Here is a 55,935-nt window from a genome sequence, read left to right as displayed (position 1 = left end):
GGCAATCGCCTTCTGCACATCCGGATCCTTCAGGATGCGGTTGAACTCGGCGTTGAGCCTGGCGATGATCGGCGCGGGCGTGCCGGCGGGCGCGACGATGCCCTGCCAGTTGTACGACTCGAAACCCGGCAGGCCGGATTCGGCCATGGTCGGCACGTCGGGCAGCACGGCCAGGCGCTTGGCGGACGTGACGGCGATGGGGTGGATCTTCTTGCCCTGGATGGCGGGCAACGCGGAATAGCCCATTTCGAACATCATGGCGATGTGGCCGCCCATCAGGTCGGTGGCGGCCAGGCTGCCGCCTTTATAGGGGACGTGGACGATGTCGATCTTGGCTTGTTCACGGAACATCTCGCCCGACAGGTGGTGCGCGCCGCCCACGCCGGACGAACCGAAGGTCAGCTTGCCGGGTTCCTTCTTGGCCAGCGCGATCAGGTCGGCCAGCGTCTTGACCGGCAGTTCATTGTTCACGCTCAGGACCAGCGGGCTGTTTTCGATCAGGATGATCGGGGCCAGGTCCTTTTGCGGGTTGTAGGGCATTTCCTTCATCAAGGACGGGTTGACCGCCATGGGGGCCAGGTTGCCCGTGCCGATGGTGTAACCGTCCGGGGCCGCCTTGGCGATGAGGTTGGTGCCGACCACGCCGCCCGCGCCCGCCTTGTTTTCCACCACGATGGGCTGGCCCAGCGATTCGCCCAGTTTGCGCGCCAAAAGGCGCACGCGGGTGTCGGCAAAGCCGCCCGGCGCGTAGGGCACGATCATGGTTACGGGTTTGGCGGGCCAGTCGCCGGTCTGGGCCTGGGCGGCGCCTGCGAAGGCGGTGGCGGCCGCGAGGGCGGCGATCAGGGGGCGCAATGCTTTCATGCTGGGGACTCCTCTTCCTGCTTTCTAATTGCTGTGTGATGGGCCCGAAGGGCCGATGGCATTATGCCCAGCGCCATTGCCATCTGTCGTGACTTTTCCCAATCCCCAGGCCGACGCGGCCAGCAGAGCCGCGCTGCCCGCCAGCACCTGCGGCAGCCCCGCGCCCCAGTGCTCCGCCCACGACGCCAGCAGCGGTCCCAGGATCTGTCCCGCCGCGAAGGCCGCCGTCATGATGGCGGCCGCGCGCGGGGCCGCCGCGCCCGACAGGCGCCGGGCGGTCAGCATGCCCGCCTGCGTGATCACCATGAACGTGCCCCCGACCAGGAGTGCCGCCAGGATCACGGCGGCAATGTGATGCCACAGGGCCACCGCCAGCATGCCGGCGGCCATCAGGGCCTGCGCGCCGCGCCAGACCTGCCGGTCGTCGCGGCCGCGCGCCAGGCGGGGCACCAGCAGGCAGGACAGCGCTGCCGCCAGGCCGAAGAGGGGCCAGGCCCAGCCGAAGATGGCCGGGTCGGGCAGGATCTCCTTGGCCATCGCCGGCAGGAAGGTGGCGGGAATGATGTAACCGACGCCGAAGACGCCATAGTGCAGCGACAGCGCGGCGATGCCGTGCGGCAGTCGGGTGGACGGAGCGCCCGTGGCGGCACGCCGGACCGGGGGCGCCTGCCGGCTCAGGCCGGGCCAGGCCGCCGCCGACAGCGCCAAGGCCAGCGCGCCCAGCACGATCCAGGTCAGGTTGGCGCTCGCGCCCCAGGCCATGAGGACCAGGCAGGCCAGCCCCGTCAGCGCGATCCCGGCGCCCACGCCTGCGTACGTCACGGCCGACGCGGAGGGCTCGCGCGGGTCTCCGGGAGGAACCGGGCGCCAGGCCGCCACGCAGATGAAGGCGCTGGCGCTGGCATATCCGGCGGCCAGCCGCAGCATCGACCAGCCCGCCACGCTGTCCAGCAGCGGCATGGCCAGCGTCAGCGCCGCGACGGCGGCCAGGCTGGCCGCCAGCGTCGCGCGCAACCGGCGCACGGGCCAGGCGATCGCGGCCAGCGCGCCGAGCAGGTAGCCGGCATAGTTGGCCGACGCCATCCAGCCGCCCTGCGCGAGCGACAGCCCGGACTCCTGCGCCATCAGCGGCCATACCGGCGTGAAGGCGAAACGGCCGATGCCCATGGCGGCCGCCAGCGCAAGGGCGGCGGGCCACGCCAGGCGCGCGGCGCTGGCGGTGGGGTCGAGGGAAGGGTAAGCAGGCGTTGACATGGCCCCACTCTACGGCTGTACTAATATCTTGAATAGTGAATTATTAAGAACGTGAGTTCCCAAAATGAGAAACTTGGACCTCGACGCGCTGCAGATATTCAAGACCGTGGCGGACCAGGGCGGCGTGGCGCGCGCCGCCGCGCACCTGAACCGGGTGCAGTCCAATGTGTCGACCCGGCTCAAGCAGCTGGAAACCTCGCTGGGAACGCCGCTCTTTCGGCGCCAGAACCGCCGCCTGGTGCTGTCGGACCAGGGGCGCGTGCTGCTCTCCTACGCGGACCGGCTGCTGCGCCTGTCCGACGAGGCCCAGTCCGCGGTGCGCGAAGGCGCGCTGCAGGGCGTCTTGCGCATCGGCACCATGGAAAGCACGGCCGCCGCCCGCCTGCCGCCCATCCTGGCGGCCTATCACGCGGCGTGGCCGCAGGTGCGCATCGAACTGGTCACCGGCACCTCGGGCGCCCTGGCCGCCAAGGTCCGCAATTACGAGATCGAGGCCGCCTTTGTCGCGCAGCCCTTTGCGGCGGACGGCCTGGCGACGATGGATGCCTTCAAGGAGGAACTCGCGCTGATCTCGCCGCTGGCCTGGGATCCGATCGGCGGCGCGAAGGACCTGGGCAGCCGCAGCGTCATCGCGTTCGCGGCGGGGTGCTCATACCGGCGCATCCTGGAATCGTGGCTGAACCAGGAGGGCATCGCGCCCGGCAAGGTGATGGAGTTTGCGTCGTATCACGCCATCGTGGCGTGCGTGGCCGCGGGAACGGGCGTGGCGATCGTGCCGCGGTCGGTACTGGCGGTGCTGGGGGCGGAGAACACGGTGCGCGTGGGCGCCCTGTCCGGACCGCATGGGCAGGCGCTGACCCAGCTTGTGTGGCGCGCCGACGATGACACGCCCGCATTGCAGGCCCTGCGTAGCCGGCTGCAGGCGCCGCAGGAATGAATCGATGCGCGCGGTGTCCGCGCGCATCGTCCAGCGCCGCACTCAGAAGCGGTAGCCGACGCCCACCGTGGCCACCCACGGGTCGATCCGCGCGGTGCCGACACGTTCGCCGTCCAGCTTCACCTTGGACTTGATGTCGATGTAGCGGATGTCGGCGTTCATGAACCAGCGGTCATTGATCTTGATGTCCGCGCCCAGTTGCGCCGCCACGCCCCAGGAGTCGCCCAGCTTCAGGTCCGAGCCCTTGAGCGCGCCTTCGGCCTTGGTGTCGAAGAAGTGCGTGTAGTTGATGCCGACGCCGATGTAGGGCTGGATCATGCTGTCGGGCAGGATGTGCCATTGCAGGCTCAGCGTGGGGGGAAGCTGCTTGGTGGAGCCGATCTTGCCCAGGCCGCCGCTGCCGCTGACGTCATGCTGGAACGGCCAGGCGCCCAGCAGCTCGATGCCGATGTTGCGGGTGGCCATGTAGGCCAGGGTGAAGCTGGGGCGCACGTTGTTGCTCACATCCAGCTTCACGGCGCCATCCAGCACCGAGCCATTGTTCTGCGAGGGGCGCACTTGCGTCACGCCGACGCGGAACAGCACGTCGCCGGCTTCGTGGGCATGGGCGGGGGCGGCAAATGCGCCGGCAGCGATCAAACCGGCAATGGCGGTGGCGCGGATACGCCCATTCAGCGAAAACATTTTCTTCTCCGATCTTTCCGTGGGGGTGAGCCGACAGATTCGCAGACCGCCCCGTCCCCCAACTTGACGTGTGTCAAATCTTGAAAAGACCGCTTTCAAAAAGTGGTTATGCCGCAACACGCGGGTCAGTCCAGCCGGCGCGCAAAAAAAAACGCCGCCGGCGCGGGGCGCTCGGCGGCGTTGATGAAGCGGGGCGCTGTCAGCGCGGCAGGTCGCTGCTGCCCATGAGGTAGGCGTCGACCGAACGGGCGCACTGGCGGCCTTCGCGGATGGCCCACACCACCAGGGACTGGCCGCGGCGCATGTCGCCGGCGGCGAAGACCTTTTCCACGTTGGTGCGGTAGTCGTCGGTGTTGGCGCGCACGTTGCCGCGGCCATCGCGATCCACGCCGAACGCGTCCAGCACGTTCTGCACCGGCGACACGAAACCCATGGCCAGCAGCACCAGGTCCGCCTTGATCTCGAACTCGGAGCCTTCGACCTCGCGCATCTTCATCTGGCCGGTGGCCTCGTCCTTGAACCACTCGACGCGCGCGCCGACCAGTTTCTCGACCTTGCCGTTGGCGCCCTTGAGCAGCTTGGTGGTCACGGACCAGTCGCGATCGCAGCCTTCCTCGTGCGAGGACGAGGTGCGCATCTTCAGCGGCCAGTAGGGCCAGGTCATGGCCTTGTTCTCGGACTCGGGCGGCTGGGGCATCAGTTCGAACTGCGTGACCGAGGCCGCGCCATGGCGGTTGCTGGTGCCGACGCAGTCGGAACCCGTGTCGCCGCCGCCGATGACCACGACATGCTTGCCCTTGGCCAGCGTCTGGTTGGCCAGGCGGTCGCCCGCCACGGCCTTGTTCTGCTGGCGCAGGAAGTCCATGGCGAAGTACACGCCTTCGAGCTCGCGGCCCGGCACCGGCAGGTCGCGCGGCGTTTCCGAACCGCCGCTCATCACGACGGCGTCGAACTCGGCCATCAGCGATTGCGGGGTGCGCACGGTCAGGCCATCGGCCACCGGATCCTTCGGATTGCCGACGTAGGTCGACGGCGCGAATTCCACGCCCTCGGCTTCCATCTGCGAGATGCGGCGGTCGATCTGGTGCTTTTCGAGCTTGAAATCGGGGATGCCGTAGCGCAGCAGGCCGCCGATGCGGTCGCTCTTTTCAAAGAGGGTCACGGAGTGGCCCGCGCGCGCCAACTGCTGCGCGCACGCCATGCCGGCGGGGCCGGAGCCCACGACGGCGACCTTCTTGCCCGTCTTGCGCGCCGGCACTTGCGGCGCGACCCAGCCTTCGGCCCAGCCCTTGTCGATGATCGCGTGCTCGATGGACTTGATGCCCACGGCGTCGCTGTTGATGTTCAAGGTACAGGCGGCTTCGCACGGCGCCGGGCAGATGCGGCCCGTGAACTCCGGAAAATTGTTGGTGGAGTGCAGCACGTCCAGCGCGCGGCGCCAGTCCTGCTTGTACACCAGGTCATTCCAGTCCGGGATGATGTTGTTGACCGGGCAGCCGTTGTTGCAGAACGGGATGCCGCAGTCCATGCAGCGCGCCGCCTGCTGCTTGGCCTGGTCGTCGGTCAGGTGCAGCACGAATTCGCGCCAGTTCTTCAGCCGCTTCTGCGGGGCCTCGGAGGCCTCCTGCAGGCGCTGGTATTCCATAAAGCCAGTGATCTTTCCCATGGTATCCCTCACGCAGCCAGTTGTTGCGGGTTGGCTGCACGCCACATTTCACCCAATGCACGGCGGTAGTCCGTCGGCATGATCTTCACGAATTTGCCGCGCGAGGCTTCCCAGTCGCCCAGGATTTCGCGGGCGCGGTAGCTGCCGGTGTAGCGGAAGTGGTCTTCCACCAGGCGGCGCAGGATCGTCTCGTCCGTCTCGCGCTCGCCGCCGCGCTGTGCGCTGTGCCAGATGTCGATGTTGTTCTGCGACTGCTGTTCGGCATGCGGCACCACGGATTCCAGTTCCACCATGGACAGGTTCACGCGATGCTTGAGCGTGCGGTCCGGATCCCAGACGTAGGCCACGCCGCCGGACATGCCCGCCGCGAAGTTGCGGCCCGTGGCGCCCAGCACGACGACGGTGCCGCCGGTCATGTATTCGCAGCCGTGGTCGCCCGTGCCTTCGACCACGGTCGCCGCGCCCGAGTTGCGCACCGCGAAGCGTTCGCCGGCCACGCCGTTGAAGAACGCTTCACCCGCCAGCGCGCCGTACAGCACGGTATTGCCGGCGATGATGTGGTCGGGGCCGAAACCGCGGAAGTCGTTGGGCGAGCGCACGATGATGCGGCCGCCCGACAGGCCCTTGCCGACGTAGTCGTTGCCTTCGCCCACCAGGTCCATGGTGATGCCGTGCGCGAGGAACGCGCCGAAGCTCTGGCCGGCGGTGCCGTTGCACTGGATGTGGATGGTGTCGTCGGGCAGGCCGTCGTGACCGTAGCGCGCGGCCACGGCGCCGGACAGCATGGCGCCGATGGTGCGGTTGCGGTTGCGCACCGGCACGATGAACGACACCTTCTCGCCGCGTTCCAGCGCGGGCTTGCTGCGCTCGATCAGCAGGTGGTCCAGCGCGCCCGCCAGGCCGTGGTCCTGCTCTTCGGTCTGGTGCACTTCGGCGTCCGACTGCGTCTGGTGGAACACGCGGGTGAAGTCCAGGCCCTGCGCCTTCCAGTGTTCGACGCCCGAGCGCATGTCGAGCAGGTCGGCGCGGCCGATCAGGTCGTCGAACTTGCGGATGCCCAGCTGGGCCATGATTTCGCGCACTTCCTCGGCGATGAAGAAGAAGAAGTTCACGACGTGTTCGGGCTTGCCCTGGAATTTCTTGCGCAGGACGGGGTCTTGCGTGGCCACGCCCACCGGGCAGGTGTTCAGGTGGCACTTGCGCATCATGATGCAGCCTTCGACGACCAGCGGAGCCGTCGCGAAGCCGAATTCGTCGGCGCCCAGCAGCGCGCCGATGACGACGTCGCGGCCGGTCTTCATCTGGCCGTCGGCCTGCACGCGGATGCGGCTGCGCAGGCGGTTCAGCACCAGGGTCTGCTGCGTTTCGGCCAGGCCCAGTTCCCAGGGCGTGCCCACGTGCTTGATGGACGACACCGGCGAGGCGCCCGTGCCGCCGTCATGGCCGGCGATCACGACGTGGTCGGCCTTGGCCTTGGCCACGCCCGCGGCCACCGTGCCCACGCCCACTTCGGATACCAGCTTGACCGAGATCGAGGCCTTGGAATTGACGTTCTTCAGGTCGTGGATGAGCTGCGCCAGGTCTTCGATCGAGTAGATGTCGTGGTGCGGCGGGGGCGAGATCAGGCCCACGCCCGGCACCGAATAGCGCAGCTTGGCGATGTATTCCGACACCTTGTGGCCGGGCAGCTGGCCGCCTTCGCCGGGCTTGGCGCCCTGCGCCATCTTGATCTGGATCTGGTCGGCGGACGACAGGTATTCGGCGGTCACGCCGAAACGGCCCGACGCCACCTGCTTGATCTTCGAGCGCAGCGAGTCGCCCTTCTTGAGCGCGACGTCGGCTTCGATGCGGTCCGAACCCAGCACCGAGGCCAGCGTGTCGCCGTCCTTGATGGTGCTCTTGCCTTCGCGCATTTCGGCGCGGTAGCGCAGTTCGTCTTCGCCGCCTTCGCCCGTGTTGGACTTGCCGCCGATGCGGTTCATGGCGATGGCCAGCACCGAGTGGGCTTCGGTCGAGATCGACCCCAGCGACATGGCGCCGGTGGCAAAGCGCTTGACGATTTCCTTGGCGGGCTCGACGTCGTCCAGCGGAATGGCGCGCGACGGCTCGAAGCGGAATTCGAACAGGCCGCGCAGCGTCATGTGGCGGCGGCTCTGGTCGTTGATGATCTGCGCGTACTCCTTGTACGTGCGGTAGTTGTTGGCGCGCGAAGCATGCTGCAGCTTGGCGATCGAGTCCGGCGTCCACATGTGCTCTTCGCCGCGGACGCGGTAGGCGTATTCGCCGCCGGCGTCCAGGTCGTTGGCCAGCACCGGGTCGGCGCTGAACGCGGCGCGATGCTGGCGCAGCGCTTCTTCGGCCACCTGGAAGATGCCGATGCCTTCGATGTTGGACGCGGTGCCGGTGAAGTACTTGTTCACCAGGGCGCTCTGCAGGCCCACGGCTTCGAAGATCTGCGCGCCGGTGTAGGACATGTACGTGGAAATGCCCATCTTGGACATGACCTTGTTCAGGCCCTTGCCGATCGCCTTGATGTAGTTCTTCACGGCCTTTTCGGGGTCATTCATCTTGCCCAGCGATTCGAGCGCCAGGTAGGGGTGAATGGCTTCGGCGCCGTAGCCGCCCAGCAGCGCGAAGTGGTGCACTTCGCGGGCCGAGCCGGTTTCCACGACCAGGCCGGTATTGGTGCGCAGGCCGGCGCGGATCAGGTGCTGGTGCACGGCCGAGGTGGCCAGCAGCGCGGGGATGGCCACGCGCTCGCTGTCGACCAAGCGGTCCGACACGATCAGGATGTTGTAGCCGCTGCGCACCGCATCGACGGCGCGCGCGCACAGGGCCGCCACGCGGGCTTCGATGCCCTCGGGACCCCAGGCGGCGGGATACGTGATGTCCAGTTCGAAGCTGCGGAATTTCTTGCCCGTGACCTGGTCGATGTCGCGGATCTGCGCCATCGCGGCGAAATCCAGCACCGGCTGGGAGACTTCCAGGCGCAGCGGCGGGTTGACGTTGTTGATGTCCAGCAGGTTCGGCTTGGGGCCGATGAAGGACACCAGCGACATCACCAGCTGTTCGCGGATGGGGTCGATGGGCGGGTTCGTGACCTGCGCGAACAACTGGCGGAAGTAGTTGTAGAACGGCTTGGCGCGGTCCGACAGCACGGCCAGCGGCGCGTCGTTGCCCATCGAGCCGATGACTTCTTCACCGCTGGACGCCATGGGCTCCAGGATGAACTTGTAGTCTTCCTGGGTCCAGCCGAAGGCCTGCTGGCGGTCCAGCAGCGACACGGCCGATTGCGTCGCCACGGCCACCTGGCGCGGGGCGGGCAGCGATTCCAGCTTGATCTGCAGGCGCTCGATCCACTGACGGTACGGGCGGCTGTTGGCCAGTTGCAGCTTGATCTCGGCGTCGTCGATGATGCGGCCCTGTTCCAGGTCGATCAGGAACATCTTGCCCGGCTGCAGGCGCCACTTCTTGACGATGCGATTCTCGGGGATCGACAGCGTGCCGGCTTCGGAGGCCAGGATGACCATGTCGTCATCGGTGACCAGGTAGCGGGCGGGACGCAGGCCGTTGCGGTCCAGCGTGGCGCCGATCTGGCGGCCGTCGGTGAACGCGACCGCGGCCGGGCCGTCCCACGGCTCCATCATGGCGGCGTGATATTCGTAGAACGCGCGGCGGCTTTCGTCCATCTGCGTGTGCTGTTCCCAGGCTTCCGGGATCATCATCATCATGGCGTGGGCCAGCGAATAGCCCGAATTCACCAGCAGTTCCAGGCAGTTGTCGAACGTGGCGGTGTCCGACTGGCCTTCATAGACGATGGGATACAGCTTCTTCAGGTCCTCGCCCAGCACGGCCGACTGCATCATGCCTTCGCGGGCGCGCAGCCAGTTGAAGTTGCCCTTGACCGTGTTGATTTCGCCGTTGTGGGCGATCATGCGGTACGGGTGGGCGAGCGGCCAGGCGGGGAACGTGTTGGTCGAGAAACGCTGGTGGACCAGCGCCAGGGCGGACACCGTGCGGGTATCGGCCAGGTCGCGGTAGTAGCGGCCGACCTGGTCGGCCAGCAGCAGGCCCTTGTAGACCACGGTGCGCACCGAGGCCGAGGGCACGAAGTATTCCTTGCCGTGCGCCAGGTGCATGTTCTGGATGGCGTGGCTGGCGGTCTTGCGGATGACGTACAGCTTGCGTTCCAGCGCGTCGGGCACCATCACGTCGGCGCCGCGGCCGATGAAAAGCTGGCGGATCACGGGTTCGCAGTCGCGCACGGTGGGCGACATGGGCATGTCGACGTCCACCGGCACGTCGCGCCAACCCAGGACGACCTGGCCTTCGGCGCGCACGGAGCGCTCGAGTTCCTGCTCACAGGCCAGGCGCGAGGCGGTTTCCTTGGGCAGGAACACCATGGCAACGCCGTACTCGCCGGGCGGGGGCAGGATGATGCCTTGCTGGCTCAGTTCGTCGCGGTAGAGCGTGTCGGGGATCTGGATCAGGATGCCCGCGCCGTCGCCCATGAGCTTGTCCGCGCCGACCGCGCCGCGGTGGTCCAGGTTTTCCAGGATCTTCAGGCCCTGCTGGATGATCGCGTGGCTTTTCTTGCCCTTGATGTGGGCCACAAAGCCGACGCCGCAGGCATCATGTTCGTTCTTGGGGTTGTACAGGCCCTGGGCCGAAGGCAGGCCGATGCGCGTGGCATCGATGGGGGTCGCCTTGGGGGTGGGACAGGATTCGGTCGGGGTAATTTGGGGCATGGCGCGCTCCGCAGTGGGCCTGCGTCGTAATGTTGCAGTGCAGGAGACGGACAATACCCCCGCAGCGAGTAGGGTGCAACAGAAACAAACGGGGTATGACCCTAATAATTTCAGTGCGCTGTTATAGTGCATTAATATGGGGACATAACAAGATCCGCGCCAATTGTGGGCTTGCACGGGTGGGGTCTTTGGCTGCCAACGCCGGCGCACCAAAATCGCACAAAAACCCGTTTATGCGTCCCCATTTAAATGTGGTGATTTGCAGCGTCGGATCAACCCGCTTTGTGGCGAAAACTGCACATCATGCGGCGCGAGCCGCGCGGCGCCAAGGCGTGAATCAGCCCCAAAAACAAAACCCGCCATCGCGGCGGGTTGAAAGGATCAGGAATGGGTGGGCGGCGTGGAGGTCGTCGGCGAGGACGGGCCAGATTCGGTGTCCGCCGACGCCGCGGCAGGCTTCTTGCGCGGCCTGCCGCGCTGTCCCGGCGCCACGCGCCGACTGGCGGTATGGGCAAGGCTGGCAATGAAGCTCGGGCCGCCCAGCGCCCACTGGCCGGAAACCGCCTGGTCGATGCGCTGCGTTTCCTCTCGCGACAACCCGTCCTGCAGCCGCTTGCGGTAATTGGCCTGGCGGTCGAACGGCGTGTTGCCGCAGGCCCAGTAATCGGCGTGATCGGACTGCCACTGCGCCGGCGCCGCCGAGGTATTGCCCGTATGGCTGGACGCGGATGACCACGGCCAGGAGTCGGGGTCCTGCGATGCGCCGCTGCGCACGGGGTAGGTTTCCAGCCAGACCAGCGCCGGCAGCACCCAGGCGCCCGGTTCCAGCAGCGCCGATCGGTAGCGGCCCGCGAACACCCGGCCGCCGCGCAGCCGCGCCGCCAGGTTGCGGCCCAGCGTCTGCATCAGGCGCGGCAGGCCTTCTTCGTCCGCCGGCGTGGCCAGAAGCAGGATGCGGTCGTTGGCAAGAAGCCAGCCGTGCACCGACACGCGGTGGCGCTGGGCCGATTCGCCCAGCCACATGGCAAGCTGATTCAGGATATCGGCGGGCGCGGGTTGCGATGGCGCTGCCAATGGCTGAATAAAGTTGGCCTGCACCAGTTGGGGCAGCCCAGGGGCATACAGGCGGGGCAGACGGGCCATAGTGTCAGGGCTTGCGTATCAGGAAGAACGGTTTGTCTTCGCTCACGGTATATAAATAGTGCCACGGTGGGCGCTGGTCAAGTCCCGTGATCACAATCTGGGCGCGGTATGGCATTTTTTTTGTCGCGAGCGCTCATTGAGGGGCAGGTTAACATTCGGCGACGGAACGTCGCACCATGGATATCCCCTAACCCGCCGACGTTTTTCCACCTCTACACCGGAGAAAGCCAATGGCCGTGTCCCTGGAACTCATCTCGCAGCATCGGTGCTTCGGCGGCACGCAGCGCTATTACCGCCACGATTCCACGGAAATCGGCCTGCCCATGCGGTTTTCGGTCTACCTGCCGCCCCAGGCCGAGAACGGGCCGGTCCCGGTGCTGTTCTACCTGGCGGGCCTGACCTGCACCGAAGAGACCTTCATGATCAAGGCGGGCGCCCAGCGCCTGGCCGCCGAGCTTGGCGTCATGCTGGTCGCGCCCGACACCAGCCCGCGCGGCGCGGGGGTGCCCGGCGAAGACGAAAGCTGGGACCTGGGCACGGGCGCCGGTTTCTACGTGGACGCCACCACGCCGGCGTGGCGCGAGCACTACCGCATGGACAGCTACGTGACCCGCGAACTGCACGGCATCGTCACGGGCGGCACGCTGCCGGGCGACGCGTCGCGCACCGGCATCTTCGGCCACTCCATGGGCGGCCATGGCGCCCTCGTCCTGGCGCTGCGCAACCCGGACAAGTTCAAGTCCGTCTCCGCCTTCGCGCCGATCGCGGCGCCCAGCCAGTGCCCGTGGGGCAAGAAGGCGTTCGGCGCATACCTGGGCGCCGACGTCCAGGACTGGGCGGCCTATGACGCGTCGGCCCTGATGCGCGGATCGAAGCAGCCGTTCCCCGGCGGCATCCTGATCGACCAGGGCGACGCCGATCAATTCCTGGCCGAGCAGTTGTATCCCGAGGTGTTCGAGGCAGCCTGCGCCGCCGCCGGCCAGCCGCTCACACTGCGTCGCCAGTCCGGCTATGACCATGGCTATTACTTCATCTCGACGTTCATCGAGGATCACATCCGGTTTCACGTCGAGCGGCTTGGAAAACCGGCCGCCTGAGGGCGCGCTTCTATACTGGGGAGCCTGCCGCGGCGGGTGGCGGCTTCCTGCGCCCGCCGCGCCGCAAGCCCCTCGGCTTGAATAGGAACGCCTCATTTGATCAACGGAATCGCTCCCTTCGCCTGGATCCTGCTGGGCGCCGTCATCGTCTTGCTGCCCGGCATCGTCATGCTGCTGGGACGCGGGGGGCCACGCGACGAGCGCGGCCGCCGCATGTTCCAGTTCCGGCCCGTCCGCCGGGCGTGCGGACTGCTGCTGGTGTGCCTGGGGTGCGTGTCCGGCCTGCTCGCGCTGTCGCTGGTGCAGTTCGTCCGACTCACGACCGACGAACCGGTGGCGCGAATCGACGTCCGCCAGCAGGCAGAGGGCCAATTCGAGGTCAATGCCAGCGCGCCGGCGATCGGCACCAGGCAATACGTCCTGTACGGCGATCAATGGCAGATCGACGCCCGCGTCGTGCGCTGGAAACTGCCGGCCCTGATGGCGGGCGTGCCGCCGCTGTACCGGTTGGAGCGCCTGTCGGGTCGCTACAGCGACGCGGCGCGTGAAGCCACGGCCACCCGCTCCGTGCATCCGCTTGACGATTGGCCCGCGCCGGATCTCGGTTCACTGAAGAAAAGTTTTCCGAACTGGTTCCCCTTCGTCGATGTCCAATTCGGCAGCGGCGCCTACATGCCGTTGTTCGACGGCGCCCGCTACCAGGTGTTCATGGATCCCCGCGGCGCGCTTTTCATCCGCCCGGATGGCCAGGCCACCGTTGATGGTCTCAAGCAACTGGGCTGGTGACGGCACGCCGTAAAATAAATGGGGACGCGTTCTGTCAAAGGAAACTTTGACGCGCCGCAACAGTCGAATTAGCACTCCCAATACTTGAGTGCTAACATCGAATTCATGTCTTTATCTCTTCGCCATCCGGAGACCCCCGCTATGAAGCAACCCAGTACCTCGTTGACCGCTTCCGGCAACGCTCTGGCGTTGGCCATTGCCAATCCGGGCGCTCTGGGCACGATCGACGCGTACATTTCCGCGGTCAACCGCCTGCCGGTGCTGTCCGCGGAGCGTGAAACGGAGCTTGGCCGCCGCCTGCGCGACCAAGAAGACCTGGGCGCCGCCCGCGAGCTGATCCTGTCGCACCTGCGCCTCGTCGTCTCGGTGGCCCGGCAATACCTGGGTTATGGCCTGCCCCACGCCGACCTCATCCAGGAAGGCAACGTCGGCCTGATGAAGGCCGTCAAGCGCTTCGACCCCGAGCGCGGCGTGCGCCTGGTGTCCTTCGCCGTCCACTGGATCAAGGCCGAGATCCACGAGTACATCATCCGCAACTGGCGGTTGGTCAAGGTGGCGACCACCAAGGCCCAGCGCAAGCTGTTCTTCAACCTGCGCAGCATGCGTCCCGACGGCCAGACCCTGGATCCGGAACAGGTCGACCATATCGCCCGCGAGTTGAACGTGCGCCACGAAGACGTGAGCGAGATGGAAGTCCGCATGTCCGGCCGCGATATGTCGCTGGAAAACCAGGACGATGACGATGACAGCTACGCGCCCATCGCCTATCTGTCCGATGAAGGCCGCCAGGAACCCACGCGTGTGCTGGAACGCGCCGCGCGCGACCGCCTGCAAAGCGCGGGCCTGACCGGCGCGCTCGATGCGCTGGATGCCCGCTCGCGCCGGATCGTCGAGGCCCGCTGGCTGCAGGATGATGGCGGCGCGACGCTGCACGAGCTAGCGCAGGAATTCGGCGTCTCGGCGGAACGCATCCGCCAGATTGAAGCCGCCGCGCTCAAGAAGATGCGCGGCAACCTCGCCGCCTGATTTCGCATCACGCCCGCTATCGCCTCGGAAGGCCGCGAAGTTCGCGGCCTTTTCTTTTGCGGACGCGCGCTGGTGGACCAATAAATTGATACAAATTCGCGGCGAATTTTCGGACTTCTTCGAAACTTAATGGGGATGGCGCCGCCTAACTTCATGTAGACCGCGAACTTAGGTTGGCAGTCTTGTCATCCGTCTCGGCTTCTCCTCTTTCCCCTCCCCTATGAGACGGATGCTTGCGGGGCACCTAGCATATCGGTGCCCCGTTTTTTATGCGCGCTCGGCGCGCATCGCGTCATGCGAATCGCTTCACACGCCACGCTTCACACGCGACCCTGCATGGGAATTGCCTGGCGCAGGCATTACGCCGCGCGGGCGTTCTCCGGCGCCGCCAGCGCCGTGTGCCACAGCGCGTCCTGCACGCGGCGCACGCCCGTGGCCATCGAACCGTCCTGATAGAGCTTGATCCACCGGTAGCCCGGCGCCATGTTGTCCACGATGTGCTTGCCGTCGCGGATGCTGAACTGGAAGCAGGTCGACGGCGTGGCCAGCATGCGCAGGTTGTGCCGGCGGCGGTCGAACTCATGATGCACATGCCCCCACAGCAGCACCCGCACCTGCGGCCAGCGGGCCAGCAGCTTGAAGAGCGCCTGCGGGTTGTCGATCATCATCGAGTCGTGCCAATGGCTGTCGATCTGCATCGGGTTGTGGTGCATGGCCACCAGCGTGTGGCGATCGGGCGCCTGGGCCAGCGCGGCCTCCAGCATATCGAGTTCACTGGGCGGCAGGTGCCCCGCGTTCGAGCCGGGCACCGTGGTGTCCAGCGCAATGACGCGCCACGCGCCCACGTCGGTCACGGGCATCGACCATTCGGAGAGCTCCTGTCGCAGCACTGACGGCTGATCGTGATTGCCGGGCAGGCAGCGGATGGTGGCGCGCTCCAGCGCGCCGGATTCGGACAGGATGCGCGCAAAGCGCCGGTAGCTCGCGGCTTCGCCGTCCTGCGACAGGTCGCCCGTGGCAAGCAACAGGTCGGGATGCTTGCCGTCGGCCTCGATCTGGCGCAGGACCGCGCGCAGGCTGGCGTCGGTATCGACGCCCAGCATCGAAGTGTCGGGCTCGCCGAACAGATGGCTATCGGTCAATTGGACGAGCATCGCGGGCGCGTCATGGCGCCGGGTCAGGGTATGGATGCGAGCCACGAGCCGCTCCTGCAGAATTTGCGTGATGCCACATTACCCAAAAAACATGGCGCGGCGCGTTTCGCAAGCGTCCCTTGGGGTAACGAAACGTGCATTCTCCACGATTCCCGTCAGACGCTGACGGCAGGCATCCGAAAAAAGCCGCTATTCTTGCGAAACCTTCCACACGCTTTAAGAATGGGACGCGGCGTCACCCATGGATGTTGGTTTTCTCGTATTTGGTCTTGCGGGCCTGCTCACGCTGGTCTGCTTCATGCCGCCCCTGGCCGGCCGCGTCAAGCTGCCCTATTCCGTGCTGCTCGCGATCGTTGGCTGTCTGCTTGGCATCATCATTCACGTTCATGGCTGGGCGCCCGCCTGGATCGGCGACTTCCTCGATTCGCTGGAAAGCTTCGAGATCTCGTCCGAGACCTTCCTGATGGTATTTCTGCCCGTGCTGCTCTTCGAGACCGCGCTGGCGATGAACGTGCGTCGATTGATGGACGACATCGGTCCCATCTTGATGATGGCCATCGTGGCGGTGGTCGTCTGCACGGTGGTGGTCGGCGTGACGCTCGATGCGGTCTCGCCCTACGGGCTGGTGGTGTGCCTGCTGCTGGGCGCCATCGTGGCGACGACGGACCCGGTGGCCGTGGTCGGCATTTTCCGCGAAGTGGGCGCGCCCAAGCGGCTGACCACCCTGGTCGAGGGCGAAAGCCTCTTCAACGACGCGGCCTCCATCGCGCTGTACTCCGTGCTGCTGGCCGTACTGAGCGGCAGGGGCGAGTTGTCCGTCAGCGGCATCTTCAACGACTTCCTCGTGCACTTCATCGGCGGCGGGCTGGCGGGGTTTGCCATGGGGCGGCTGGCCTGCTTCCTGTTCGCCTGGTTGCGCGGTTTTCCCACGGCCGAGATCACGCTGACCCTGACGCTGGCCTACCTGTCCTTCTTCATCTCCGAGCATTACCTGAACGTCTCGGGCGTGGTCGCCACGGTGATCGCGGGGCTGGTGGTGGGATCGACCGGCCGCACGCGCATGTCGCCCACGACCTTCGAACATCTGGCCAGCGCCTGGGAGCAGTTCGGCTTCTGGGCCAATTCGCTCATTTTCCTGTTTGCCGCCATGCTGATTCCCAAGCTCATGGCGGCCGCCGATTGGCAGGAACTGGTGCTGGTCGGCGTGGTGTTCGTCGTGACCCTGGTCGCGCGCGGCATCGTGGTGTTCGGCTTGCTGCCGCTGCTGGGCCTGACCCGGCTGGGCACCAAGGTCAGCAATCCCTACAAGGTCGTGATGCTGTGGGGCGGCTTGCGCGGCGCCGTGTCGCTGGCGCTGGCGCTGGCGGTGACCGAGCAGACGGGCGTGCCCGAAGAGGCGCGCCAGTTCATCGCTGTCGCCACCACCGGGTTCGTCCTGATGACCCTGTTCGTCAACGGCATCAGCCTGCGGCCGCTCATCCGCATGCTGGGGTTGAACCAGCTATCGCCCGTGGAGCGGACCATCCGCAACCAGGTGATGGCCGTGGCGCTGGAGGACCTGCAGGGCAAGACCGAAGAAGTCGCCAAGGCCGAGCACATCGGCACCGAGGTCCGCGACCGCATCCGCGCCGTGTTCGACGCCAGCCTGGCCAGCGTGCACGATGGCCGGGTCAGCCAGATGACCGACGAGCAGCGCGTGGCGGTGGGCCTGACCATCGTCGCCCAGCGCGAAGAAGAAATGTTCTTCGACATTCTCAAGGCCCAGATCGTGGACTGGCGCATGGCCGAAACATTGCTGGCCCGCGCGGAGCGCCTGGAAGACGCCATCCGGCTGGGCGGCGTGGAGGGCTTCGAGCGTGCCATCGTGGCCGACGTGCGCTATTCGACGGGATTCAGGCTGGCGCTGCGGCTGCACTATGTCTTCGGCTTCCAGGGCTGGCTGGCGCGCGAACTCGGCCAGCGCTTTGCCAACCTGATGAGCAAGCGGTCGGTCGCGCAGCGCCTGATCGCCTTTGCCCGCGAGCAGATCACGCCATTGCTGGGCGAAGCGGCCACGCAGCGCATCGTGTCGTTGCACCAGCGCCGCCTGGACCTGATCGAGAACGCCATGCAGGCCCTGAACCTGCAGTATCCGTCGTACGCCCAGTGGCTGCAGGAAAGCTACCTGGGCCGCGTGGCCCGCGAACTCGAGCGCATCCGCTATCGCGACATGCTTGAGCAGTTTCTGATCAGCGGCGAAGTCTATGCGGACCTGACCGAGCAATTGAAGAGCCGCTGGGCGCACATCGACAAGCATCCGCCGCTGGACATCGAAATGAGCGCGGCCGAACTCATCAAGCGCGTGCCGCTCTTCGAAGGGCTGTCGCCCGATTCCCTGCGCGCCATCAGCAAGCTGCTCAAGCCGCGCCTTGCCCTGCCCGACCAGCGGGTGCTGACCAAGGGCCGGCACGGCGAGGAAATGTGTTTCGTGGCGTCGGGCGCCGTGGCGGTCCACCTGCCCGACAACACCATGATCGAGCTGGGCAGCGGGGAGTTCTTCGGCGAGCTGGGCCTGCTGGGCGAAGCGCAGCTCACGCCGGACGTGACGTCGCTGGGCTACAGCAAGCTGCTGATGCTGTCTTCGCGCGACTTCCACGCGCTGCTCGCCCGCGACGAAAACCTGCGTGATCGCATCCAGGTCGTGGCCAAGCAGCGGTTGCGCGCCATCGAGGTCTGGAAGCAGTTTTCGCAGGCATCCGCGGCGGCGGCTCCCGCGGCCGCGGCTTCGGCCCCCAGTCCGGCGCAGGCGGCCGAAGCCGCGGAAGCGGCCGGCGCCGCCAGTGGGCCCGAAGGCGAGGATGTCCAGGCGGCCCGCGAACTGCGCGGCGAATCCGCGCGCGACGACGACGATGGGTTGGGCGGATCGGTGATGGCGACGCCGGAACCGTCGCCGCGATAGTCCTCCGGAAAATCGTTCCGAAAATCGCCCAGGTCAGGTGCCCAAGTCAGGCGCCCAAGTCAGGTGCCCAAGTCAGGCGCCCCGGTCAGGACCGCCGCTTCGGAGTGACCGCCCCGCGCCCCACGCGGCGCCCGGCTAGACCGTGATCTCACCCGCGGCCTGGCGCCGCATGATGTCCTCGACCAGCACCAGGGCGGCTTCCAGCGTGAACTCGCCCTCGCGGATGCGGTCCAGCGCCGTGGCCACATCGAGGGTGGCGATCTCCATGACCTCGCCGTCGCGGTTGGCGGGGCGCGCGTCGGGCGCCAGGAGGCAGGTGCTGGTCAGCACGTCTTCGACCTGATAGCCCTCGGGCAGCCGGCGATGGATGCGCAGGATCGTGCGCAGCGGCGTGCGGCGCGCCAGGTCCGGTTCGTCCAGCCCGGCTTCTTCGCCGCATTCGCGCACCAGCGCCAGTTCCAGGTCTTCGCGGCTGCCGGCCAGCCCTCCCACCAGCGTGTCCCACATACCGGGATCCGTCGACTTGCTGAGCGAACGCCGCGCCACCCACAGCCTGCCGTCGGGCGTCCAGGCGTTCAGGTGCACGGCCTTGGTCAGCAGGCCCAGCGGCCGCACCGCCGCGCGTTCGATCACGCCGAGCGGCTGCTCGCCATCCAAGACGTCCAGCAATTCGTCGCGCCAGCCGCGCAGGCAGTTGGCTTGGCGCAACAGTTGCGCGGCCTGTTCCAGCACCGCATCCAGCGCATTGCCCGGAACGAGGCCGTCGCCGATGCGCAGCGCCGTGTCGTCCGCATGCGTTTGCGGCGCGTCGCGCAGCGCGTCGCAGGCCGCATGCGTGGCCCAGCCGCAACGGCGCCCCGCTATATATAAAGCGCGCGCGCCTTCCGGGGCTGGCTCCTGCGCGCGGGCGCACAGGGCGGCATACAAATCGGACAACGGCTTTGGCATCGTGGCGTCATGGTGATGAGGATGCAGGCGATTTTAAGCCACCCGGTTTACGGGCCGCAGTCAAGGGCCGCAGTCAAGGGGCGCGGCCACATGGGGGCGGGCTCCATGAATTCAAGAGTACAAACTTACATCTGTTTGCGCGTCCGCTATAATCCGCCAGTTTCTTTGTGATTTCGAGAGGGAACGACAGGGCCGCTCTATCTCCCTGCATCGCCCTGCCATCTAATAATTGCGCGTTGCCCGTATTCCGGTGACTTCCGCCACCAGCAAATGGGCCTTCGCGCCGTATTTCGAGGTAAGCATGAAGAAGTGGAGAGGGATACTGGGGGCTTGTGCGATGCTGGTTGGCAGCGTGGCCGGTGCCCAGGTGCAAAACATGCCCGGCGGTCCGAAGGTCAATCAGCTCAATCTGCATGAAGGCGTCACCGCGATCTCGCGCGACATCATGTGGCTGCATTGGTTGCTGCTCACCATCTGTATCGTGATCTTCATCGGCGTCTTCGGAGTGATGTTCTACTCCATCTGGGCGCACCGGAAGTCCCGCGGCCACAAGGCGGCGACCTTCCACGAACATCTCGGCGTCGAAGTCGCCTGGACCGTCATCCCCTTCATCATCGTCATCGCCATGGCGCTGCCGGCCACCAAGACGGTCGTCGCCATGAAGGACACTTCCAGCGCCGACCTCACCGTCAAGGTCACCGGCTATCAATGGAAATGGGGCTACGAGTATCTCGACGGCTCGGCCGCCGGCATCAAGTTCCTCTCCACGCTGTCCACGCCGCGCGCCCAGATCGAGAACCGCGAGCCCAAGGGCCAGTTCTACCTGATGGAAGTGGACAACCACCTGGTCGTCCCCGCGAACAAGAAGATCCGCATCGTCCTCACCGCCTCCGACGTCATCCACTCCTGGATGATTCCGGACTTCGGCGTGAAGCAGGACGCCATCCCGGGCTTCCTGCGCGACACCTGGTTCAACGCCGAAAAGCCTGGCATCTATCGCGGCCAGTGCGCGGAACTCTGCGGCAAGGACCACGCATTCATGCCCATCGTCGTGGAAGTCCTGGCGCAACCGGACTACGATAAGTGGGTTGAAGACCAAAAGAAAAAGATGGCGGCAAACGCCGACGATCCCAACAAAGAGTGGACGGAAGCCGAACTGGTTGCCCGCGGCGAAAAGGTTTTCGCGGCGAATTGCGTGGCCTGTCACCAGGCCAACGGCAAGGGCATTCCCGGTTCCTTCCCGCCGCTTGACGGAGACAAGGTCGTTCTGGGCCCCAAGGGGCCGCAGATCGACACCGTGCTGAAGGGCAAGCCCGGCACCGCCATGGCGGCGTTCGGCGGGCAGCTCAACGACGTCGAGATCGCAGCGGTCATCAGCTATACGCGCCATGCCTGGAGCAATGCCGGCAAGGGGCAGGACCCGACGGTTCCACCGAAGGACGTGGCGGCTGCGCGCTGATCGCGCGCGCCCCGTTCCTCCACCGTAGAACCGGTTCCCTTTAGTCAGAGATACCCTGCCGCCCCGTCGAACGGGGCCGGCACTCAGCAGGAAGGAGTCCATCATGAGCAGCGTCACTGTAGACCACGTGTCGCCGGGCCACGGCCACGGTCACGATGACCACCACCACGGTGTCCCCACGGGCTGGCGCCGGTGGCTTTTTGCAACGAACCACAAAGACATCGGGACGATGTATCTCATCTTCTCGTTCGTCATGCTTCTGGAGGGCGGCACGCTGGCGCTGCTGCTGCGCACCGAGCTCTTCGAGCCGGGCCTGCAGTTCTTCCGCCCCGAGCTCTTTAACCAGTTCACCACGATGCACGGCCTGATCATGGTGTTCGGCGCCATCATGCCGGCGTTCGTGGGCTTTGCGAACTGGATGATCCCGATGCAGATCGGCGCGTCCGACATGGCGTTCGCCCGCATGAACAACTTCAGCTTCTGGCTGCTGCCGGTGGCCGCGATCATGCTGACCGCGTCGTTCTTCGTGCCGGGCGGCGCCACCGCCGCCGGCTGGACGCTGTACGCGCCGCTGTCGCTGCAGATGGGCCCGGGCATGGACCTGGCCATCTTCGCCATCCACATCATGGGCGCCTCGTCCATCATGGGCGCCATCAACATCATCGTCACCATCCTGAACATGCGTGCGCCCGGCCTGACGCTGATGAAGATGCCGCTGTTCTGCTGGACCTGGCTGATCACCGCGTTCCTGCTGCTGGCCGTGATGCCCGTGCTGGCCGCCGCCATCACCATGGTGCTGACCGACCGCCACTTTGGCACGGGCTTCTTCAATGCCGCCGCGGGCGGTGATCCGGTCCTGTACCAGCACGTGTTCTGGTTCTTCGGGCACCCCGAGGTCTACATCATGATCTTGCCGGCGTTCGGCATCGTGTCGGCCATCGTGCCCGCGTTCGCCCGCAAGAAGCTGTTCGGCTACGCCTCCATGGTGTACGCCACCGCCTCCATCGCGGTGCTGTCGTTCATCGTGTGGGCGCACCACATGTTCACGACCGGCATGCCGGTGACCGGCCAGCTCTACTTCATGTACGCCACCATGCTCATCTCCATCCCGACCGGGGTGAAGGTGTTCAACTGGGTCGCCACGATGTGGCGCGGGTCCATGACGTTCGAAACCCCGATGCTGTTCTCCATCGGCTTCATCTTCGTGTTCACGATGGGCGGGTTCACCGGCCTGATCCTGTCGGTGGCGCCCATCGACATCCAGGTCCACGACACCTATTACGTGGTGGCGCACTTCCACTACGTGCTGGTGGCCGGTTCCCTCTTTGCGCTGTTTGCCGGCGCGTACTACTGGGTGCCCAAGTGGACGGGCCGCATGTACAGCGAAAAGCTGGGCAAGCTGCACTTCTGGTCCACGCTGATCTCGTTCAACGTGACCTTCTTCCCGATGCACTTCCTGGGTCTGGCCGGCATGCCGCGCCGCTACGCCGACTACGCCGCGCAGTTCACGACCTTCCATCAGCTCGCCACCATCGGCGCGTTCTGGTTCGGCCTGTCGCAGCTCATTTTCCTGTGGGCCATCGTGCGTTGCTACCGGGGCAAGGGCGAACCCGCCGCCGCCAAGCCGTGGGAAGGCGCCGAAGGACTGGAATGGACGGTGCCGTCGCCCGCCCCGTTCCACACCTTCGAAACGCCGCCCGAAGTGAAGTAAACGCCCCATCCATATTCCAGGTCGCACAGCAATGACACCCGAGCAGCGCCGCCGCAACAAGATCGCAGGACTGGTCCTGCTGGTTTTCGTCATTGCCGTGTTCGCCTGGACCGTGATCCGCGGTTCCGCGTTGCTGACCGGCAAGGCGGTCGGCTAGGCCACAACCATGAGCGACGACCTTCGCGAAACCTCCCAGCGCAAGCTGAGCTTTCTTCAGACGATGAAGGCGGTGGCGTGGGGATTTTTTGGGGTGCGCAAGGGCTCGGGCTACCGTGAGGACATCGCCAGGCTCAATCCGGTCCACGTCATCGTGGCCGGACTGCTGGCAGCGGCAATCTTTGTGACTGTGCTGGTTTTAATTGTTCGTTGGGCCGTTTCCAGCCTGACTTGAATTACCTAAATCTAAATCTGTACCAGGGAGAAAGCCATGAGTGCAAGCCACTCGGTTCAAGGTAAAGAGGCACCGTACTACTTTGTCCCCGCCGACTCGGGCCATCCCGTGCGCATGGCCGTTGCGCTGCTCTTCATGGGCCTGGGCGCCGCGGCCTGGGTCAACGGCGCGGATTGGGGCAAGTGGTCCGTGCTGGTGGGATTCATCGGCGTGGTCATCGTGCTGTACTACTGGTTCGGCGATGCCATCCATGAATCGGAAACCGGCCTGAACAGCAAGCGCATCGACGATTCCTACCGCTGGAGCATGAGCTGGTTCATCTTCTCCGAGGTCATGTTCTTTGCCGCGTTCTTCGGCGCGCTCTGGTACACGCGCACCGTCACGACGCCGTGGCTGGGCGACATCGACCACCGCCTGATGCTGTGGCCGGACTTCCAGGCGACCTGGCCCAACTTCGGCCCGGCCGGCGTGGTGGAATCCTTCCAGACCGTGGGTCCCTTCTGGCTGCCCACGATCAACACGGCGCTGTTGCTCAGTTCCGGCGTCACGCTCACCATCGCGCACCATGCGCTGCGTGAAAACCACCGCGGCAAGGCCAAGTTCTGGCTGGCGGCCACCGTCATCCTGGGCTTTGTCTTCGTGGGCTGTCAGGCCTTTGAATACATCCATGCCTACCGCGACCTGAACCTCAAGTTCAATTCGGGCGCCTATGGCTCGCTGTTCTACATGCTGACCGGCTTCCACGGATTCCACGTGATCCTGGGCGCCACGATGCTCACGGTCATCCTGATCCGCCTGATGCGCGGCCACTTCACGGCGGACCATCACTTCGGTTTCGAGGGCGCGGCGTGGTACTGGCACTTCGTAGACGTGGTGTGGCTGGGCCTGTACCTGTTTGTCTATTGGTTCTGACCGCGCGGTGCTGATCGCGGGGTTCTGACGGCGGCCGGCGCAGCCGGCGGCCGTTGCGGCACGGGAAAGCGCGAAGGGGGCGGGCGGCAAGCCGGCTTCCGCCGCGCTTTCAGGCCATTTGCGGGGACGCGCCCGGCGGTTGCGGCGCCAAATCCGGGGAACCGGACGCCGTGCAGCCTATCTAAAGCCCGTGCTCTCGATCCAGCCCATGTGATGGGCGAACAGCACGAACACGAACAGGGCGACCGACAGGCCGATACGGACTGTCAGTGCGTTGACCGTGCGGTTGGTGGTACCTTTGTCCCGCATCAGGTAGACCAGGGCGGATGCCAGACTGGCCAGTATCCCGATGAAGGCCAGAACGACGAAAACGCGCATTGTGGTCTCCCGACAAATCAGATTTAGCAACGACAGATGTCCCGACCGCATTCCACCCGCTACACGGTAGCCGCCTTACTGCTGCTTGGCATCGCCGTGGTGATCCTGGTGTCGCTGGGGCAATGGCAGTTGCGTCGCAGCGATGAGCGACGCGCCATTCTGGCCGCGATCGAAGCGGGCCGCAAGCAAGCGCCGCTGGTGTTGACGCCCGCCACGCCGCCCGCGGACATGACGGCCTGGCGCGTGGCGCAGGCCAGCGGCACGTGGCTGCCCGAATTCAGTGTACTGCTGGACAATCGCAACCAGGACGGCAGGCCCGGGTACTGGCTGGCCACGCCGCTGCTGCTGGACGCGTCGGCGCGGCGCGCGGTGCTGGTGCTGCGCGGCTGGTTGCCGCGCGTCATCCAGGGCCAGGGCGAGCCCGACCTGCCGGCCGCGCCCGAGGGCGTGCAGACCGTGCAAGGCGAGCTGTCCGAGCGCGTGCCGCGCCTGTTCGAACTCTGGTCGCTGGGCGGATCGCAAACCTCGACCTTGCCCGCGACGCTGCCCGCGGCGGACGGGAAGGTGCCGCAAGTGCAGAACCTGCCGCTGGACGCCTACGCCCGCGCGACCGGGCTGGATCTGCTGCCCACGGTGCTCAGCCAGGGCGGGCCGGGCGACGATGGCCTGGTGCGTGACTGGCCCCAGCCGTCGGTGGATTTCCAGCAGAACACCTCGTACGCGGTACAGTGGTTCGCTTTCGGGGCGATTGCCGCCATTGCGTGGCTGGTGGTGCTGGGAGGCGCCATCCGCCGCATGCGCCAGCGCGGGGACACGCGGGCCCAGGCCCGGATCCGCGCGCGTCGATGAACAACGCTATTCCAGGATACAAAGTGGCTCGCGACAACTCCTCCAACAAGCCCGCAGGCAAGCGTTCGCTGATGCCCATGGTGCTGGTGTTCCTGTGCTCGCTGGCGCCCATCGTCGCGGCGTTCGTGGTCTACATGAATCCGCAATGGTGGCCCAGCGAATCCAGCAACTACGGCACCCTCGTGACGCCGCAGCGCCCGATGCCCCAGGCATCCGAACTGCGCCTGACCACGCTGGACGGCAAGCCCTTCGATCTGCAAAGCCTGAAGGGCAAGTGGCTGCTGGTGGCCGCCGACGGGGCGGCGTGCCCCGAAAGCTGCGCGCGCAAGCTCTTCATCACGCGCAACAGCCACGCCAGCCAGGGCAAGAACGTGGATCGCCTGGCGCGCGTCTGGTTCATCACCGACGACGCGGTGGTGCCGGACAAGGTGCTGGAGGCCTACAAGGGCACGGTGATGGTGCGCGTGGACCCCGACCAGTTGGCGCGGTTCCTGCTGGCGCGCGGCAGCGCCGCGGGCCAGCCCGGCCTGCAGGATCCGATCTGGGTGATCGACCCCCTGGGCAACCTGATGATGCAGTATCCCGCCGAGGCGGATGGCGTGCGGGTGCGCAAGGACATCAGCAAGCTGGTCTATAACTCGCGCATTGGTTGAATTTTTACCGCCGGGGCGCCGCAAGGCAAAAGCCGTCCGGCGTGAGGGCATTTATGTTGGTTGATATGGAACGCATCAAGGCGCGCTACCGCAGGCTCGTATTCTTTACCTGGTTCCTGACGCTGGACCTGATCATGTTCGGCGCCTTCGTGCGCCTCACGGATTCGGGCCTGGGCTGTCCGGACTGGCCCGGCTGCTACGGCAGCGTCACGCCGATCGGCGCGATGGGCGACATCCACGAGGCCTCGCAGGCCATGCCCTTCGGACCGGTGACCCTGTCCAAGGCCTGGATCGAGATGATCCACCGCTATGTCGGCGCCATCCTGGGCATGCTCATCATCGGCATCGTCTACATGGCCTGGCGCTACCGCCGCGAACTGGGACGCTCGCCCGCGCTGGCCATCACGACCCTGGTGGCCGTGTGCGTGCAGGGCGCGTTCGGCGCCTGGACCGTGACCCACAAGCTCATGCCCGCCGTCGTGACCGCGCACCTGGTGTTCGGCCTGTCGGTGCTGGCCTTGATGACCTGGCTGTCGTCGCGCGAGCGTCCGCACCTGCCGGTGAGCGCCGCGGCCGTGCGCTGGAAGCCCTGGGTGGCGGTCGGATTCGTGCTGCTGCTGGTTCAGGTGACGCTGGGCGGCTGGGTCAGCACCAACTACGCGGCGCTTGCCTGCATGGACTTTCCCACCTGCCACGGGCAGTGGGTGCCGGACATGGACTTTCACGGCGGGTATTCGATCATCCGCGGGCTGGGCGAACTGCCTTCCGGCGAAATGATCTCGCAGCCCGCGCTCACGGCCATCCACTGGGTCCACCGCAATTTCGCCTTCGTGGTGTTCGTCTACCTGGGCATCCTGGCATGGCGGCTGCGCGCCGCCGAGCCCGGCCTGCGCGGCCCGGCCACGCTGATGCTGGCGCTGCTGGGCGCGCAACTGCTCACGGGCCTGACGACGATCTTCTTCCAGTGGCCGCTGTTGATCGCCGTGCTGCACAATGGGGGCGCGGCAGGCCTGACCTTGTCGGCGGTGGTCTTGATGGTGCGTCTGGCGTCGGCCGGCCATGAGCCGGCGAGGCGGTACGACCCCAATTTGGTGCGCGTTTAAAATGAGGTCCACTATGACCAGTCTTGCCGCTCCTCAATCCGGATTGCTCCGCCAGTACCTCGTCCTCACCAAGCCGCGCGTGACGCAGTTGGCCGTGTTTTGCGCCGTGATCGGCATGTTCCTGGCCGCGCCGGGCATCCCGGACATGCGCCGCGTGCTGTTCGGCACCATCGGCATCTGGCTGCTGGCCGCCGCCGCCTTCGCCATCAACTGCCTGATCGAACAGGAAGTGGACGCCCGCATGCTGCGCACCGCGCGCCGGGCCACGGCGCGCGGCACGATCTCGGCCTTCCAGGTGCTCAGCCTGTCCGGGCTGCTGGGCGGCGCGGGCATGTTCGTGCTCTACAACATGGTCAACCCGCTCACCATGTGGCTGACGTTCGCCACGTTCGTGGGCTACGCCATCATCTACACCATCATCCTCAAGCCGCGCACGCCGCAGAACATCGTCATCGGCGGCCTGTCCGGCGCGATGCCGCCGGCGCTGGGCTGGGCGGCGGTCGCGGATTCCGTGCCGGCCGAGGCCTGGGTGCTGGTCCTCATCATCTTCATCTGGACGCCGCCGCACTTCTGGGCGCTGGCGCTGTATCGCAACCACGACTACGCCAAGGCCGGCCTGCCCATGCTGCCGGTGACGCACGGCAACCAGTTCACGCGCCTGCACATTCTGCTGTACAGCCTGGCGCTGATGGCGACCACGCTGTTGCCCTACGCCATCCGCATGAGCGGCGAACTGTATCTGCTGTCGGCGCTGGTGCTGGGCGGCATGTTCGTGTCGTATGCCTGGCGCCTGTACCGCCAGTACAGCGACGAGCTGGCGCGCAGCATGTTCCGCTTTTCCATTCTTTACCTGGCGCTGCTCTTTGGCGCCCTGCTGGTCGACCACTGGGTCGGCCTCTTGCGCTGACCCCCCGGAGGTTGTCGATGTCCGTGTTTTCCGCCAGCCGCCGGCTGGCCCTGCGACTGGGCGCTGCCGCCGCCGTCGCTGCCGCCCTGGCTGCCTGCGGCGAGAGCAAGCCCGTTTTCAAGGGCAGCGACATCAGCGGCACGCAGTTGGGCCGGGCCATGGAATTGTCCGATCACAACGGCAAGATGCGACAGCTCTCGGACTTTTCGGGCAAGGTCGTGGTCGTGTTCTTCGGTTTCACGCAGTGTCCAGACGTGTGCCCCACGGCGCTGGCCGAACTGACCGAAGTGATGAAAAAGCTGGGCCCGGACGCCGACCGTGTCCAGGTGCTGCTGATCACGGTGGATCCCGAACGCGACACGCCCGAGGTGCTCAAGCAGTACGTCACGGCGTTCGACCCGCGCTTTTTGGGGCTGACCGGCACGCCCGACCAGATCAAGAAGGCGGCCGCCTCGTTCAAGGCCTATTACGCCAAGGCGCCCACCAAGGACGGCAGCTACACGATGGACCACACGGCGGCGTTCTACCTGTTCGACGGCAAGGGCGAATCGCGCGTGCTGGCCAACAACAACGTCGGCGCCGACGGCCTGACGCACGACATCCAGGCACTGCTCAAGGGCTGAGGCGGGCGGGGCCGCAAGGCCCGGCCAGACGGCGGATCACGCTTTCGCCGCCGCCCACGCGGCCAGCGCGGCGCGCGCCTTGTCGGTGAGTTCGGCGGCGGGAATCTCGCGCCGATGGGCAATGATCATCAACGCATAAGGGGTGGCCAGCGCGGCTGCCTCGGGGCACAGGCGCGACTCTTCGCCAACCGATGGCGACGTGTTGCGCCAGTAGTTGATTGCCTGTTCAAGCTGGGGCAGGGTGATGGGATCCATGCGCCTATTGTCCACGAATGTCCCTGCCTGTCCACCCTCCATCCGCCCTGCAAAGAAGGGTCACCATCGCAACATGCCGAAACCGCGCCCGGGTGCTATACCACTGCCGGTTAGTTACGATGGAGCATCGTCATGAATACTTCGACCCAACCAGCGCCGCGCCGCGGCCTGCATCCGCTGCTGGCCGCCGCCGCGATCGCCGTCATCGTCATGTGTTCGGTGGGCGTGGCCGCGGTGCTCGGCTGGCTGCCCACCCCGTCGGCCAATCCGCACGCGGAAGAAGCCGTCGCCGAAGCCGGCCCTGAAGACGCCAACCTGGCGCCCGCACCCGACGCCGCGCCGCCCGGCGCGGGCCGGCCCGCGGGCCAGATGCACCAGGCCCAGGCGTCGCAGCCCGCATCGCCCTCGCGGCCAACCGCGCCTGCCGCGCGTCCCGCCCCGGCGCCGCAAGCCTGCGCCTCGTGCGGCGTGGTCGAGACCATCCGCCAGGTGCAGGTTCCCGCCAAGGACAACAGCGACCATCTGGTCGGCACCATCGCGGGCGGCGTAGCCGGCGGCGTCGTGGGTAATCAGTTTGGCGGAGGCAGCGGAAAGACGGCCCTGACGGTGCTGGGCGCGGTCGGCGGTGCTTTGGCAGGCCGTGAAGTTGAGCGTAATATCAGACAGCAACAAACAGTGACGCACTATGAGCTCACGGTGCGCATGAGCGACGGCAGCACGCGCCAGTTCCGCAGCGCGCAGCCGTTCTCGTTTGCCTCCGGCGACCATGTGCGCGTGGAGAACAATCAGCTTCTGCCGGGTTGACCCGACCGCCGGCGGCAAGCATCCGACCTTGGAGAGACCTGGAATGAGCGATCAATACACCAACCCGTTCGTCCTGCCCGGCATGGGCCAGAACTCCGACCTGTCGGGCAATCCGCTACTGGCCAGCATGGAAATGATGCGCCAGGCCTGGGCCGGCCTGACCGGCCCGGGCGGTCTGGCGAGCAGCCTGCCCATGGCGCCGCCCATGAACCTCGAAGACCTGGACCGCCGCATCGCCGAACTGCGGTCGGTGGAAAATTGGCTGCGCATGAATCTCAGCATGCTTTCCAGCACCATCCAGGGCATGGAGGTGCAGCGCTCCACCATCAGCACCCTGCGCGCCTTCGTGGACAGCGCCTCGCGCATGGACCTGGGCGCGGCGCCGGAGGGCGGCGCGCCTTCGCCGCTCGAGGTCGCGCTGGGCCTGAAGCCCGCGCCGAAGTCGGCGGGGGCTGGCCACGGAAGTTCCGCGCAGCCGGACAGCGCCGCGTCCGCCCAGGCCAAGGAAGACGCCAGCGCACCGTCCGATGCCGCATCGGGCAGCGCGGCGGGCGCGTCCGCCACCGGCGGCGCCGAATCGGCCGCCGCCATGAGCGAACAGATGGGCGCCGCGGCGCAGTCGGCGTCCAAAGCCTGGTGGGATCTGCTGCAACAGCAGTTCAACCAGATCGCCGCCGCCACCGCGGCGTCCATGCCGGCAAGCGCGCCGGCCGCGGACACGGGCGCCAAGCCCGACCCCGCCGCCCCGCCCAAGGCATCGGCCAAGCCGCCAGGCAAGGCCGCCAAGCCGGCTGCCGCGCGCAACCCCGCCGCCACCAAGCGGGCGGCAAAGACCGCCAAGAAAACCGGGCCTGCCGACGGCAAGCCCTGACCCCATCCTTCAATCGACACGCGGACAGGCCGCAAGCCCGCCCGACCGTCTCCACACCTACTGGAACTTATGCTTAATGTAGTGATTCTTGCCGCCGGACTGGGTAAACGCATGCAGTCCGACCTTCCCAAAGTGCTGCACACGCTGGCCGGCAAACCCATGCTGGCCCATGTGCTGGACAGCGCGCGCCAATTGCAGCCGGCGCGCATCATCGTGGTGGTCGGCCACGGCGCGGATCGCGTCAAGCAGACTTTCGATGGTCAGCCGGACCTGCACTTCGTGCTGCAGCAGCCTCAGCACGGCACGGGCCATGCTGTGCAGCAAGCCGTGCCGCTGCTGCTGGAAGGCGACGGCAAGGACGACGTGACGCTGGTGCTGTACGGCGACGTGCCGCTGGTCCAGCCCGAGACCCTGCAGCGCCTGCTGGATGCGCGCGGCCAGGGCGCCGCCGTGCTGACCGAAGTGCTGGCCGATTCCACTGGTTACGGCCGCATCGTGCGCGATGCCAAGGGCAGCGTGTGCCGCATCGTCGAGCACAAGGACGCCTCGGACGCCGAGCGCGAGATCAAGGAAGTGAACACCGGCATCCTCAGCGCGCCCACCGCAAAGCTGAAGAACTGGCTGACCCGCATCGACAACAACAATGCCCAGGGCGAGTACTACCTGACCGACGTCGTCGGCCTGGCCGTAGTCGACGAGGTGCCCGTGGGCGCGGCCCAGCCCGGCGCCGGCTGGGAAACGCTGGGCGTGAACAGCCGCGTGCAGCAGGCCGAACTCGAGCGCCGCTGGCAGGCCGAACAGGCCCGCCGCCAGCTCGAAGCCGGCGTCACCCTGGCCGATCCGGCGCGCTTTGACGTGCGCGGCACGCTCACCTGCGGCCGCGACGTGTTCATCGACGTGGGGTGCGTGTTCGAAGGCCAGGTCTCGCTGGCCGACGGCGTGCGCGTGGGTCCGCATTGCGTGCTGCGCGACGTCAGCGTCGGCTCGGGCACGCACATCGAAGCCTTCAGCCACCTGCAGCAGGCCGAGGTGGGCCGCGATGCGCGCGTGGGCCCCTACGCCCGCCTGCGTCCCGGCGCCGAGCTGGGCGACCGCAGCCACGTCGGCAACTTCGTCGAGATCAAAAAGAGCGTGCTGGGCGCGGACAGCAAGGCCAATCACCTGGCCTACATCGGCGACGCCGACATCGGCGCGCGCGTGAACGTGGGCGCGGGCACCATCACCTGCAACTACGACGGCGTGAACAAGCATCGCACCGTCATTGAGGACGACGCCTTCATCGGCTCGGACACGCAGCTCGTCGCGCCCGTGCGCGTGGGCCGCGGCGCAACGCTGGGCGCCGGCACCACCCTCACGCGCGATGCGCCGGCTGACAAGCTGACGGTGTCGCGCCCCAAGCAGCTCACCGTCGAGGGATGGCAGCGCCCGGTAAAGAAGTCGTGACGCCGGGGCACGACGCGGCGCCGGAAGGCGCCGCCAAGTCTGCTCCGCCCGACGGCCTGCCAGCGCCGCGCCGGTACTGGGCGGCGGCCACCGTGATGACGGGCATCAGCCTGTCGGTGCTGGACACCACCATCGCCAATGTGGCGCTGCCGACGATCGCCAAGGACCTCAATGCCTTGCCGGCCCAGGCGGTCTGGATCGTCAACGCCTACAACCTCGCCGTCGTAATGGCCCTGCTGCCGTTGTCGGCCTTGGCCGAGCGCATCGGCTTTCGGCGCATGTTCACCTTCGGCCTGGTCCTGTTCACGCTGGCTTCGCTGGGCTGCGCGCTGGCGGGCACGCTGTGGCAGTTGACCGCGGCGCGCGTGTTCCAGGGCCTGGGGGCGGCCACGCTGATGTGCATGTTCGGCGGACTGGTGCGCAACATCTATCCGCTCAAGATGCTGGGGCGAGGCATCAGCATCAACGCCACCACGGTGGCGGTGATGTCGGTGCTGGGGCCCACGATCGGTTCGGCCATCCTGTCGGTGGCGCCGTGGCCGTGGATCTTCGCCGTCAACCTGCCCATCTGCGCGCTCGCCATGCTGGGCCTGCGCCATCTGCCCGAAGTCCCGCGCAACGACGTGAAACTGGACTGGATCAGCGCCCTGCTCTGCATGGCGACGCTGGGCGTGTTCATTTCCGGCGTGGACATGATAGGCGAAGACCTGCTGCGCGGCATCGGCCTGGTCGCCATTTCGGCGGTCGCGGGCATGGTGCTGGTGCGCCGGGCCAGCCAGCAGACCGCGCCGCTCGTGCCGGTGGACCTGCTGCGCATCCGGCCGCTGGCCTTCGCGGTAGGCGCGTCGGCCTGCACCTTCGCCGCGCAGATGGCCTCGTACGTGTCGCTGCCGTTTTATTTCCAGCAGGTGCTGGGTCGGCCTTATCTGGAAGTGGGCATGCTGATGGGCGCCTGGCCCGTGGGTACGGCCATCATTGCGCCGCTGGCGGGTCGTCTGTCGGACCGCTATTCGGCCGCCACCCTGAGCGGCGTGGGGGCGGCCACCATGGTCGTCGGCATGCTTTCGCTGGCGCTGCTTCCTTCCACGGTGTCGAACGGGCCGATCATCGCCGGCATGTTCGTGGCCGGCGTCGGCTTCGGCTTTTTCCAGACGCCGAACAACCGCGCCCTGCTGTCCGCCGCGCCCCGGTTGCGCAGCGGGGCGGCGGGCGGGCTGCAGGCCACCACCCGGGTGTTCGGCCAGAGCTTTGGCACGGCGCTGGTGGCGATCGCCTTCAGCGTCAGCGCGGCGCACGGGCCCGGCCTGGCGCTGGTGCTGGGCACGGTGTGCGCGGCCCTGGCCGTGGTGGTCAATACGGTCCGGTTCAACAAGCTTCGGACCTAGCGCGCCGCAGGACCTCGGGCGCGGGCCGCTTCTATAATGGCGGCCGGCGCCCGGTTTCCTTGGCCGGGCGCGAAGATTCCCTATTTTGAAGGCGTTCAGGCATGAAGATCACGGTCGTGGGTACCGGTTACGTGGGTTTGGTGTCGGGAGCGTGCCTGGCCGACATGGGCAACGATGTCATGTGCCTGGACGTGGATGCGGCCAAGATCGCCCTGCTGCGCCAGGGCGGCATCCCCATCTACGAGCCGGGCCTCGAAGACCTGGTGCGCCGCAACGTGCAGGCCGGACGCCTGCACTTCACCGATGACATCGCGCAAAGCGTGGCATTCGGCGACGTCCAGTTCATCGCCGTGGGCACTCCGCCCGGCGAAGACGGTTCCGCCGACCTCAAATACGTCCTGGCGGCCGCGCAGAACATCGCGCGCCACATGACCTCGCGCAAGCTGATCGTGGACAAGTCCACCGTCCCCGTCGGCACGGCCGACAAGGTGCGCGCGGTGGTCGCCAAGGAACTGGCCGAGCGCGGCGTCGACCTCCCCTTCACGGTGGCGTCCAACCCCGAATTCCTGAAGGAAGGCGCGGCCATCAACGACTTCATGAGTCCGGACCGCGTCATCGTCGGCGCGGACGACGACTACACCATCGGCGTGATGCGCCGCATCTACGAGCCCTTCCAGCGCACGCACGACCGCCTGATGGTGATGGACGTGCGCTCCGCCGAGCTGACCAAGTACGCCGCCAACGCCATGCTGGCCACGCGCATCTCGTTCATGAATGAAATGGCGAACCTGGCCGAAGTCCTGGGCGCGGACGTCGAACAGGTGCGCCGCGGCATCGGCGCCGATCCGCGCATCGGCTACCACTTCCTGTATCCCGGCGCGGGCTACGGCGGTTCCTGCTTTCCGAAGGACGTGCAGGCGCTGGTCAACACGGCGTCCGAACACGGCTTGCCGATGCGCGTCATCGAAGCGGCCGAAGCCGCCAACCACGCACAGAAATTCCGCCTCGCCGAAAAGCTGGTCGCGCGCTTTGGCGAAGACCTGCGCGGCCGCAAGATCGCCTTGTGGGGCCTGTCGTTCAAGCCCAATACCGACGACATGCGCGAAGCCCCCAGCCTCACGGCGATTGCCGAACTCACGCGCCGCGGCGCCGAAGTCCGCGCCTACGACCCGGTGGCCATGCACGAGGCCGGCCGCGTGCTGGCGGGCCATCAGGGCATCAGCTTCGCCACCGACATGTACGACGCGCTGGACGGCGCGGACGCGCTGCTCATCGCCACCGAATGGAAGGTCTTCCGCGCGCCCGACTTCGATCGCGTCAAGGCGTTGCTCAAAACGCCCCTCATCATCGACGGGCGCAACCTCTACACGCCGGCCGACGTGCGCAGCCTGGGCTTCGAGTACTCGGGCATCGGCCGCGCATGAAGATCCTGCAACTGAACTTCGAGAAAGGCTGGCGCGGCGGCGAACGCCAGACGCTGTACTGCATGCGCGCCTTCCGCAAGGCCGGCCATGACGTCGAAGTGATGTGCCGCGAAGGCGCCCCGCTGGCCGAGCGCGCGCGCCAGGAAGGCTTCGTCGCCCACGCCGTGCGCAACGTGCCCGGCCAGCTCGCCTTCCTGGCGGGCGCCGGCCGCTACGACATCATCCACGCGCAGACGGCCAACACCATCACCTGGGCCGTGCTGACCAAGTGGCTGCATCGCCGCCCGGTCGCGTTCTCGCGCCGCACCTCGTTCGTGGTCAAGCCGGGCGACGAATGGAAGACCGGCTTCAAATGGTGCCACGCGGACCTCTTCGTGGCCATCAGCGAGATGGCCGCGGGCGAACCGCGCCGCCTCGGCATCGAACCCGTCATCATCCGCAGCGCGGTCGAGCCCCACCAGATCAACGCCGACAACGTCGCCAATCTGGTGCGCGAATTCGACCTGGAAGGCAAAAAGGTCATGGCGACGTCCGCCGCGCTCATCCGCGACAAGGACCCCGTCACCCTGGTGCGTGCCGTCGGCGAACTGGCCAAGACGCGCCGCGACTTCGTCTTCCTGCACTTCGGCGCCGGCGGCGACCGCGAGCAGCAGGCCAAGGACGAAGCCCGCAAGCTCGGCATCGAAGACGTCTACCGCTTCGCGGGCTTTCGCAAGGGCGTCGAGGACTTCTACAGCATCCTCGACGTGTTCGTCATGAGCTCCGAAGAAGAAGCGCTGGGCAGCAGCGTGCTCGACGCCTTCCTGCAGCGCGTACCCGTCGTCTCCACCGACGCCGGCGGCCTGAAGGAAAGCCTGGCCGACGGCCGCGGCGTGCTGTGCGCCGTGGGCGACCATCAGGCCATGGCGGCCGGCATGGCGCGCTGCCTGGACGACGCGGCCTTTCGCCAGGAAGTCACCGAACGCGCCTATGAGTACGTGCGCAACGAGCACGACGTGCAGAAGATGGGGAATCGGTATCTGGCGCAGTTTGAGCGGCTGGTGGGGCGGAAGCCGCGCTGAGTCGGCGCGCGCTGAGCGTTGGAAGCGCCGCGCGCTGGCTGTTGGGCGCCTAACTATGGGGCGTCTAGCTATCCGCCCATTCCGCAATCTTGGCCTTGCCCCACGCCACGGTCGTGTCCAGATCGGGAAGGCGATCCGTTCTGATCCGATCCCAAGCGACGCGCTGGGATGGCCGTTGCGCCATGTGCGTCAGGGCTGCCTCCAAACCGTCGAGCTTCGCCTTAAGAAGTGACGCCAGCGCATTTTCTGGAATTGCGCCGGCGGGCGCCTCCGCGTGCAGGATGGCCCAGTCAAATAGATCCCGGGCGGTCAACGCCCATCCACGGAAAAACAGCTTTTTCGCCAGCACTTCGGCCGGCGGCTCCAAAGGAAAGCGGGTTTCCGGCGCGGGGGGATTCCACATACCAGATACTTGCGGAAGCAACGGCGCCGCGACGACGAAATCGATTTCGCCCTCGGCGAAGCGCAGTTTCACATGCGCGTTATCTTCGTTGTAGCCCGCCAACTCATTCTCGAACATGTCATTCAGTCGCGGCGAAACGTACGGGAGCCATCCCGGCGAATCAACGAACAGGTCAACATCGTCGCTGATCCGGTGATTGAGGGCGAGCATCAAGCGCGTACCACCCCCTAACACTGGCTGGAAGGAATTGCCGCCGTGAAGGCGGGCGTTCTCCACCAGAAGCCGCGCGTGCGATTCCAAACGCCTCCATGGGCCGGTTGACCGGTGGAGCAGGATGTCTTCCCTGGAAGTGCGCATCAAAGTACCCCCTCGAGCGCTTCCTCCCACCGGACTGCCCTTGGCAGGTCAAAGTGCTTTCGGGCGTTTTGATAGAGCGCCTCAGCTTCTTCTAGTCGCACGCCCGCTTCAAAGCTGGCTCTACCAATGAATTCAGGTTCCAGTTCAAGGAACATGTGCGCCAGCAGCTCTTGTGCAAGCGGATCGCTTGCAGCCAAGGAGAGATTGCCAGCGCGCAACGCAGTGGCGACATCAACTGCACTCACCACCTGTCCATACGGAGCATTGAGGTGTGTTGCAATCATCTCGAGGTACGGGGTCGATGGCGGTGGCAAGGGCAACTCCTGTCGGGACGGTGAGGGCCTTTCGCGCGTCTTTGGTGCATTATCCCCCGTCTGGCGGCGGCAGGCTTGGCGCATGCTGAAATTGTGCGCCCGCCTTACCCCCGCACATCGATCCGCGTCTCGAACTTGGCGCGATGCACCGAGAAAAACGTGCGCACGTTGCGCACATTGGCCTGCGCCGTGAAGGCGCGATGCACCAGCGCGTGATAAGCCGGCATGTCCTTCACCTGCGCGATCACCACGAAGTCCGGACCCGGCGACACCCGATAGCACTGCAGCACGGCGTGCTCCGTCAGCATGCTTTGCTCGAACGCATCCAGGCTTTCCGCCGCCTGCACATCCAGCGTGATCTCCACGATCGCCGTCAGCGTGCTGCCCAGTTTCTCGGCCGCCAGAATCGCCACCTGCCTGTCGATCACCCCTTCTTCCACCAGTCGCCGCACCCGCCGCAGGCAGGTCGGCGGCGACGCATGCACCTTTGCGGCGAGATCCTGGTTGGTCAGCGAACTGTCTTCTTGTAACTGTTCAAGAATGCGCCGGTCCAGATCATCCAGTTCGGGTAGCGAAATCGGCATGTTTTGCATGATTAATTCAGCTATGTGAATTCAATGAAAGATTATTTAATCACATTTGTGTAAGGGAATTAACTGCCAAATTCATCAATATAAAGAAATCAAATTTCTTTAGGGGTCGCGCACAATGCGTCGGTACACGAACCTACCGGAGTCACTCCTATGTGCGGCATTGTTGGCGCCGTCGCCCAGCGCGACATCACCCCGATCCTCGTCGAAGGCCTCAAGCGCCTGGAATATCGCGGCTATGACTCCTGCGGCGTCGCCGTCTACGCCGATGGCCACCTGCGCCGCACGCGCAGCACGCAGCGCGTGGCCGAGCTGGCCGACCAGGTCGCGCAGGACAAGATCCAGGGCTTCACCGGCATCGCCCACACCCGCTGGGCCACGCACGGCGTTCCCGCCACCCACAACGCTCACCCGCACTTCTCGCACCTGGGCAACGACGAGCCGCGCATCGCGCTCGTCCACAATGGCATCATCGAGAACCACGACGAACTGCGCGCCGAGCTGCAAGCCGTCGGCTACGTCTTCGAAAGCCAGACCGATACCGAAGTCATCGCGCACCTGGTGAACCACCTTTACGCCGGCGACCTCTTCGAAGCCGTGCAGAACGCCGTGCGCCGCCTGCATGGCGCCTACGCCATCGCCGTGTTCTGCCGCGACGAACCGCATCGCGTCGTCGGCGCGCGCCAGGGCTCGCCCCTGGTGGTGGGCGTGGGCCAGAACGAAAACTTCCTGGCTTCCGACGCGCTGGCCCTGGCCGGCACCACCGACCAGATCATCTACCTGGAAGACGGCGACGTCGTCGACCTGCAGCTCTCGCGCGTCTGGATCGTCGACGCCGCCGGCAAGAGCGTCGACCGCGAGGTGCACACCGTGCACGTGCACACCGGCGCCGCCGAGCTGGGCCCCTACCGCCACTACATGCAGAAGGAAATCTTCGAGCAGCCGCGCGCGGTCGGCGACACCCTGCAGGACATCGAGTCCATCACGCCCGAACTCTTCGGCGACCAGGCCTACAAGGTCTTCAAGGAAATCGACTCCCTGCTGATCCTCGCCTGCGGCACCAGCTACTACGCGGGCCTCACCGCCAAGTACTGGATCGAATCCATCGCCAAGATCCCGGTTAACGTCGAAATCGCCAGCGAGTACCGCTACCGCGACAGCGTGCCCAACCCGCGTTCGCTGGTCGTCACCATCTCGCAGTCCGGCGAAACCGCCGACACGCTGGCCGCGCTCAAGCACGCGCGTTCGCTGGGCATGGAACACACGCTGACCATCTGCAACGTGTCCACCAGCGCCATGGTGCGCGAGTGCAAGCTGTCCTACATCACGCGCGCCGGCGTCGAAATCGGCGTGGCGTCCACCAAGGCCTTCACCACCCAGCTCACGGCGCTGTTCCTCTTGACGCTGACGCTGGCGCAGACCCGCGGCAAGCTCACGGAAGAGCAGGAAGCCGAGCACCTGAAGGCCCTGCGTCACCTGCCTTCGGCCATCGGCTCCGTGCTGGCGCTGGAACCCCAGATCATGGCCTGGGCCGACCGCTTCGCGTCCAAGGAAAACGCCCTGTTCCTGGGCCGCGGCATGCACTACCCGATCGCGCTGGAAGGCGCGCTCAAGCTCAAGGAAATCAGCTACATCCACGCCGAAGCCTACCCGGCCGGCGAACTCAAGCACGGCCCGCTCGCGCTGGTCACCGAGCACATGCCGGTCGTCACCATCGCGCCCAAGGACGAGTTGCTGGAAAAGCTGAAGTCCAACATGCAGGAAGTGCGCGCGCGGGGTGGTGAGCTGTATGTGTTTGCCGATGCGGACAGCAAGATCCAGAGCGCCGAAGGGATGCATGTGATCCGCATGCCGGAACACTACGGAAAGCTGTCGCCGATTCTGCATACGGTGCCGCTGCAGTTGCTGTCGTATCACACGGCGTGCGCGCGCGGAACGGATGTGGATAAGCCGCGGAATCTGGCGAAGAGTGTGACGGTGGAGTGAGGCGGGGCGGGCTTTGGCCCGCTTTGAAAACTGGAAATAGAGTCGGTCGCGAGTCGAACGCACTACATCGTCACCGATTGTGGCTAAGGTGGGCTCATTGGTTGTTTGGGCGTGGGAGGGGGCCGCAGAGCGGCCCTCTATTTTTGTGCGCATGATTAGCTCGGTGCGCACCATGCACGGTCCCGGCGGTGTTAGGGATTGGGCGTCTGAGTGAACGACGGGCTAGCGGTCATCGACGACTGGCCGCCTTCGACTCGCTTCCGCCAGTCGCAGCCAATGGAGCCCAGACATGACAACAGGCGTCGGCCTCTAGGAAGAAGCCCCTAAACGACGAAGGTTGGGCGTACTTGGTGGGAGCAAAGACTCGAAGAGTTCTGTCGCGCATGAGTGCCAGGCTTGGAGTGGAGTCCACGCTTCCGGTGGCTCACCCCACCAACTGAGACGACCTGATGGGGTGAACGTGCCGACTTCCACGCCGTAGGATGTGCCGTCGATCCCGATGGTTGATGTCGAGGTAAATGGGGTTAGCTGCATCGCACGAAGTTCGGCCAACAACTCGCGAAAGGTCTCTTCGGGAACAGGCAATTCAGTACCGAATGTGATTGGTTCCAAGTCGACGGTATAAACCTGATCCCACACTACCCGGCGAATGTAGAACTGTCCGCCAGTTCGCGCTAGAGACCATGCGACGTAAGGCTCAAAGGCCGGGTAGACCCACACCCTAAGCAGCCTAATGAAATTTCTTTGGGGGAGCAGAGGGTAGCTCTCGGGCTCCTCCAGGAGGGAAAGGGCGCGCTTGTATTGAATGTCACTCACCAGACTCTCCAAGTTCTAAAGAATGAATGTATTCGAATTCTGCAGTGGCTCCGAATGTCGGCTCCTGGCCGGCAAGCGACCGCACGCCGGCCAGGATGTGTCAAACCTCAGTTTGCTCGGCCATCTCAAGAGCATGGTCGACCTCGATGCCGAGATAGCGAACCGTGCTTTCCAGCTTCGTATGCCCGAGCAGCAGTTGTACCGCTCGAAGATTCTTCGCCCGGCGATAGATCAGCGAGGCTTTTGTACGGCGCATAGTGTAAGTTTCATATGCGGTATCGTCGAGGCCAATCAATGCGACCCAGCGATGCACAATCCGGGCGTACTGCCGCGTCGACAAATGCGGCGAGGTATGCAAACGGCTCGGGAACAGAAAATCCGCCGCCTTTAGCTCTCGCGCTTCGTCCACGCTTCAAGGCTCTCACGGGTTTGCTCCGTAATCTCGAATTGGACCGGACGCTGGGTCTTCTGTTGCATGACGGTAGCTCTTCCGGCTACGTGGCTTCCGTGACGGATATCCTGTTCCTGCAATTGCGTGAGATCGCACGCTCGAAGCTTTCTTTCAATTGCGAGATTGAACATCGCGAGTTCCCGAGTGTTCGAAGCCATCTGAAGTCTCATTCGAATTGCCCAAATTTCTCGGAGCTTTAGGGGCGGCTTCTGCCCGGTGAGCTTTCCCTTGTTTCATGGCACACGACGGTCAACGGCGGCATTCGCGAATTCCATGACAATCTCCATTTGAGTAAAGGGAGATTCAGTGTGCTCCTGCGGAGGGGCGCTATCCGACTGGTAGCTGCCAACGACCGAGGGCTGCGCATGCACAAACGGGGGCCTTCCGAGAGCTGACGGTATGGGCGGATCGGACGACCACGACAAAGTTTAAGCTAAGGGCTTTGCAACGAACGCCTGTTTGCCTTTGGGATCGAACCCCGCAGACTGATAGAAGCGCAGCGTCGCCTCGTCCTTGCGTCCGGTCATCAGCATGACCTTGTAGCAATCCTGCTCCCATGCAACCTCAACAGCCCTGGCTAGTACCGCCTTGCCAAAACCTCTGTTTCGATACGCCCTATGAGTGACGACGTTCTCTATGAGGCCGTACGGTCTGCAGGCCCGGGTGAGGTTTGGAATGATAGTGAGGTTGCAACTCGCGACGAGTTGTCCATCCAGGATGACTCGGAAGTATCGAAAACGTGGGCTTGAGAGAAGTTCGCTCCAGACGGACTCAACGATTGCCAAAGGCGGCGTAGGCTCGTCGACTTCGTGCAGATGAGCGTAAAGAACAAGCAATTCTTTAAGGTCAGGCGATCCAAGCTCTCGAATTAGCATTTGCATGCTCCCCTTCGGTTATGCAATCCAAGCATATTAAATAGCGTTTCGAGAAGACGCTTCTGGCCGAAAGTGTCCCTATAGCCCTGGGCTGAGACTGGAGCCCGGGCATTATGCCAAGTAGGCTCGACAGTGGCACTTATGTCGCTGCACAACGATGATCCGCACATCGCGCGGTCAACGTAGCAATTCAAAAACGTGCGCCTCCTTCCACGGGCCGGAGGAAGTACGCCGTGCCGGCGAGCCAGGCGCTTTACACTTTGCTGCGGATGCATCTGCGCGGTCGCTTGCCCCCCCTTGCCCGGTGGAATCCCTGCGCCCGTCCCCGCCGTACGCTGAGACGACCTATGACAGACTTTCATCCCGACATGAGCCGCGAGGCGTTTGCCGCAGCACTTCGCGAAAACGCGCAGGCGCAGCAGTTCCCCGGGGCGATGCTCATGCCCAAGAGCCGCCACGACTATGTGGGCGCGGTCATCGCCATCACAGGTACCTTATATTTCGAAGGCGGCTACACGCAGCTTAAGCGGGAGGCAATCGCACAGTGTTTTGACGATTACCTGGCGCAGACGGGCGATGCCCTTACTTGGCTGTGGCGTGGCGAGCCCCCGTCAGGCCCGCCGTGCATGCCCTATGTCAAGGCTCCGAAAATCCGCGATTTTTTCAAAACGCTCGACGAAGACGAGAAGCTTGACCTGCAGTACACAAGCGGCACCAAGCGCGAGGACGCCGCCCCTTATTCCTTTTATGTCAATGCCGCACCGGCTTGGGCCACCAAAAAAACAGGCCGTCTGGATGTGTTGCGGTTTGCGTTGCCCTTTGTTGATATTGTCGAGCAACCCAAAGCCTTTCAAACCTTGTTCGTCGAATTCGCTGGGCGGCTGCAAGCATTGCATGGCCATGGCGGTTTTGGTTTTGTGCTGTCCCCGTCGGAATGGAACAGTAATCAGTCCACCGAAGCCTTCGCGTCGGAGCAGGCCCGCGGCGTTGATGTGGGGGCGCCAGTATTCTCCGCCATGGTGCTCAAGCCCGACACGTTCAAGACGGTGTCCTGGCTGACCGCAATCAATCGTGACATGGTGACGCAGGCAGGCGGCTTGCACACGTTGCGCTCGGAATTGCCTCCAGACTGGTTTGCCTTCTATGACTATGGCGCTGGCATCGTCATTCAGGCTGGCAATGAACCCGACCTGGCGGCGACGGCTATCGACCCCAAGCCTCCGCAGTACGCGCTACCTAACGCAGCGCTCAAACCGCTGCGCAGTGCTGTGTTCGGTTTACACCTGGCAGCCAGTGCCGCCGGCGAACCGCGACTGACCGGACTAAAGGGCGAAGCATGGGTTGAGCGCTTCGATGTATCTGACGAAGAGCTGCTCGATGTCAAGGCACGCCTGCTTGATACGCCTCGGCTAGATACCACTCACACTTTGGACGACCGACTGTAGCGCAGCCGGGGGACCAGCCCAGCCCAATGCTTCGTGTTCCATCCGGCATCCATGAATGCAGGCTGCTGCGCCTTGCGCGAAGGCTGCGTGAGCCAAGTGTCAGGCGGCGCCAGCCCTAATCGCCGTTAGCGGCCGCCAGGGCGGTCAGCGCCGCCAGCATGGCCGTGTCGGCACGGGCGGGCGACGTTGCCACCGCCGTGCGCACCCGTTGCGCCAACGTGCTGTTGAAATCGGCCGCCAGGTCGGTGCGCACCGTGATCTGCCGCCCGGCCTCATCGAGCTGCAAGTGCGGCGCAACCCCTACCCCGTCCAGCCGGGTGCCATTGGCGCGGTGGACGCGGGCGGTGGTAATCAGCAGCGCGCCCTGGTTGCCGGGCAGCGGCAGCACGGTCTGTACCGTGCCCGCGCCCATGGTTGTCGCGCCGATCAGCAAGGCGCGGCCGTGGTCCTGCAGGGCGGCGGCCACGATCTCCGCGCCGGCGCCTGTGCGGTGATCGACGAGCACGGCCATCGGCATGCGCGGTGGCACGGCGGGGCCGCGGGCGCGCAGCGTGCGCACATTGGCCGGCGTGCGGCCGCGCAGGCTGCCGACCTCGGACCCTTCGGGCAACACAATGCCGGCGACTTGTTCGGCCACGTCGAGCAGCCCGCCAACGTTGCCGCGCAAGTCCAACACCAGGCCCGCCAGCGGCGCGTCGGCGCGCACGGACGCGGCGTCGAGCGCGTCTTTTAACTGCACTCCGGTCCGGCTGTCGAAAGCAGAGATCCGGATCACCGCGACCGCGCCGTCCAGGTCCCAATGCACCGTGGGCGGGGCCGGCAGCGGCCCGCGCACCGGCTGCACGGTGATCGTGCCGGCCGTGCCCGGCCGCCGCAGCGTGAGCGTGGGGCGGGTGCCGGCCGTGCCGCGCAGCAATGCGACGGCGTCAGGCAAAGGCAGGCCCGCGGTGGCACGGCCATCCACCTGGTTCACGATGTCGCCGGCCTGGATGCCGGCGCGTTCGCCAGGGCTGCCGGGCAGGGGCCGCACGACGGTCAGGGCGCCGTCCCGGATCGACAGCTCCAGGCCCACCGACGCGGGCGGCGGCGCCAGTTCGGCGGGCGTTACGACGCGGCTGTGCGCGTCCAGGCTCGCCATCATGCCGCGCAAGACAGCGTCCAACGCCGTCTCGCGCGGCGTGCCGTCGGCAAAACGCAGGATCTCGCCGGCCAGGATGCGGATCTGCGGTGTCATGCCTTCGGTCAGATGCCCGGCCAGGACGGCCTTATCAATTGCGGCCTTGTGCGATGGCGCGTCGGCGCCGGGCAATGTCTTGAGCGCGCGCAGGCCGTGGACCACCAATGTGCGTGAATCCAGGGGATCGACGTACTGGTCTGCGACCTGGGTCATGGCAGCCGCGAGCGTGGCTTCGATGTCCTGGCGCGTCGTGGCTGCGGCGGCGGACGCGTGCATGACGATGCCTGCCAACAGCAGGGCGCACAACGACCGTTGCAACACGCGGTGGCGCCAGGTCTGTTTTGGGTTGGTCAAGATGATCCTATCGGCAAGCGAAAGACTGATGAAGGGCCTCGCTGACCAGCGGGCCGGCATTTTCCTCGAGACGGTTGGCTGGCAGCGTGGACAAGTAGCTGTACACCCTGTCCTTCAATTCGTGGGGAAGGACGCCGGTCGAGGTGCACCAGACCGTGCCTTGTGTCTGGTCGGCAATGCCTGCGATGTAAGCCTGCGCGTAGGAGGAAGAGAATTGCTGGCGAAGCGATGCATCGCGAAGTTCCGATGGCATCCGGCCTTCAAGGGCCGCGGCAAGCTCGGCGCCGGTGAAGTGCCAGGTCCTGTCTGCTTGCGCCTGGCACACCGCGCAGGCGGACAGCATGCTGAGCAGTGCGAGTCGTCTCATTGGCAACGTTATCCCTTTGGTCCGCCTGGTGGCTTTGTCGTGTGCGTTCTGTTGTGCCTGCAGGATGCCGGCCTGGTATCAAAAATGGTCGAGCTTATCGGACGCCAGGAATACGCCTTCGGAGAGATACCACTGCCCGTCGGTGGCGCGCCATCTGGCAAGATCCTCGCGGGAGGTCTGGAGTTTGAGTAAGGCCGGATAGGGTTCGGACATGGCAGCTATCGAGTCTCGGATTCTGACCAACTTTGCTTGTACCAAATGAGGGAAGTCAGGCCAACTCTCCAGGGATGCAGTCGCGTCCTGATGCGCTGCCTCAAAGCGTCATTGCGTCGCCGCTGTTTCTCCGGCGGCCGATGGGTCGGATTCTGATGCCAATCCCGTGTCCAACCATCCCGCCCCTACCGCCTTGTACAAGGCAATGCCTCCTTCCAGCTGCGCCAGTTGGCTGAGGGCCAGCGCATCGCGTGCCTGGTTCAGGCTGCGCTGCGCCACCAGCACCGGCAGGTAGGCGCTCAGCCCTCGCGCGTAGAGTTGGGTGGCCTGTTGCAAGGCCTGTTGGCTGTCGGCCACGGCGTTCTGTAGCGCGGCTTGCCGTTGGCGTTCGCTGGTCCACGCCGTCAAGGCGTCTTCCACGTCGCGCAGCGCCGATCGCACGTCCCGTTCGTAGACGCGCCGCACGGCGTTGGCGTTGGCCTGTGCCGCGGTCACGCCCGCCTGCGCGCGGCCGCCGTCGTAGAGGGACTGGCTGCCCTGCATGGCTGCCGACCACGCCAGGCTGGCATCCGAGAACAGGTCGTGGATGATGCTGGCGGTGGTGCCGAGCCCCAAGGGGATGCGGAACGTCGGGAAGCGTTCGGCCTGGGCGACGCCGATCTGCGCCGTGGCGGCGGCCAGGCGTCGTTCGTCCGCGCGCAGGTCGGGGCGTTGGCGAATGACGTCCGAAGGCAGTGACAGCGGCAAGTCGACCGGCATGGGCAAAGCCGGTGCGGGCGTTGCGAGGGCGGTGTGCCAGTCGCCCGGAAACCCGCCCGCCAGCACGCCGATGGCATGGCTGAACCGGGCGATGTCCGCTTCCAGCAAGGGCGGTTGCGCCTGGGCCATTTGGCGCTCGGCGCGGGCTTGGGTGACATCGGCCAGCGTGCCCAGGCCGCTGCGGTGCGCCTGTTCCGCCAGGCGCTCGGCTTCGGTCAGCGAGCGAATGTTGTCCTGCGTGATGGCCAGGCGCAGTTGCGCGGCGCGCAGTCCGGCGTAATCGGATACCAGTCCGGCCACCAGACTCACTTGCAGCGCGCGATGGTCGTCGGCCAGCGCCTGGATGCCGGCGTCGGCAGCCTCGACCGCGCGGCGCGTGCCGCCGAACAGGTCCAGCTCCCAACTGGCATCGAACCCAAGATGCCAGGTTCGCGCCTGTCCGCCGGGCTGGGAGCTGAGTGCCTTGCTGCCACGTACGGCCTCGCCGGCTGCGCCGGCCGAGACCTCGGGCATGGCGGCCGAGGCGATCTGCACGCGCTCGGCGCGTGCCTGGCGCAGTCGCGCCAACGCGATGGCCAGGTCCAGGTTGTGCGCCAGGGTCTGATCGACCAGGCGGTCGAGCAAGGGATCCTGGAAGGCGCGCCACCAGGTGCGCAGGCCATCGTGGTCGCCATCGGATAGGGCGGCGTCGGCCTCGATCCAGTGCGTGGGCACGTCCAGCGTCGGCGCGTGGTAGTCCGGGCCCACGGTGGTGCAGCCGGTCAGGACGGCCAGCAGCGAGGCCAGCAGTGCCCGGCGGAGGCGTGGCCGCGTGCGGGGGATGGGTGCGTGCATGGCCTTGTCCTCACATCCAGCGGTGCAGCAGCGAGATCAGCCGGCCCTGGGGCGCCGGCGTGCCCGCCGAGGGCGTGACCTCGATGCTGCCCGTCATGCCGGCGGCCAGCACGACATCATGCGGTACATGCTCGAACTCCACGCGCACGGGAATGCGCTGCGCCAGCCGGACCCAACTGAAGCTGGGTTCCACGCTTGGCAGGCCCTGCGCGTCGGCCTGCTGGTTGCTGTCGGTGATGCCCCGCCCGATGCTGGCCACTCGCCCCGGCAGGTCCTGGTCGAATCCCATCAGGCGGATCCGCGCCGCGGCGCCGGGCTGGATGCCGCGCAGCTTGGTTTCCTCGAAATACCCGGTGATCCAAAAACTGTGGGCATCGATCAGGGCGAGGTTGGGCTGGCCCGCCACGGCGTAGTCGCCCTTGTTCAACCGCAGGCGCGTGACGTAGCCATCGGTCGGCGCGCGAAGTTCCGTACGCGCCAGATCCAGCTTCGCCCTGTCCACGGCGACCCGGGCGCCGCGCAGCTCGGCCCGCGCGATGGCCTCGGCCTGAGTCGCCCGCTGGATGTCCTCGGCGGGCACCAGGCTTTCCATGCCGCGGCGCCGCCGCGCCTCCTCGGTCTTCTGACGCAAGGAGACCTCGGCCGCCGCCAACTGCGCCTCGGCCTGGTCCAATGCCAGCGCAAAGCTGGCGTCGTCGATGCGATAGAGCACGTCGCCCTGTTTGACGTATTGATCGTCCGCGACCGAGACCTCGGCGACGGTGCCTGACACCTCGGGCGCGATGCGCACGATCTGCGCGCTGACACGTCCATCGCGGGTCCAGGGTGCGATGACATAGGCGCGCCACAACGCGCTGACCAGAAACCCGGCGGCGACGACCACCGCGAGGGTAAGTCCTGCCCGCAGCAGGCGCTTGGCGGAAATTGAACGTTCAGACATAAAGCACCAACAGGGAAACAAGGCAAAGAGAAATGGCGAACTCGAACAGGCCCGGATGCCATACCCAGCGCAGCACGCCGCTGCGCACCAGCATGAAGCGAAGGCCCAGATAGATCGGCAGGGTCACGCAGGCGTAGACAAAGAACGGCGGCAGGTAGATGCCGGCCAACGAGAACTCACTGAGCATGGGCGTGGCCTCCAAAGGGGTGCGGGACGTCGTTCGCATGGCGTTCCAGCAGCGCGGCGATGTCGAGCAGCACGACCGTCACGCGCCGCACGTCATCCGTCGCGGCGCTACACCGCGCCGGCAAGCGCGCCAACGAGGCCGCCGCGCGGCGGGCATGGCGTGCGGCCCGTGCGGGGTCGCCGGCCCGCTGGCCCATAAAGCGCAACGGACGCGCCACCACGCGCGGCCACGCGACGTCCTGGGGCGCCTGGCGCAGCCAGCGTCGCAAGCGCAGGACTTCCCGGCCCAGATGCAGGCTGGTCAGCGCCTGCGCGATGGCGCGATCCATCGCCTGCGGCTGCGTCCTGAGCAAGGCGCCCAGTTGCGCGATGCGGTGTTGCTGGCGCCATTGCCAGGCCGGCGCATCGGCCGGCTCGCCGCGCAAGGTGCCCAGCGCCTCGTCGCGGATGCGCTGGCGCAAGCGCGTAACGTCACGCGCCCCGTTGCGCGGCAGCACGATCCTGAAGCCCAGCAGCGTGAAGCATGTCGCCAGGATCCAGGCCACGGCGCCATTGAGGAACAGGGCAAAGTCGTAGCGCATGGGGTTGTCCGCCGCCGCCAGTGACGTGAACGCCACCAGATAGGCCACGCCGGCCAAGGCATAGCGCGGCATCGTGGTGGCATACACACCGGGCAGCCAGAACAGGCTCAAGGTCACCAGCAGCAGCGGCAGGCCCGAGATGTGCGGCAGCACGATGAAGGTGCACAGGAAGGCCATCGCAACGGCCGCGGCCGTGCCCTTGATGAATTCGACCGCACCCATCGTGGGATTGGGCGCCGTGGACAGCAGCGCGCATGCGGCCGCCAGCCCCGCCAGCATCATGTTGCCTTCCGTCCAGCCGGTGGCGATCCAGAAGGCGCCGCCCATCACCACGGTCAACAGGGCGCGCACGCCATTCTGAAGGGCCGCCATCGTGTCGCGGTGGAACGGCACGGACACGCGTGCCGCCGTCGGCCTGGGTTGGTGGAAACGTTCGATGCCTTCGAGCGCGTGCAGGTAATCGTCAAGCTGCTCGATCAAGCGATCGCCTGCGATCATCAGCGCGGCCTGCTCGGAGGCGTCGTCCAGCGAGGTAGCGGTGAGCGCGTCCACCAGCCGGGCGCGCAGGTCGGTCAGAAGCCCGCTGGCGCGCGCCCTTCCGGGCGGGCCGGGTTCCTGCTCAAGCGTCTGGCCGACTTCCCGCCATGCCTGCTCCCAGTCCGGCTGCAACGCGCGCAGCGCAGCCAAGCCGGCGCTGTGTCCGCGCAAGGGCGGCGTGCCGCCCACCAGGGCGGAAAACAGCGACACCATCGTGTGCCGCACCGTGCCGGCACGATGGGCCAGGTCGGCGGACTCGGCCTTGCCCAGCGCCAGCAGATCGTCCACGCCATACACCTCGGCGATGAGCGAGCGCCGTCCGGCATCCAGGGGCTTGGCGCCCGGTTCGGCGCTGCCTTGAATGGCCTGGTGATGCGTCGCCAGCACGCCCGCCGTGGCGGTCGCCAGGCGGTCGAGCAGCGAGGCCAGGCGGCTGTGCACGCTGCGGCTGCTGAACAGGGCCGATACCAGCGCCAGGCTGACCACGCCGAGCAGGACGGACGCGCCGCGCCCCATCACCTGGTCGAAGGTGCGTTCCGGATGCTGCATGGCGCCGTAGGCAGCCAGGCCCACGGTATAGCCCGCCAGCGCGGCGCCATATGCCCGGAAATGGCGCAGCAGGGTCATCCCCACCACGCACACCCCCAGCCACGCGCCAAAGCCAAGCAAGAACAGCCAGGGCATCTGGCCAAAGGCGCTCATCAGCACGCAGGCCGCCAGCATGCCGACCAGCGTGCCCAGCACCCGCCACACCCCCTTGCCGATCACGCCGCCCTGAACAGGGTTGATGACGAGCAGCACGCTGGAAGCCGCCGCGTAGGGCGCGTGCAGGTCCAGCAGATAGGCCACCGCCAAGGCCAGGCAAGCGGCCAGGATCGAACGCATCACATAGGTCGCGCGGGGCGTCGTCAGATCGAGATAAGGAAGTCCACGCGCCAACCCTTCCCAAAACCGGGACGGCCGGGGAGAGACGCCTGGATGCGCGGCAGGCACGTTCGCGGAATGCACGGTGCAGCCCTTCTGCAGTGATCAACACGCATCACTGTAGGCACGCGCAATCATTCCGAAAAGTGCATTTATTGCACTCGGACAATTGCGTATTACGCACGCATTGGCGTGCGCGTGCCGCTACGGCTTGGCGCGCTTGGCCGCCTGCGCCTGGCTCTCGCTGCAGAGCGTATGGATGGTCTGCCGCAGCCATTGATGGGCCGGGTCTCGCTCCATGCGCGGGTGCCAGGCCTGGGTCAGCAGCACCGTTTCCAGCGGGGTGGGCAGGTCGAACACGCGAATGCGCAGGCCCGCGGACAGCGCGGTGCTGGCCAGATGCCGGGGCAAGGGCAACAGCAGATCCGAATCCTGCAATGCGAACAGCGCCGTGTACGGATTGGGCAGCACCAGGGCGACGTGCCGGCGCAGCCCCTGCGCCTCCAGCGCGGCGTCGACGGGCCCGGCGGCCTTGCCGCGCCGCGACACATTGATGTGCTCCCAGCGCGTGAGGCGTTCGGGCGTTATTTCTTCGGCGAAGATCGGATGGTTGGCGCGCGCGACCCCCACGAACGTCGTGGTGAACAGGGACTGCACGCGAATCTCCGGCCCCAGCTTGCGCGAGGCGCTGATGAACAGGTCGATGCGGCCGCTGCGCAGCGCCTCTTCGTCGAGGTCGTCTTCCTCCGGCGAAAAGCGCAGCATCGCCCGCGGCATCTCCCGCGCCATCGCATCCAGCAGATGGCCCAGATGGATACTTACGAACTCATCGGTGGCGCGGACGTTGAAGCGCCGATCCAGCGATTTCAGGTCGATCCGGGCATCGGAAGCGAACACCTGCGAGGCCTGTTCTACCGCCACCCGCACCTGTTCGCGCAGTGCCAAAGCCTTGGGTGTAGGTATGAGTTTGCGGCCGACCTGGACAAACACCGGATCGCCCAATGCCTCCCGGATGCGGCTCAAGGTGCGGCTCATCGCCGGCGCGCTCAGGTGCATGCGGCGCGCAGCGCCGATGACGCTGCCTTCGTCGAGCAGCGCATCCAGCGCCAGCAGGAGATTGAGATCGGGACGTGGCATGGCTGCGCGCTCTGTGGGTTTACCGTTGCGCAATCATAGGCTTCTTCAGATAGCGGATGAAGCAAGCTAAGGCCAAGCCCACACAGGCCTGACCTTCCGCATCCCCATGCTTGCGATCTTTCAGAGCCCAAGTTCCGACAAGCCCGGATGATCGTCGGGCCGGCGGCCGAGAGGCCAATGAAATTTGCGCTCCGATTCCTTGATCGGCATGTCATTGATGCACGCGTAGCGGCGATGCATCAGTCCATCGGGCAGGAATTCCCAGTTCTCGTTGCCATAAGAACGGAACCAGTTGCCCGCGTCGTCGTGCCACTCGTAGGCGTAACGCACGGCGATCCGGTTGCCGTCGTGCGCCCAGAGTTCCTTGATGAGCCGGTAGTCCAGTTCCTTCTTCCACTTCCGATCCAGGAAGGCCTGGGCTTCCGCACGGTTGTTGGCGAACTCGGCGCGATTGCGCCATTTGGTATCCAGCGTATAGGCCAGCGCGACTTTCGCGGCGTCGCGCGTGTTCCAGCCATCTTCGGCGAGCCGAACCTTCTGAATGGCGGTTTCCTTGGTGAACGGCGGCAGCGGGGGGCGAGTTTCCATGATTGCTCCTGGGCAAAAGAAAGTAGAACGATCTGTCTACATGCGCAGATTAATCGAGGTGGAACGATCTGTCTACTTCAAATTGCGAGGGGTGGACCGATCTGTCTACAATGCGCCATGACACGCAACACTCCCCCCGTCGACACGCTCTCGCCTCGTGAACGCATCCTGCATGCGGCCCATGCCTTGTTTTACGGTCAGGGCATCCGCGCCACCGGGGTCGACAAGATCATCGAAGCCGCCGCTGTCACCAAGGTGACGTTCTATCGGCACTATCCCAGCAAGGAAGTGCTGGTGATGGCTTATCTGGAGTTCCGCCACGAACGCTGGATGCGGTGGTTTCGAGAGAGTCTTGCGTCCAACTTGGCCGCCGGCGCCTCGCAGATCGACGCGCTGGCGCTCACGCTGCGCGAATGGTTCGACAGCGAGGAATTCCGCGGGTGCGCGTTCTTGAATGCCGCGGCCGAGTTCGGCTCCACGCATCCCGAGATATTGAAGATCGTGCGCGATCACAAGAACGACGTCGCGCGATGCCTGGACGAGATTTTCGAGAGCACTGGCCATACCTTGGGCGGCCCTCTTACGGTCGCCATTGACGGCGCGATCGTGCACGCGCAGATGGGTGAATCCACCGATCACGCCATCGATGCGATGCGCAGTCTCTCGCGCTGTGTTCTTGAGGCGTGATGGCGGCGAAGGCGGATGTTGGTTGCCGCGAATGGCTCTCCCGGTCTGCACCTATCCGAGAAGTGAATGGGCTGGAGTCTGTTTCCGTATGCCTTCCAACCAATCCTGCGGGGCATCTAACCGGCAAAGGCCATCGCGCTGCGCTAGCTAGTTGGCTGTCGCATTTCTGAGCCGCTCGAGGAACCAGCGGCCAGCAGGACCGGGCGGTGTGTCTTTCCGAAAGACGGCGAACATCGCGATGGGCGGTGTATGCGGCAGGAAAGCCTCAAGCGCCAGGGGGACCAGCTTCCCGGCATCCAGGTCATCTTGAACCATCGCCACCGGCATATGGCCCCAGCCAAAGCCGGCGCGCAAGAACGCATGTTTCGCGCCCAGATCGGCGAGACGCCATATCTGGGGCGAGAAGACGCCGAAAGTTTTGCCTTCTGTGAGGGTCGTGCGGTCTGTCAGCACCAATTGGACGTGTTTTTCAAGGTCCGCAGGCCGGATGATCCCTTTGTTTGACGCCAAGGGGTGGGACGGTGCGGCGACTGTAATCATTGGCACGTCTAGCAGCTTCTCTGCATCGAGAATTTCCGGGACCGAGGGCATCGAGCCGCTAATGCCAAGCCGGCATGCGTGCGCCATCACAGGCTGCAGGACGGCACCGAGCGCCTCGACATACAGCCGCAATGGGGTGTGCGGAAACTCGTTTCGAAACGCACCGACTGCGTCGGTCAGCGAGGCCATCGGATACATCACGTCAACCACAACCGACAGTTCGGGCTCTAGTCCATCCGATATCGCGCGTGCCTTGGCTTTGAACCCATCCATGCCACCCACCACCAGCCGCGCCTGCGCAAGCAACGCCGCCCCTTCGTCCGTCAGCCGGGGATATCGTCCGGCGCGATCGAAGAGCTTTACGCCAATCTGACTCTCCAGGTTCGCCAGCGTATGGCTGACCACGGACTGCGCTCGACGCAGTTTCCGTCCGGCGGCGGAAAAACTGCCCTCGTCTGCGGCGGCAATGAAGGTGCGAAGCTGATCCAGCGAAAGGGCGTCGAGCATGCATTCATGGAGTAGATGGATTGCATCTAGAAATATAGGCTTCTTAGATACGTGTCAAGTCTCTAATCTTCGGTCATCCACACTCTTTTAAGGATGATCACAATGAACTCAAACCTGAACGCTTCGCTGAACGCAAACGCTCCGATCGCCGCCATGGGTCGCGCACTCATCGCAGCAATTTTCTTCATTAGCGGCGTGGGCAAGCTAATGGCCCCGCATGCAACGATGGCCTATATCGGATCGCTGGGTCTCCCTGCCCCAGCACTCGGAATGATGGGCGCATTGGTGCTGGAACTGGCGGGCGCCATGCTTCTGGCTATTGGCTACAAAACGCGCTGGGTCGCTCTTTTGCTGGCTGTCTACGCCATCGTGACCGCGCTCATCTTTCACCACCAGCTCGCCAACCAGGATCAGATGTTCCATTTCCTGAAGAACCTGGCGATGGCCGGTGGCCTGTTCCAAGTTATCGCATTTGGCCCGGGGACCTTCAGCCTTGACAATCGCCGCTTGCTGGCCCAGCGCGCGGCCGCTTGACCTATCACAGGGGAAGACATTATGAGCAGCGCGACAACGCTTTTAAAGAACCACCTTGAATGGCTGGTGGACGAGCCGCAGAAATGGCAGGGGCTGATTGCCGAGAACATCGTTTGGGATTTGCCTTACGCCCCAAGCCTCGGACATCCGATGAAACTCGAAGGTCGCAAATCCGTACTGCGGCACGCGAACTGGTTCGCGGGAGCGGTCAGGAACTTCCGTTTCTTCGACACCATCGTGACAGCGACCGAGGACCCCCAGCATGCAATCGCGCGGGTCCGTGGCGAAGGCCTGATAACCGCGACTGGCCGCCCCTATCGTCAGGAGTACGTCGTCTTTCTGACCGCCAAGGACGGCCGCATCGTGCATCTTCGAGAGTATTTCGACCCTGTTCAGGCAGCCCTTGCCCTCGATGCCCCCGTTGTGGGCGTCTCTTCCCGGAGCATCTGATGAAAGCCATCCAAGTGACCGCCTACGGCAGCCCGCAAAACATGACATTGGCCGTGGTGGACGATCCCGTACCCGGCGACACTGAAGTATTGATCGACGTTGCCGCGGCATCGGTTAACCCCATCGACTGGAAAATCGTCAGCGGCGCCATGCAGAGGTTCATTCCACTGCCGTTACCGTTCACGCCGGGGGTGGACGCAGCAGGAACTGTCATCGCCGTGGGGCGCAACGTCGAGACACTGAAGCCGGGTGACGAGGTCATGGGATTCATCGGCATTGTCGGCGCCTTTGCCACGCGCGCAGTCGTGGATGCAACCCGGTTGGTACGCAAGCCCGCATCCCTTCGTTTTGCAGAGGCTGCCGCGGTTCCCGCAGCGTCGTTGACGGCATGGCAGGCGCTCCACGAGCACGGGGGCCTGCAAGCCGGCCAATCCGTTTTGATCCACGGTGCGGCAGGCGGCGTAGGCAGTGCTGCCGTACAGCTTGCCAAGCTGGCCGGTGCCCACGTGATCGGGACCGGCTCGGCCCCAAATCGCGAATATGTGAAAGATCTGGGCGCCGATGCCTTCATTGACTACCGCACGGAAGATTTCACCCATCGTGTCGCGGCGCTGGACCTGGTGGTGGACCTGATCGGCGGCGAAACCCAGGAGAAGTCATGGTCGGTGCTAAGGCCGGGTGGCACGCTGGTCTCCACCGTCGCGAGCCCTGATGCGGCCCGCGCCAAATCAGCGCAGGCTATCGGCAGGCGCTTCGCCGCGCGTAGCGACGGGGCGCAGCTTGAGAAGCTGGCCATGCTGCATGCGTCGGGCGGGTTGCGCACCCATATCGATGCGGTGTTTGCACTGTCGGACGTTGGCCTGGCGCTCGACCACAGCAAGCGTGGCCACGTGAGAGGCAAGATCGTCGTGGACGTGGCTCAGTAGAAGGCGCCTAGGTACCAAAGCGAACTGCCGGCGAAAGGGTGAAAGACTCGCGCATGTCGCGTGCCTCCTCAATTGGCGTTCGCCCAAAAAGCCGCTTGAATTCGCGGCTGAACTGTGAAGTGCTTTCGTAACCGACGCGTCCTGCCGCCGCCGCCGCAGTGGCGCCGTCGCGAATCATCATCAGGCGCGCCTGGTGAAGGCGAGTGGACTTGATGTACTGGATTGGCGACGTCTGGGTCACCGCGCGGAAGTTGGCGTGAAACGCGGGCACGCTCATGCGGGCTTCTTCAGCCAGGAGCGTCACGTTCAGTGGCGCAGCAAAGTCACTGTGGATGCGCTTCAGTGCTTTCGCGATGCGGCCGAAGCGTCCGTGGTGCGACAGGGCAGCACGCATTGCGCCACCCTGCGCGCCCGTCAACACGCGGTAGCAGATTTCCCATACAAGGCTCGGTCCGAGAATCTGAGCATCCATTGGCACGGTCAGTGCTTCCAGCAGCCTGACTGTTGCATCGGTCAATTGCTCGTCTAGCCGCGTAGAAACCATGCCGTTTGGGGGCTCGTCGGGCAGGTACCCATTCGCACCGATCCGTGTGATCAGCTCGCTGAGCTCGACAAGGTCCAGCCGGATAGAAACCGCGAGCATCGGTTCTTCTGGCGAGGCCTGGGTTTCTGTAGAAAACGGCAGCGGCACGGACAGCACCAGATAGTGGTTTGCGTCGTAGACATAGACGTCATTGCCCAAAAAGCCCAGCTTGCGGCCCTGACACACGATCACGATGCTCGGCTCGTACAGCACCGGTGTTCGCCCAAGGGGCCGGTCCGAACGCATCAGGCGAACGCTGTCTAGCGTTGACTGCGTGTAGCCCTCGCTGGGCGCCAGCTTTTCGATCAGGCGGACCATCTTGATCGAAGCAGGGGGGCGGTCCTTCGACACCGGAGTCTCCTGTGGTTTCTCTACAGGCGCCATTCTAGCCGCGTCCTCC

At 65.5% G+C, this 55,935-nt stretch carries 52 protein-coding genes and 1 pseudogene (1 of these 53 only partly in view); 27 read left to right on the top strand and 26 right to left on the bottom strand.

Features of this window, described 5'->3' with window-relative positions:
* Nucleotides 1-864 carry the 5' portion of a tripartite tricarboxylate transporter substrate binding protein gene (locus BXA00_RS08400; RefSeq protein ID WP_076517925.1) on the bottom strand. The gene continues 114 nt to the left of window position 1, outside the view, so only the first 864 of its 978 coding nucleotides appear in the window; it begins with the start codon at nt 862-864; its stop codon lies off the left edge, out of view.
* 24 nt (nt 865-888) lie between these two features.
* Nucleotides 889-2,118, bottom strand: coding sequence for a YbfB/YjiJ family MFS transporter (locus BXA00_RS08395; protein WP_076517922.1), 1,230 nt, complete (start codon nt 2,116-2,118; stop codon nt 889-891).
* 64 nt (nt 2,119-2,182) lie between these two features.
* On the opposite strand from BXA00_RS08395, the gene BXA00_RS08390 reads away from it, so the two are divergent.
* Entirely contained in the window at nt 2,183-3,055 is an 873-nt protein-coding gene (locus BXA00_RS08390; protein WP_076517920.1) for a LysR family transcriptional regulator, read from the top strand.
* A gap of 42 nt (nt 3,056-3,097) precedes the next feature.
* On the opposite strand, the gene BXA00_RS08385 is transcribed toward BXA00_RS08390, so the two are convergent.
* The 4 genes from BXA00_RS08385 to BXA00_RS08370 form a co-directional block, all read right to left on the bottom strand.
* Entirely contained in the window at nt 3,098-3,739 is a 642-nt protein-coding gene (locus BXA00_RS08385) for an OmpW family protein (protein WP_076517917.1), read from the bottom strand.
* Nucleotides 3,740-3,938: 199 nt separating this feature from the next.
* Nucleotides 3,939-5,405 (bottom strand): glutamate synthase subunit beta, encoded by a 1,467-nt coding sequence (locus BXA00_RS08380; RefSeq protein WP_076517914.1) that lies wholly within the window; start codon nt 5,403-5,405, stop codon nt 3,939-3,941.
* An 8-nt stretch (nt 5,406-5,413) separates the two neighbouring features.
* Nucleotides 5,414-10,153 carry a glutamate synthase-related protein gene (locus BXA00_RS08375; RefSeq protein WP_076517912.1) on the bottom strand — a complete coding sequence of 1,580 codons (4,740 nt, stop codon included), beginning with the start codon at nt 10,151-10,153 and terminating at the stop codon, nt 5,414-5,416.
* Nucleotides 10,154-10,534: 381 nt separating this feature from the next.
* Complete coding sequence (locus BXA00_RS08370) at nt 10,535-11,296, bottom strand: hypothetical protein (RefSeq protein ID WP_076517909.1); 762 nt, start codon at nt 11,294-11,296, stop codon at nt 10,535-10,537.
* A 230-nt stretch (nt 11,297-11,526) separates the two neighbouring features.
* Here BXA00_RS08370 and fghA point away from each other — a divergent pair, with 230 nt between their 5' ends.
* The 3 genes from fghA (at nt 11,527) to rpoH (ending at nt 14,205) form a co-directional block, all read left to right on the top strand.
* Nucleotides 11,527-12,393: an S-formylglutathione hydrolase gene (fghA, locus tag BXA00_RS08365; protein WP_076517907.1), complete on the top strand. Its 867-nt coding sequence runs from the start codon at nt 11,527-11,529 to the stop codon at nt 12,391-12,393.
* A 96-nt stretch (nt 12,394-12,489) separates the two neighbouring features.
* Complete coding sequence (locus BXA00_RS08360; RefSeq protein WP_076517905.1) at nt 12,490-13,179, top strand: hypothetical protein; 690 nt, start codon at nt 12,490-12,492, stop codon at nt 13,177-13,179.
* Nucleotides 13,180-13,320: 141 nt separating this feature from the next.
* Nucleotides 13,321-14,205 (top strand): RNA polymerase sigma factor RpoH, encoded by an 885-nt coding sequence (gene rpoH, locus BXA00_RS08355; RefSeq protein ID WP_076517903.1) that lies wholly within the window; start codon nt 13,321-13,323, stop codon nt 14,203-14,205.
* 359 nt (nt 14,206-14,564) lie between these two features.
* Here the strand turns inward: rpoH and BXA00_RS08350 are convergent, their stop codons facing one another.
* Nucleotides 14,565-15,404: a phosphodiesterase gene (locus tag BXA00_RS08350; protein WP_076517901.1), complete on the bottom strand. Its 840-nt coding sequence runs from the start codon at nt 15,402-15,404 to the stop codon at nt 14,565-14,567.
* A gap of 196 nt (nt 15,405-15,600) precedes the next feature.
* On the opposite strand from BXA00_RS08350, the gene BXA00_RS08345 reads away from it, so the two are divergent.
* A complete protein-coding gene (locus BXA00_RS08345; RefSeq protein ID WP_076517898.1) occupies nt 15,601-18,297 on the top strand; it encodes a cation:proton antiporter in 2,697 nt (898 codons plus the stop codon).
* Between the two features lie 135 nt (nt 18,298-18,432).
* On the opposite strand, the gene BXA00_RS08340 is transcribed toward BXA00_RS08345, so the two are convergent.
* Nucleotides 18,433-19,245, bottom strand: a complete 813-nt coding sequence (locus BXA00_RS08340; RefSeq protein ID WP_076517896.1) for an NUDIX hydrolase family protein — start codon at nt 19,243-19,245, stop codon at nt 18,433-18,435.
* 301 nt (nt 19,246-19,546) lie between these two features.
* Between BXA00_RS08340 and coxB the strand changes: the two genes are divergently transcribed.
* From coxB to BXA00_RS08320, 5 genes are all read left to right on the top strand, one after another.
* Entirely contained in the window at nt 19,547-20,704 is a 1,158-nt protein-coding gene (coxB, locus tag BXA00_RS08335) for a cytochrome c oxidase subunit II (protein ID WP_076517893.1), read from the top strand.
* A gap of 103 nt (nt 20,705-20,807) precedes the next feature.
* Nucleotides 20,808-22,415 (top strand): cytochrome c oxidase subunit I, encoded by a 1,608-nt coding sequence (gene ctaD, locus BXA00_RS08330; protein WP_076517891.1) that lies wholly within the window; start codon nt 20,808-20,810, stop codon nt 22,413-22,415.
* A 31-nt stretch (nt 22,416-22,446) separates the two neighbouring features.
* On the top strand, nt 22,447-22,572 hold the full coding sequence (locus BXA00_RS29210; protein ID WP_216639588.1) for a cytochrome oxidase small assembly protein: 126 nt from the start codon (nt 22,447-22,449) through the stop codon (nt 22,570-22,572).
* 9 nt (nt 22,573-22,581) lie between these two features.
* Nucleotides 22,582-22,806: a DUF2970 domain-containing protein gene (locus tag BXA00_RS08325; protein ID WP_076517889.1), complete on the top strand. Its 225-nt coding sequence runs from the start codon at nt 22,582-22,584 to the stop codon at nt 22,804-22,806.
* A 36-nt stretch (nt 22,807-22,842) separates the two neighbouring features.
* Nucleotides 22,843-23,718 carry a cytochrome c oxidase subunit 3 gene (locus BXA00_RS08320; protein WP_076517885.1) on the top strand — a complete coding sequence of 292 codons (876 nt, stop codon included), beginning with the start codon at nt 22,843-22,845 and terminating at the stop codon, nt 23,716-23,718.
* A gap of 177 nt (nt 23,719-23,895) precedes the next feature.
* Here BXA00_RS08320 and BXA00_RS08315 read toward each other — a convergent pair whose 3' ends face one another.
* A complete protein-coding gene (locus BXA00_RS08315) occupies nt 23,896-24,096 on the bottom strand; it encodes a twin transmembrane helix small protein (RefSeq protein WP_076517882.1) in 201 nt (66 codons plus the stop codon).
* 36 nt (nt 24,097-24,132) lie between these two features.
* Here BXA00_RS08315 and BXA00_RS08310 point away from each other — a divergent pair, with 36 nt between their 5' ends.
* The 5 genes from BXA00_RS08310 (at nt 24,133) to BXA00_RS08290 (ending at nt 28,231) form a co-directional block, all read left to right on the top strand.
* Complete coding sequence (locus BXA00_RS08310) at nt 24,133-24,945, top strand: SURF1 family protein (protein ID WP_076517880.1); 813 nt, start codon at nt 24,133-24,135, stop codon at nt 24,943-24,945.
* A gap of 71 nt (nt 24,946-25,016) precedes the next feature.
* A complete protein-coding gene (locus tag BXA00_RS08305) occupies nt 25,017-25,598 on the top strand; it encodes a hypothetical protein (RefSeq protein ID WP_076521857.1) in 582 nt (193 codons plus the stop codon).
* Nucleotides 25,599-25,663: 65 nt separating this feature from the next.
* On the top strand, nt 25,664-26,701 hold the full coding sequence (locus tag BXA00_RS08300; protein ID WP_076521856.1) for a heme A synthase: 1,038 nt from the start codon (nt 25,664-25,666) through the stop codon (nt 26,699-26,701).
* 13 nt (nt 26,702-26,714) lie between these two features.
* The gene (gene cyoE / locus BXA00_RS08295) at nt 26,715-27,608 is read left to right on the top strand and encodes a heme o synthase (RefSeq protein WP_076517877.1); all 894 of its coding nucleotides are present in this window, start codon (nt 26,715-26,717) and stop codon (nt 27,606-27,608) included.
* A gap of 17 nt (nt 27,609-27,625) precedes the next feature.
* Nucleotides 27,626-28,231, top strand: a complete 606-nt coding sequence (locus BXA00_RS08290; protein WP_076517875.1) for an SCO family protein — start codon at nt 27,626-27,628, stop codon at nt 28,229-28,231.
* Nucleotides 28,232-28,267: 36 nt separating this feature from the next.
* Here the strand turns inward: BXA00_RS08290 and BXA00_RS08285 are convergent, their stop codons facing one another.
* Complete coding sequence (locus BXA00_RS08285; RefSeq protein ID WP_076517872.1) at nt 28,268-28,486, bottom strand: DUF3717 domain-containing protein; 219 nt, start codon at nt 28,484-28,486, stop codon at nt 28,268-28,270.
* A 132-nt stretch (nt 28,487-28,618) separates the two neighbouring features.
* Here BXA00_RS08285 and BXA00_RS08280 point away from each other — a divergent pair, with 132 nt between their 5' ends.
* The 6 genes from BXA00_RS08280 to BXA00_RS08255 all read left to right on the top strand — a co-directional run bounded on the left by BXA00_RS08280 (nt 28,619) and on the right by BXA00_RS08255 (nt 35,474).
* The gene (locus BXA00_RS08280; protein ID WP_076517869.1) at nt 28,619-29,290 is read left to right on the top strand and encodes a glycine zipper 2TM domain-containing protein; all 672 of its coding nucleotides are present in this window, start codon (nt 28,619-28,621) and stop codon (nt 29,288-29,290) included.
* Nucleotides 29,291-29,333: 43 nt separating this feature from the next.
* Entirely contained in the window at nt 29,334-30,161 is an 828-nt protein-coding gene (locus BXA00_RS08275) for a PhaM family polyhydroxyalkanoate granule multifunctional regulatory protein (protein ID WP_076517867.1), read from the top strand.
* A 69-nt stretch (nt 30,162-30,230) separates the two neighbouring features.
* Nucleotides 30,231-31,604 carry a bifunctional UDP-N-acetylglucosamine diphosphorylase/glucosamine-1-phosphate N-acetyltransferase GlmU gene (glmU, locus tag BXA00_RS08270; RefSeq protein ID WP_076517864.1) on the top strand — a complete coding sequence of 458 codons (1,374 nt, stop codon included), beginning with the start codon at nt 30,231-30,233 and terminating at the stop codon, nt 31,602-31,604.
* On the top strand, nt 31,577-32,989 hold the full coding sequence (locus BXA00_RS08265) for an MFS transporter (RefSeq protein ID WP_076517862.1): 1,413 nt from the start codon (nt 31,577-31,579) through the stop codon (nt 32,987-32,989). Before glmU ends, BXA00_RS08265 begins: the two co-directional genes overlap by 28 nt.
* Nucleotides 32,990-33,090: 101 nt before the next feature.
* Nucleotides 33,091-34,413: a UDP-glucose/GDP-mannose dehydrogenase family protein gene (locus tag BXA00_RS08260; protein WP_076517860.1), complete on the top strand. Its 1,323-nt coding sequence runs from the start codon at nt 33,091-33,093 to the stop codon at nt 34,411-34,413.
* The gene (locus BXA00_RS08255; RefSeq protein ID WP_076517858.1) at nt 34,410-35,474 is read left to right on the top strand and encodes a glycosyltransferase family 4 protein; all 1,065 of its coding nucleotides are present in this window, start codon (nt 34,410-34,412) and stop codon (nt 35,472-35,474) included. Before BXA00_RS08260 ends, BXA00_RS08255 begins: the two co-directional genes overlap by 4 nt.
* Nucleotides 35,475-35,538: 64 nt before the next feature.
* Here BXA00_RS08255 and BXA00_RS08250 read toward each other — a convergent pair whose 3' ends face one another.
* From BXA00_RS08250 to BXA00_RS08240, 3 genes are all read right to left on the bottom strand, one after another.
* A complete protein-coding gene (locus BXA00_RS08250) occupies nt 35,539-36,177 on the bottom strand; it encodes a nucleotidyl transferase AbiEii/AbiGii toxin family protein (RefSeq protein WP_231952234.1) in 639 nt (212 codons plus the stop codon).
* Between the two features lie 56 nt (nt 36,178-36,233).
* Complete coding sequence (locus BXA00_RS08245) at nt 36,234-36,548, bottom strand: hypothetical protein (protein ID WP_076517853.1); 315 nt, start codon at nt 36,546-36,548, stop codon at nt 36,234-36,236.
* Nucleotides 36,549-36,652: 104 nt separating this feature from the next.
* Entirely contained in the window at nt 36,653-37,141 is a 489-nt protein-coding gene (locus BXA00_RS08240) for an Lrp/AsnC family transcriptional regulator (RefSeq protein WP_076517851.1), read from the bottom strand.
* Between the two features lie 150 nt (nt 37,142-37,291).
* On the opposite strand from BXA00_RS08240, the gene glmS reads away from it, so the two are divergent.
* Nucleotides 37,292-39,124: a glutamine--fructose-6-phosphate transaminase (isomerizing) gene (gene glmS / locus BXA00_RS08235; RefSeq protein WP_076517849.1), complete on the top strand. Its 1,833-nt coding sequence runs from the start codon at nt 37,292-37,294 to the stop codon at nt 39,122-39,124.
* Between the two features lie 916 nt (nt 39,125-40,040).
* Here the strand turns inward: glmS and BXA00_RS08230 are convergent.
* Both BXA00_RS08230 and BXA00_RS08225 read right to left on the bottom strand, forming a co-directional pair.
* A pseudogene (locus tag BXA00_RS08230) lies at nt 40,041-40,561 on the bottom strand (tyrosine-type recombinase/integrase).
* Between the two features lie 258 nt (nt 40,562-40,819).
* Nucleotides 40,820-41,272 carry a GNAT family N-acetyltransferase gene (locus tag BXA00_RS08225; RefSeq protein WP_231952233.1) on the bottom strand — a complete coding sequence of 151 codons (453 nt, stop codon included), beginning with the start codon at nt 41,270-41,272 and terminating at the stop codon, nt 40,820-40,822.
* A 341-nt stretch (nt 41,273-41,613) separates the two neighbouring features.
* Between BXA00_RS08225 and BXA00_RS08220 the strand changes: the two genes are divergently transcribed.
* The gene (locus BXA00_RS08220; RefSeq protein ID WP_076517846.1) at nt 41,614-42,711 is read left to right on the top strand and encodes a type VI immunity family protein; all 1,098 of its coding nucleotides are present in this window, start codon (nt 41,614-41,616) and stop codon (nt 42,709-42,711) included.
* A gap of 115 nt (nt 42,712-42,826) precedes the next feature.
* On the opposite strand, the gene BXA00_RS08215 is transcribed toward BXA00_RS08220, so the two are convergent.
* The 9 genes from BXA00_RS08215 to BXA00_RS08180 form a co-directional block, all read right to left on the bottom strand.
* Nucleotides 42,827-44,242: a S41 family peptidase gene (locus BXA00_RS08215; protein WP_172805863.1), complete on the bottom strand. Its 1,416-nt coding sequence runs from the start codon at nt 44,240-44,242 to the stop codon at nt 42,827-42,829.
* Nucleotides 44,243-44,249: 7 nt separating this feature from the next.
* Entirely contained in the window at nt 44,250-44,609 is a 360-nt protein-coding gene (locus BXA00_RS08210; protein ID WP_076517842.1) for a Rap1a/Tai family immunity protein, read from the bottom strand.
* A gap of 78 nt (nt 44,610-44,687) precedes the next feature.
* The gene (locus tag BXA00_RS29375; protein ID WP_255376780.1) at nt 44,688-44,822 is read right to left on the bottom strand and encodes a hypothetical protein; all 135 of its coding nucleotides are present in this window, start codon (nt 44,820-44,822) and stop codon (nt 44,688-44,690) included.
* A 108-nt stretch (nt 44,823-44,930) separates the two neighbouring features.
* Nucleotides 44,931-46,415: an efflux transporter outer membrane subunit gene (locus tag BXA00_RS08205; RefSeq protein WP_076517840.1), complete on the bottom strand. Its 1,485-nt coding sequence runs from the start codon at nt 46,413-46,415 to the stop codon at nt 44,931-44,933.
* Nucleotides 46,416-46,425: 10 nt separating this feature from the next.
* The gene (locus BXA00_RS08200) at nt 46,426-47,355 is read right to left on the bottom strand and encodes an HlyD family secretion protein (protein ID WP_083714218.1); all 930 of its coding nucleotides are present in this window, start codon (nt 47,353-47,355) and stop codon (nt 46,426-46,428) included.
* Complete coding sequence (locus tag BXA00_RS08195; RefSeq protein ID WP_076521854.1) at nt 47,348-47,542, bottom strand: DUF1656 domain-containing protein; 195 nt, start codon at nt 47,540-47,542, stop codon at nt 47,348-47,350. The genes BXA00_RS08200 and BXA00_RS08195 overlap by 8 nt, the downstream gene beginning before the upstream one ends.
* The gene (locus tag BXA00_RS08190; RefSeq protein ID WP_076521853.1) at nt 47,532-49,544 is read right to left on the bottom strand and encodes an FUSC family protein; all 2,013 of its coding nucleotides are present in this window, start codon (nt 49,542-49,544) and stop codon (nt 47,532-47,534) included. The genes BXA00_RS08195 and BXA00_RS08190 overlap by 11 nt, the downstream gene beginning before the upstream one ends.
* Nucleotides 49,545-49,787: 243 nt before the next feature.
* Entirely contained in the window at nt 49,788-50,720 is a 933-nt protein-coding gene (locus BXA00_RS08185; protein WP_076517838.1) for a LysR family transcriptional regulator, read from the bottom strand.
* 120 nt (nt 50,721-50,840) lie between these two features.
* Complete coding sequence (locus BXA00_RS08180) at nt 50,841-51,308, bottom strand: nuclear transport factor 2 family protein (RefSeq protein ID WP_076517836.1); 468 nt, start codon at nt 51,306-51,308, stop codon at nt 50,841-50,843.
* Between the two features lie 117 nt (nt 51,309-51,425).
* Between BXA00_RS08180 and BXA00_RS08175 the strand changes: the two genes are divergently transcribed.
* Complete coding sequence (locus BXA00_RS08175) at nt 51,426-51,995, top strand: TetR/AcrR family transcriptional regulator (RefSeq protein ID WP_076517834.1); 570 nt, start codon at nt 51,426-51,428, stop codon at nt 51,993-51,995.
* Nucleotides 51,996-52,142: 147 nt separating this feature from the next.
* Here the strand turns inward: BXA00_RS08175 and BXA00_RS08170 are convergent, their stop codons facing one another.
* Complete coding sequence (locus BXA00_RS08170) at nt 52,143-53,042, bottom strand: LysR family transcriptional regulator (protein WP_076517832.1); 900 nt, start codon at nt 53,040-53,042, stop codon at nt 52,143-52,145.
* A gap of 102 nt (nt 53,043-53,144) precedes the next feature.
* On the opposite strand from BXA00_RS08170, the gene BXA00_RS08165 reads away from it, so the two are divergent.
* The 3 genes from BXA00_RS08165 to BXA00_RS08155 are packed head-to-tail and all read left to right on the top strand — an operon-like array spanning nt 53,145 to nt 54,952.
* A complete protein-coding gene (locus BXA00_RS08165; RefSeq protein ID WP_076517830.1) occupies nt 53,145-53,576 on the top strand; it encodes a DoxX family protein in 432 nt (143 codons plus the stop codon).
* Between the two features lie 21 nt (nt 53,577-53,597).
* A complete protein-coding gene (locus tag BXA00_RS08160) occupies nt 53,598-54,026 on the top strand; it encodes a nuclear transport factor 2 family protein (protein ID WP_076517828.1) in 429 nt (142 codons plus the stop codon).
* Entirely contained in the window at nt 54,026-54,952 is a 927-nt protein-coding gene (locus BXA00_RS08155) for an NADP-dependent oxidoreductase (protein WP_076517826.1), read from the top strand. Before BXA00_RS08160 ends, BXA00_RS08155 begins: the two co-directional genes overlap by 1 nt.
* 7 nt (nt 54,953-54,959) lie before the next feature.
* Here the strand turns inward: BXA00_RS08155 and BXA00_RS08150 are convergent, their stop codons facing one another.
* The gene (locus tag BXA00_RS08150) at nt 54,960-55,853 is read right to left on the bottom strand and encodes an AraC family transcriptional regulator (RefSeq protein WP_076521851.1); all 894 of its coding nucleotides are present in this window, start codon (nt 55,851-55,853) and stop codon (nt 54,960-54,962) included.
* Nucleotides 55,854-55,935 lie beyond the last annotated feature (82 nt).

Source organism: Achromobacter sp. MFA1 R4, assembly GCF_900156745.1.
Taxonomy (GTDB): Bacteria; Pseudomonadota; Gammaproteobacteria; order Burkholderiales; family Burkholderiaceae_B; genus Achromobacter.
Note: the sequence above shows the minus strand (reverse complement) of the source record. Positions and strands in the feature narration are given on the sequence as shown.

Excerpts from the sequence above, each read along its gene's own strand:
- BXA00_RS08395 (WP_076517922.1), bottom strand. The coding sequence starts at position 2,118 with ATGTCAACGCCTGCTTACCCTTCCCTCGACCCCACCGCCAGCGCCGCG.
- BXA00_RS08390 (WP_076517920.1), top strand. The coding sequence starts at position 2,183 with ATGAGAAACTTGGACCTCGACGCGCTGCAGATATTCAAGACCGTGGCG.
- BXA00_RS08385 (WP_076517917.1), bottom strand. The coding sequence starts at position 3,739 with ATGTTTTCGCTGAATGGGCGTATCCGCGCCACCGCCATTGCCGGTTTG.
- BXA00_RS08380 (WP_076517914.1), bottom strand. The coding sequence starts at position 5,405 with ATGGGAAAGATCACTGGCTTTATGGAATACCAGCGCCTGCAGGAGGCC.
- BXA00_RS08375 (WP_076517912.1), bottom strand. The coding sequence starts at position 10,153 with ATGCCCCAAATTACCCCGACCGAATCCTGTCCCACCCCCAAGGCGACC.
- BXA00_RS08370 (WP_076517909.1), bottom strand. The coding sequence starts at position 11,296 with ATGGCCCGTCTGCCCCGCCTGTATGCCCCTGGGCTGCCCCAACTGGTG.
- fghA (WP_076517907.1), top strand. The coding sequence starts at position 11,527 with ATGGCCGTGTCCCTGGAACTCATCTCGCAGCATCGGTGCTTCGGCGGC.
- rpoH (WP_076517903.1), top strand. The coding sequence starts at position 13,321 with ATGAAGCAACCCAGTACCTCGTTGACCGCTTCCGGCAACGCTCTGGCG.
- BXA00_RS08345 (WP_076517898.1), top strand. The coding sequence starts at position 15,601 with ATGGATGTTGGTTTTCTCGTATTTGGTCTTGCGGGCCTGCTCACGCTG.
- BXA00_RS08340 (WP_076517896.1), bottom strand. The coding sequence starts at position 19,245 with ATGCCAAAGCCGTTGTCCGATTTGTATGCCGCCCTGTGCGCCCGCGCG.
- coxB (WP_076517893.1), top strand. The coding sequence starts at position 19,547 with ATGAAGAAGTGGAGAGGGATACTGGGGGCTTGTGCGATGCTGGTTGGC.
- ctaD (WP_076517891.1), top strand. The coding sequence starts at position 20,808 with ATGAGCAGCGTCACTGTAGACCACGTGTCGCCGGGCCACGGCCACGGT.
- BXA00_RS29210 (WP_216639588.1), top strand. The coding sequence starts at position 22,447 with ATGACACCCGAGCAGCGCCGCCGCAACAAGATCGCAGGACTGGTCCTG.
- BXA00_RS08325 (WP_076517889.1), top strand. The coding sequence starts at position 22,582 with ATGAGCGACGACCTTCGCGAAACCTCCCAGCGCAAGCTGAGCTTTCTT.
- BXA00_RS08320 (WP_076517885.1), top strand. The coding sequence starts at position 22,843 with ATGAGTGCAAGCCACTCGGTTCAAGGTAAAGAGGCACCGTACTACTTT.
- BXA00_RS08315 (WP_076517882.1), bottom strand. The coding sequence starts at position 24,096 with ATGCGCGTTTTCGTCGTTCTGGCCTTCATCGGGATACTGGCCAGTCTG.
- BXA00_RS08310 (WP_076517880.1), top strand. The coding sequence starts at position 24,133 with ATGTCCCGACCGCATTCCACCCGCTACACGGTAGCCGCCTTACTGCTG.
- BXA00_RS08305 (WP_076521857.1), top strand. The coding sequence starts at position 25,017 with ATGCCCATGGTGCTGGTGTTCCTGTGCTCGCTGGCGCCCATCGTCGCG.
- BXA00_RS08300 (WP_076521856.1), top strand. The coding sequence starts at position 25,664 with ATGGAACGCATCAAGGCGCGCTACCGCAGGCTCGTATTCTTTACCTGG.
- cyoE (WP_076517877.1), top strand. The coding sequence starts at position 26,715 with ATGACCAGTCTTGCCGCTCCTCAATCCGGATTGCTCCGCCAGTACCTC.
- BXA00_RS08290 (WP_076517875.1), top strand. The coding sequence starts at position 27,626 with ATGTCCGTGTTTTCCGCCAGCCGCCGGCTGGCCCTGCGACTGGGCGCT.
- BXA00_RS08285 (WP_076517872.1), bottom strand. The coding sequence starts at position 28,486 with ATGGATCCCATCACCCTGCCCCAGCTTGAACAGGCAATCAACTACTGG.
- BXA00_RS08280 (WP_076517869.1), top strand. The coding sequence starts at position 28,619 with ATGAATACTTCGACCCAACCAGCGCCGCGCCGCGGCCTGCATCCGCTG.
- BXA00_RS08275 (WP_076517867.1), top strand. The coding sequence starts at position 29,334 with ATGAGCGATCAATACACCAACCCGTTCGTCCTGCCCGGCATGGGCCAG.
- glmU (WP_076517864.1), top strand. The coding sequence starts at position 30,231 with ATGCTTAATGTAGTGATTCTTGCCGCCGGACTGGGTAAACGCATGCAG.
- BXA00_RS08265 (WP_076517862.1), top strand. The coding sequence starts at position 31,577 with ATGGCAGCGCCCGGTAAAGAAGTCGTGACGCCGGGGCACGACGCGGCG.
- BXA00_RS08260 (WP_076517860.1), top strand. The coding sequence starts at position 33,091 with ATGAAGATCACGGTCGTGGGTACCGGTTACGTGGGTTTGGTGTCGGGA.
- BXA00_RS08255 (WP_076517858.1), top strand. The coding sequence starts at position 34,410 with ATGAAGATCCTGCAACTGAACTTCGAGAAAGGCTGGCGCGGCGGCGAA.
- BXA00_RS08240 (WP_076517851.1), bottom strand. The coding sequence starts at position 37,141 with ATGCAAAACATGCCGATTTCGCTACCCGAACTGGATGATCTGGACCGG.
- glmS (WP_076517849.1), top strand. The coding sequence starts at position 37,292 with ATGTGCGGCATTGTTGGCGCCGTCGCCCAGCGCGACATCACCCCGATC.
- BXA00_RS08225 (WP_231952233.1), bottom strand. The coding sequence starts at position 41,272 with ATGCAAATGCTAATTCGAGAGCTTGGATCGCCTGACCTTAAAGAATTG.
- BXA00_RS08220 (WP_076517846.1), top strand. The coding sequence starts at position 41,614 with ATGACAGACTTTCATCCCGACATGAGCCGCGAGGCGTTTGCCGCAGCA.
- BXA00_RS08210 (WP_076517842.1), bottom strand. The coding sequence starts at position 44,609 with ATGAGACGACTCGCACTGCTCAGCATGCTGTCCGCCTGCGCGGTGTGC.
- BXA00_RS29375 (WP_255376780.1), bottom strand. The coding sequence starts at position 44,822 with ATGTCCGAACCCTATCCGGCCTTACTCAAACTCCAGACCTCCCGCGAG.
- BXA00_RS08205 (WP_076517840.1), bottom strand. The coding sequence starts at position 46,415 with ATGCACGCACCCATCCCCCGCACGCGGCCACGCCTCCGCCGGGCACTG.
- BXA00_RS08200 (WP_083714218.1), bottom strand. The coding sequence starts at position 47,355 with ATGTCTGAACGTTCAATTTCCGCCAAGCGCCTGCTGCGGGCAGGACTT.
- BXA00_RS08195 (WP_076521854.1), bottom strand. The coding sequence starts at position 47,542 with ATGCTCAGTGAGTTCTCGTTGGCCGGCATCTACCTGCCGCCGTTCTTT.
- BXA00_RS08190 (WP_076521853.1), bottom strand. The coding sequence starts at position 49,544 with ATGCGTTCGATCCTGGCCGCTTGCCTGGCCTTGGCGGTGGCCTATCTG.
- BXA00_RS08185 (WP_076517838.1), bottom strand. The coding sequence starts at position 50,720 with ATGCCACGTCCCGATCTCAATCTCCTGCTGGCGCTGGATGCGCTGCTC.
- BXA00_RS08180 (WP_076517836.1), bottom strand. The coding sequence starts at position 51,308 with ATGGAAACTCGCCCCCCGCTGCCGCCGTTCACCAAGGAAACCGCCATT.
- BXA00_RS08175 (WP_076517834.1), top strand. The coding sequence starts at position 51,426 with ATGACACGCAACACTCCCCCCGTCGACACGCTCTCGCCTCGTGAACGC.
- BXA00_RS08170 (WP_076517832.1), bottom strand. The coding sequence starts at position 53,042 with ATGCTCGACGCCCTTTCGCTGGATCAGCTTCGCACCTTCATTGCCGCC.
- BXA00_RS08165 (WP_076517830.1), top strand. The coding sequence starts at position 53,145 with ATGAACTCAAACCTGAACGCTTCGCTGAACGCAAACGCTCCGATCGCC.
- BXA00_RS08160 (WP_076517828.1), top strand. The coding sequence starts at position 53,598 with ATGAGCAGCGCGACAACGCTTTTAAAGAACCACCTTGAATGGCTGGTG.
- BXA00_RS08155 (WP_076517826.1), top strand. The coding sequence starts at position 54,026 with ATGAAAGCCATCCAAGTGACCGCCTACGGCAGCCCGCAAAACATGACA.
- BXA00_RS08150 (WP_076521851.1), bottom strand. The coding sequence starts at position 55,853 with ATGGTCCGCCTGATCGAAAAGCTGGCGCCCAGCGAGGGCTACACGCAG.